The 57,540-nt window shown below is 63.4% G+C and carries 48 protein-coding genes, 1 tRNA gene and 2 pseudogenes (1 of these 51 only partly in view); 20 read left to right on the forward strand and 31 right to left on the reverse strand.

From position 1 onward, the window contains the following. Positions 1-240: 240 nt before the first annotated feature. The 6 genes from DZK26_RS04290 to DZK26_RS04315 form a co-directional block, all read right to left on the reverse strand. On the reverse strand, positions 241-2,259 hold the full coding sequence (locus DZK26_RS04290) for a S9 family peptidase (RefSeq protein ID WP_116898953.1): 2,019 nt from the start codon (positions 2,257-2,259) through the stop codon (positions 241-243). Between the two features lie 259 nt (positions 2,260-2,518). Next, positions 2,519-3,346, reverse strand: a complete 828-nt coding sequence (locus DZK26_RS04295; protein ID WP_220337232.1) for a zinc-dependent peptidase — start codon at positions 3,344-3,346, stop codon at positions 2,519-2,521. A 37-nt stretch (positions 3,347-3,383) separates the two neighbouring features. Beyond that, a complete protein-coding gene (locus DZK26_RS04300) occupies positions 3,384-4,439 on the reverse strand; it encodes a polysaccharide deacetylase family protein (RefSeq protein WP_181935611.1) in 1,056 nt (351 codons plus the stop codon). A 5-nt stretch (positions 4,440-4,444) separates the two neighbouring features. Beyond that, positions 4,445-5,299: a glucosaminidase domain-containing protein gene (locus tag DZK26_RS04305; RefSeq protein ID WP_181918462.1), complete on the reverse strand. Its 855-nt coding sequence runs from the start codon at positions 5,297-5,299 to the stop codon at positions 4,445-4,447. A 74-nt stretch (positions 5,300-5,373) separates the two neighbouring features. Continuing rightward, the gene (locus DZK26_RS04310; RefSeq protein WP_116898950.1) at positions 5,374-6,411 is read right to left on the reverse strand and encodes a DUF2235 domain-containing protein; all 1,038 of its coding nucleotides are present in this window, start codon (positions 6,409-6,411) and stop codon (positions 5,374-5,376) included. Between the two features lie 191 nt (positions 6,412-6,602). Then, entirely contained in the window at positions 6,603-6,908 is a 306-nt protein-coding gene (locus tag DZK26_RS04315) for an EF-hand domain-containing protein (protein WP_258870892.1), read from the reverse strand. Between the two features lie 118 nt (positions 6,909-7,026). On the opposite strand from DZK26_RS04315, the gene DZK26_RS04320 reads away from it, so the two are divergent. The 3 genes and pseudogenes from DZK26_RS04320 to DZK26_RS14500 all read left to right on the forward strand — a co-directional run bounded on the left by DZK26_RS04320 (position 7,027) and on the right by DZK26_RS14500 (position 10,727). Beyond that, positions 7,027-7,103, forward strand: a tRNA-Arg gene (locus DZK26_RS04320). 228 nt (positions 7,104-7,331) lie between these two features. Beyond that, a pseudogene (locus tag DZK26_RS14495) lies at positions 7,332-9,254 on the forward strand (S8 family serine peptidase); the annotation flags it as partial. Beyond that, complete coding sequence (locus tag DZK26_RS14500) at positions 9,255-10,727, forward strand: DUF11 domain-containing protein (protein ID WP_258870893.1); 1,473 nt, start codon at positions 9,255-9,257, stop codon at positions 10,725-10,727. A gap of 62 nt (positions 10,728-10,789) precedes the next feature. Here DZK26_RS14500 and DZK26_RS04335 read toward each other — a convergent pair whose 3' ends face one another. The 5 genes from DZK26_RS04335 to DZK26_RS04355 form a co-directional block, all read right to left on the reverse strand. Then, positions 10,790-11,902 (reverse strand): right-handed parallel beta-helix repeat-containing protein, encoded by a 1,113-nt coding sequence (locus tag DZK26_RS04335; protein ID WP_181918461.1) that lies wholly within the window; start codon positions 11,900-11,902, stop codon positions 10,790-10,792. Between the two features lie 3 nt (positions 11,903-11,905). After that, positions 11,906-13,849, reverse strand: coding sequence for a hypothetical protein (locus DZK26_RS04340; protein WP_116898945.1), 1,944 nt, complete (start codon positions 13,847-13,849; stop codon positions 11,906-11,908). Between the two features lie 42 nt (positions 13,850-13,891). Continuing rightward, positions 13,892-14,908 carry a hypothetical protein gene (locus tag DZK26_RS04345; RefSeq protein WP_116898944.1) on the reverse strand — a complete coding sequence of 339 codons (1,017 nt, stop codon included), beginning with the start codon at positions 14,906-14,908 and terminating at the stop codon, positions 13,892-13,894. 11 nt (positions 14,909-14,919) lie between these two features. Then, positions 14,920-15,723, reverse strand: coding sequence for a hypothetical protein (locus DZK26_RS04350; RefSeq protein WP_116898943.1), 804 nt, complete (start codon positions 15,721-15,723; stop codon positions 14,920-14,922). A 99-nt stretch (positions 15,724-15,822) separates the two neighbouring features. Continuing rightward, positions 15,823-17,925 carry an AAA family ATPase gene (locus tag DZK26_RS04355; RefSeq protein WP_116898942.1) on the reverse strand — a complete coding sequence of 701 codons (2,103 nt, stop codon included), beginning with the start codon at positions 17,923-17,925 and terminating at the stop codon, positions 15,823-15,825. A 251-nt stretch (positions 17,926-18,176) separates the two neighbouring features. Here DZK26_RS04355 and DZK26_RS04360 point away from each other — a divergent pair, with 251 nt between their 5' ends. Both DZK26_RS04360 and DZK26_RS04365 read left to right on the forward strand, forming a co-directional pair. Further along, a complete protein-coding gene (locus DZK26_RS04360) occupies positions 18,177-20,744 on the forward strand; it encodes a prolyl oligopeptidase family serine peptidase (protein WP_116898941.1) in 2,568 nt (855 codons plus the stop codon). Between the two features lie 199 nt (positions 20,745-20,943). Further along, a complete protein-coding gene (locus DZK26_RS04365; protein ID WP_116898940.1) occupies positions 20,944-21,405 on the forward strand; it encodes an aminoacyl-tRNA deacylase in 462 nt (153 codons plus the stop codon). Positions 21,406-21,421: 16 nt separating this feature from the next. Here DZK26_RS04365 and DZK26_RS04370 read toward each other — a convergent pair whose 3' ends face one another. From DZK26_RS04370 to DZK26_RS04380, 3 genes are all read right to left on the reverse strand, one after another. Continuing rightward, the gene (locus DZK26_RS04370) at positions 21,422-22,990 is read right to left on the reverse strand and encodes a hydroxymethylglutaryl-CoA reductase (RefSeq protein ID WP_116898957.1); all 1,569 of its coding nucleotides are present in this window, start codon (positions 22,988-22,990) and stop codon (positions 21,422-21,424) included. Between the two features lie 133 nt (positions 22,991-23,123). After that, a complete protein-coding gene (locus tag DZK26_RS04375; RefSeq protein ID WP_116898939.1) occupies positions 23,124-24,080 on the reverse strand; it encodes an MBL fold metallo-hydrolase in 957 nt (318 codons plus the stop codon). A 22-nt stretch (positions 24,081-24,102) separates the two neighbouring features. Next, positions 24,103-24,357: a Txe/YoeB family addiction module toxin gene (locus DZK26_RS04380; RefSeq protein ID WP_116898938.1), complete on the reverse strand. Its 255-nt coding sequence runs from the start codon at positions 24,355-24,357 to the stop codon at positions 24,103-24,105. A gap of 107 nt (positions 24,358-24,464) precedes the next feature. Between DZK26_RS04380 and DZK26_RS04385 the strand changes: the two genes are divergently transcribed. From DZK26_RS04385 to DZK26_RS14505, 3 genes are read left to right on the forward strand one after another with little or no spacing between them, the layout of a single operon-like run. Further along, positions 24,465-24,752, forward strand: a complete 288-nt coding sequence (locus DZK26_RS04385) for a FitA-like ribbon-helix-helix domain-containing protein (RefSeq protein WP_116898937.1) — start codon at positions 24,465-24,467, stop codon at positions 24,750-24,752. Further along, entirely contained in the window at positions 24,742-25,173 is a 432-nt protein-coding gene (locus DZK26_RS04390) for a type II toxin-antitoxin system VapC family toxin (RefSeq protein WP_116898936.1), read from the forward strand. Before DZK26_RS04385 ends, DZK26_RS04390 begins: the two co-directional genes overlap by 11 nt. Before the next feature lie 55 nt (positions 25,174-25,228). Then, positions 25,229-26,374 carry a UPF0149 family protein gene (locus tag DZK26_RS14505; protein WP_116898956.1) on the forward strand — a complete coding sequence of 382 codons (1,146 nt, stop codon included), beginning with the start codon at positions 25,229-25,231 and terminating at the stop codon, positions 26,372-26,374. 85 nt (positions 26,375-26,459) lie between these two features. Here DZK26_RS14505 and DZK26_RS04400 read toward each other — a convergent pair whose 3' ends face one another. Together DZK26_RS04400 and DZK26_RS04405 are read right to left on the reverse strand one after the other, a co-directional pair. Continuing rightward, the gene (locus tag DZK26_RS04400) at positions 26,460-26,714 is read right to left on the reverse strand and encodes a Smr/MutS family protein (protein ID WP_116898935.1); all 255 of its coding nucleotides are present in this window, start codon (positions 26,712-26,714) and stop codon (positions 26,460-26,462) included. Between the two features lie 19 nt (positions 26,715-26,733). Then, the gene (locus DZK26_RS04405; RefSeq protein WP_116898955.1) at positions 26,734-27,315 is read right to left on the reverse strand and encodes a class I SAM-dependent methyltransferase; all 582 of its coding nucleotides are present in this window, start codon (positions 27,313-27,315) and stop codon (positions 26,734-26,736) included. A gap of 427 nt (positions 27,316-27,742) precedes the next feature. On the opposite strand from DZK26_RS04405, the gene DZK26_RS04410 reads away from it, so the two are divergent. Genes DZK26_RS04410 through DZK26_RS14120 form a run of 4 tightly spaced genes read left to right on the forward strand, consistent with a single transcriptional unit; the run spans position 27,743 to position 32,234 of the window. Beyond that, complete coding sequence (locus DZK26_RS04410; RefSeq protein WP_116898934.1) at positions 27,743-28,762, forward strand: DNA cytosine methyltransferase; 1,020 nt, start codon at positions 27,743-27,745, stop codon at positions 28,760-28,762. Continuing rightward, positions 28,755-30,644, forward strand: a complete 1,890-nt coding sequence (locus DZK26_RS14115; RefSeq protein ID WP_147306705.1) for a hypothetical protein — start codon at positions 28,755-28,757, stop codon at positions 30,642-30,644. The genes DZK26_RS04410 and DZK26_RS14115 overlap by 8 nt, the downstream gene beginning before the upstream one ends. Beyond that, positions 30,634-31,479, forward strand: a complete 846-nt coding sequence (locus tag DZK26_RS04415) for a hypothetical protein (protein WP_147306704.1) — start codon at positions 30,634-30,636, stop codon at positions 31,477-31,479. The genes DZK26_RS14115 and DZK26_RS04415 overlap by 11 nt, the downstream gene beginning before the upstream one ends. Positions 31,480-31,481: 2 nt before the next feature. Continuing rightward, entirely contained in the window at positions 31,482-32,234 is a 753-nt protein-coding gene (locus DZK26_RS14120; protein ID WP_147306703.1) for a DUF6339 family protein, read from the forward strand. A 387-nt stretch (positions 32,235-32,621) separates the two neighbouring features. Here DZK26_RS14120 and DZK26_RS04420 read toward each other — a convergent pair whose 3' ends face one another. The 7 genes and pseudogenes from DZK26_RS04420 to DZK26_RS04450 form a co-directional block, all read right to left on the reverse strand. Next, positions 32,622-33,701, reverse strand: coding sequence for an HNH endonuclease (locus DZK26_RS04420; protein ID WP_116898932.1), 1,080 nt, complete (start codon positions 33,699-33,701; stop codon positions 32,622-32,624). After that, positions 33,698-34,087: an HIT family protein gene (locus DZK26_RS04425; RefSeq protein WP_116898931.1), complete on the reverse strand. Its 390-nt coding sequence runs from the start codon at positions 34,085-34,087 to the stop codon at positions 33,698-33,700. Before DZK26_RS04425 ends, DZK26_RS04420 begins: the two co-directional genes overlap by 4 nt. Next, a complete protein-coding gene (locus DZK26_RS04430; protein WP_116898930.1) occupies positions 34,087-35,211 on the reverse strand; it encodes a Fic family protein in 1,125 nt (374 codons plus the stop codon). Before DZK26_RS04430 ends, DZK26_RS04425 begins: the two co-directional genes overlap by 1 nt. Before the next feature lie 116 nt (positions 35,212-35,327). After that, positions 35,328-35,714, reverse strand: coding sequence for a nucleotide pyrophosphohydrolase (locus DZK26_RS04435; RefSeq protein WP_116898929.1), 387 nt, complete (start codon positions 35,712-35,714; stop codon positions 35,328-35,330). Between the two features lie 40 nt (positions 35,715-35,754). Continuing rightward, on the reverse strand, positions 35,755-36,042 hold the full coding sequence (locus DZK26_RS04440; protein ID WP_220337234.1) for a HigA family addiction module antitoxin: 288 nt from the start codon (positions 36,040-36,042) through the stop codon (positions 35,755-35,757). A 30-nt stretch (positions 36,043-36,072) separates the two neighbouring features. Further along, positions 36,073-36,225: pseudogene (locus tag DZK26_RS14510) on the reverse strand (type II toxin-antitoxin system RelE/ParE family toxin); the annotation flags it as partial. Between the two features lie 73 nt (positions 36,226-36,298). Further along, positions 36,299-38,461, reverse strand: a complete 2,163-nt coding sequence (locus DZK26_RS04450) for a S46 family peptidase (protein ID WP_116898927.1) — start codon at positions 38,459-38,461, stop codon at positions 36,299-36,301. Between the two features lie 164 nt (positions 38,462-38,625). On the opposite strand from DZK26_RS04450, the gene DZK26_RS04455 reads away from it, so the two are divergent. Together DZK26_RS04455 and DZK26_RS04460 are read left to right on the forward strand one after the other, a co-directional pair. Then, entirely contained in the window at positions 38,626-39,330 is a 705-nt protein-coding gene (locus DZK26_RS04455) for an SDR family oxidoreductase (RefSeq protein ID WP_116898926.1), read from the forward strand. 201 nt (positions 39,331-39,531) lie between these two features. Then, a complete protein-coding gene (locus DZK26_RS04460) occupies positions 39,532-41,625 on the forward strand; it encodes a S9 family peptidase (protein ID WP_116898925.1) in 2,094 nt (697 codons plus the stop codon). Positions 41,626-41,750: 125 nt separating this feature from the next. Here the strand turns inward: DZK26_RS04460 and DZK26_RS04465 are convergent, their stop codons facing one another. The 4 genes from DZK26_RS04465 to DZK26_RS04480 all read right to left on the reverse strand — a co-directional run bounded on the left by DZK26_RS04465 (position 41,751) and on the right by DZK26_RS04480 (position 44,510). Then, entirely contained in the window at positions 41,751-42,173 is a 423-nt protein-coding gene (locus DZK26_RS04465; RefSeq protein ID WP_116898924.1) for a type II toxin-antitoxin system death-on-curing family toxin, read from the reverse strand. Between the two features lie 3 nt (positions 42,174-42,176). After that, on the reverse strand, positions 42,177-42,404 hold the full coding sequence (locus DZK26_RS04470; protein WP_116898923.1) for an AbrB/MazE/SpoVT family DNA-binding domain-containing protein: 228 nt from the start codon (positions 42,402-42,404) through the stop codon (positions 42,177-42,179). Between the two features lie 206 nt (positions 42,405-42,610). Continuing rightward, positions 42,611-43,171 (reverse strand): phosphoribosyltransferase family protein, encoded by a 561-nt coding sequence (locus DZK26_RS04475; RefSeq protein WP_181918460.1) that lies wholly within the window; start codon positions 43,169-43,171, stop codon positions 42,611-42,613. A 22-nt stretch (positions 43,172-43,193) separates the two neighbouring features. Further along, a complete protein-coding gene (locus DZK26_RS04480; RefSeq protein ID WP_404976178.1) occupies positions 43,194-44,510 on the reverse strand; it encodes a nicotinate phosphoribosyltransferase in 1,317 nt (438 codons plus the stop codon). A gap of 227 nt (positions 44,511-44,737) precedes the next feature. Between DZK26_RS04480 and DZK26_RS04485 the strand changes: the two genes are divergently transcribed. The 5 genes from DZK26_RS04485 to DZK26_RS04505 all read left to right on the forward strand — a co-directional run bounded on the left by DZK26_RS04485 (position 44,738) and on the right by DZK26_RS04505 (position 51,433). Then, on the forward strand, positions 44,738-47,191 hold the full coding sequence (locus DZK26_RS04485; RefSeq protein WP_116898920.1) for a DUF305 domain-containing protein: 2,454 nt from the start codon (positions 44,738-44,740) through the stop codon (positions 47,189-47,191). A gap of 217 nt (positions 47,192-47,408) precedes the next feature. Beyond that, on the forward strand, positions 47,409-48,044 hold the full coding sequence (locus DZK26_RS04490) for a hypothetical protein (RefSeq protein ID WP_147306702.1): 636 nt from the start codon (positions 47,409-47,411) through the stop codon (positions 48,042-48,044). A gap of 65 nt (positions 48,045-48,109) precedes the next feature. Further along, positions 48,110-48,865: a protein-L-isoaspartate(D-aspartate) O-methyltransferase gene (locus DZK26_RS04495; RefSeq protein ID WP_116898918.1), complete on the forward strand. Its 756-nt coding sequence runs from the start codon at positions 48,110-48,112 to the stop codon at positions 48,863-48,865. 10 nt (positions 48,866-48,875) lie between these two features. Continuing rightward, on the forward strand, positions 48,876-51,224 hold the full coding sequence (locus DZK26_RS04500; RefSeq protein WP_116898917.1) for a hypothetical protein: 2,349 nt from the start codon (positions 48,876-48,878) through the stop codon (positions 51,222-51,224). Then, positions 51,221-51,433: a DUF2905 domain-containing protein gene (locus tag DZK26_RS04505; protein WP_116898916.1), complete on the forward strand. Its 213-nt coding sequence runs from the start codon at positions 51,221-51,223 to the stop codon at positions 51,431-51,433. The genes DZK26_RS04500 and DZK26_RS04505 overlap by 4 nt, the downstream gene beginning before the upstream one ends. 88 nt (positions 51,434-51,521) lie before the next feature. Here DZK26_RS04505 and DZK26_RS04510 read toward each other — a convergent pair whose 3' ends face one another. Beyond that, entirely contained in the window at positions 51,522-51,968 is a 447-nt protein-coding gene (locus DZK26_RS04510) for a DUF2784 domain-containing protein (RefSeq protein WP_116898915.1), read from the reverse strand. 81 nt (positions 51,969-52,049) lie between these two features. On the opposite strand from DZK26_RS04510, the gene thiI reads away from it, so the two are divergent. Then, positions 52,050-53,525, forward strand: a complete 1,476-nt coding sequence (thiI, locus tag DZK26_RS04515; RefSeq protein WP_116898914.1) for a tRNA uracil 4-sulfurtransferase ThiI — start codon at positions 52,050-52,052, stop codon at positions 53,523-53,525. Positions 53,526-53,856: 331 nt separating this feature from the next. Here the strand turns inward: thiI and DZK26_RS04520 are convergent, their stop codons facing one another. The 3 genes in view from DZK26_RS04520 to DZK26_RS04530 are tightly spaced (each overlapping or abutting the next) and all read right to left on the reverse strand, a layout consistent with a single transcriptional unit that may run on beyond the window. Continuing rightward, positions 53,857-55,422 carry an FGGY-family carbohydrate kinase gene (locus tag DZK26_RS04520; protein WP_116898913.1) on the reverse strand — a complete coding sequence of 522 codons (1,566 nt, stop codon included), beginning with the start codon at positions 55,420-55,422 and terminating at the stop codon, positions 53,857-53,859. After that, positions 55,419-57,056 carry a glycerol-3-phosphate dehydrogenase/oxidase gene (locus DZK26_RS04525; RefSeq protein WP_220337229.1) on the reverse strand — a complete coding sequence of 546 codons (1,638 nt, stop codon included), beginning with the start codon at positions 57,054-57,056 and terminating at the stop codon, positions 55,419-55,421. Before DZK26_RS04525 ends, DZK26_RS04520 begins: the two co-directional genes overlap by 4 nt. Continuing rightward, positions 57,053-57,540, reverse strand: the end of a protein-coding gene (locus DZK26_RS04530; RefSeq protein WP_116898912.1) for an FAD-binding oxidoreductase. The gene runs 1,126 nt beyond the window's last position; only the last 488 of its 1,614 coding nucleotides appear in the window; the start codon falls outside the window, past its right edge; it ends in the stop codon at positions 57,053-57,055. Before DZK26_RS04530 ends, DZK26_RS04525 begins: the two co-directional genes overlap by 4 nt.

Genomic DNA, 57,540 nt, shown 5'->3' on the forward strand with positions numbered 1-57,540 from the left:
GCAGGCGGGCGGAATATATTTTGACTTGTCGAAGCCCGCACAGCGACCTCGGGGCAACGAGCTATTTGCCGACAAGGCATTGAAGAAGCCACCGCAAGAGCGCGCGAAGCGCGCCGGGCGAAACAGAAGTTGACTTGTCGAAGCCCGCACCGCGGGCGGTGACGCCAATAACCAACCGATGGCACCCAAAGCAAGTGCGCCCCACAAAGAAGCGGAGCGCACCGAGTGACCGCTCCGGCGTCACTCCCCGCTATAGCGTTCGAACCACGCCAGGATATGCGCCACCTTGCTCATCAACTGTGTCGGCCGGTTGCTCAGGCTGTGCGAACTGTCGGGAATGCGCACGAGCGCCGCCGGCACATCGCGCAGCTTGAGTGCCTGGTAGTACTGCTCGGATTCCGGCATGGGGGTGCGGTAGTCGGCCTCGCCGGTGAGCAGCATGGTGGGCGTGTTGACCTCACCCACGCGCGAGATCGGCGAGTAGTCCATGTAGTGCTCCGGGTCTTCCCAGGGCATGGCCGGAAACCAGTACTTCGAGAAAAACGCCGAGGCATCGGCGTACAGCGCGAAGCTGAACCAGTTGATCACCGGCTTGGCCACCACGGCAGCCCGGAAGCGGTCGGTCTTGCTGATCGCCCAGGCGGAAAGCACCCCGCCGCCGCTACCGCCGGTGATGTAGAGCCGGTCGGAATCGACGTAATCGCGACCTTCGACGGCATCGACCGCGCTCATCAGGTCGTCGTGGTCCTGCGAAGGATAGGCGTGGTGGATCAGCTGCGCGAATTCCTCGCCGTAGCTGGTCGAACCACGCGGGTTGACGTAGAGCACCAGGTAGCCGGCCGAAGCGAACAGCTGCATCTCCGAGGCGAAGCGCGGGCCATAGTCGGCGTGCGGGCCGCCGTGAATTTCCAGGATGAGCGGGTACTGCTTGTCCGGATCGAAATCGGCGGGCTTGACCAGCCAGGCCTGGATACGCCGGCCGTCGTGGCTCGATTCCACCCAGATTTCCTCGGCGTCGGCGATATCGCGCCCGGCGAATAGCACGCCGTTGATATCGGTCAGGCGCTGGTTATCGCCGTCGCGTCCAACCGCCACGTCGGCCGGATGTGTCACGTCGGTGATCGGGAACGTGTAGGTACCGTTCTCGCTGACCGAGAAGCTGCCCGAGCCGTAGGGCCGGCTGTTGGAGACCCCGCCCATGTCGGCCGCCAGTTCGCGCATGTCGCCGCCGAGATCGGTATAACCCAGTCGGGTCACGCCCTCGCTGGTATATCGGAAATAAAGCCCGCGCGAGCGCCGATCCCAGACAGGCTGGACGACGGGCCGGTCGAGATCGGCCAGCAGTTGCTCGTAGTCGCCGGTATCGCGGTCCATTACATAGAGCCGCGACATGTGGTAACTCATGCGCTCGTCGTCGAAACCGGTGAACGCGATGTAGCGCCCGTCGGGTGAAACCACCGGCGAGCCGTGGCTGACTTCGCCCTCGGTGACCTGCTCGATCTCGCCCGAGTCGATATCGAGACGATGCAGATGGGAGCGGACCGGTTCGCGTTCGGCATCCTCGGCAAGGTTGGCGGCGAAGATCAGCGACTCGCCGTCAGGCGTCCATGCCGGGTTACTGCCGTGGTCGAGTTCGCCTTCGGTGAGCTGGCGCGGCGCACCACCGTCGGCGGCGATCACGAACAGGTGTCGATCGCCGGGCTTGAGATAGCCGGCTCCGTCCTGTCGGTAGTGCAGCCGGTCGATCACTTTCGCTGGCTCGGCCCAGTCGGCGCCCTCGGGCTTGCGCGGCAATTTCACCATCGGTTCTTTCGGGGTCTCGACCAGCATGCTGAAGGCCAGGTAACGTCCGTCGGGCGACCAGGCGATGCCCGAGGGTGCCGCCGGCAACTGCGACAGCTGCGTGGACTGGCCCGTCTCCAGCCACAGGATGTGGAGTTGCGCCCCGCCTTCACCGGCACGCACGAAGGCCACGCGCTCGCCGTCGGGCGAGAACCGCGGCGACAGGTCGCGCTGCATGCCGCTCGTCAGGGGCCGGTGGTCATCGCCGTCGGCGTCCATGTGCCAGAGATTGGATCGCCAGCGATCGGACTGGCGATCGGCAAAGTTGCGCACGTAGACCACTTCCTCACCATCGGGCGCAATCTGCGGATCGGAGGCCCATTCCATCGCGAACAAATCTTCGAGCGCGAAGGGCGCGGCCAGGGCCGGCAACGGCAGCAGGCAAACGAGCAGCACAACGGAGACAAGGCGTTTCATCGGCAAATTTCCTGTGGATCGGTTTCAAAAGCAGGCGAACATCATACGACGGACACGCTTCGGTGAGCACACCCCTCTGTCGCCCCGGCAAGCCGCTTTCCTGACGTCCCGGAAACGGCGAAAGCCGTTATCCGGGACCTCCCACCCATCGATAGTCACTGACCAAGGCCGTGCCGAAATACAGTTTGCGAGGTCCCGGATAATCGCTCGCGCGATTTCCGGGACGACAGGGAAAGCGATTTCCGAAACGACAGAAAATTCAGCGGTCGCGAACGGCCTCGTGCCATTCAACCGGATCGACCTTGAAGCACTTCTGCATTTCCTCGTACAAGTCCGGGTGCTCGCGCTGGAGCTGGCGGGGCTTTTCGTAAAACGTCTCGACCAGCACGGCGAAGAATTCCTCCGGCGCGGTGGCGCCGTAATGGTCCAGCAACTCACGCGTGCCTTCACCGGCCTCGTGCCTGAGTTGCTCGAATTCGCGCTTCATCACCCGCGCCCAGCTCACGTATTGCGAGCGCTGGTGCAGGATCGGCGCGCCGTCGATCGAACCGTCGGCGCCGTCGAGCTTGTGGGCGAACTCGTGCAGGATTACGTTGTGACCGTCCTTGATGTCGCGGCTGCCGGCGAGGGCGGAGTCCCAGGACAGCACCACCGGCCCCCGGTGCCAGGATTCCCCCAGACGGGCGGAGGGCCCCACCGACTGCACCAGGCCGTCGTAGCTGGTGTGCTCCGACACGAAGGTGCTGGGGTAGAGATAGATCGTCGAGAAGTTGGCGTACTCATCGTGCGGCCGGTTGAGCAGAAGAATGCAGGCATTGCCGGCAATAGTCACGCGCATCTCGTCGGTCACCTCGAGACCGCGGAAGCCCTCGAAGGTCTTGTCGTGCAGGAACAGCTGGATGTGACCATGCAGTTCTTCCTTCAGATCCTCGGGCAAGCCACGGTAGAGCGGCACGTTGCGTTCGAGGATTTCGCGCCACTCGGCCGGCAGTGGACGCTCGGCAATCCGGCCGCGTCGGTGACGCTTCCAGCGACCCCACAGCCACCAGGCGACACCGACCAGCGCGACAACGAGCAGAATCTCCATCGACTCACGCCTTCAATCCAGACATCCGGAATCGCAATCAATCACGCACGGCATCCTGTACCCACTGGAAGGAATACCAGAAATAGTCGCCGCTGCCGTCGGCGGCCGGCGCGGTGCAGTTGATCTTTTTGCGGCCGGTCGAGCCGCGTCCACCGATCGTGATATCGAGCCGATGCGGCGGTCCTTCTTCCAAGGCCACGTTGAGTCGCTCACCGCCGCCGGAGAAGCATGCGATCTGCCCATGGCGGTAGCCGCCGTCGGCCAGTTTCAGCCGCAGCGACTCGACCGGTTCGCGCACGCCGTCGCCCGGTGGCGACGGCTCGGAATCGATCACCGGCAGTGGGCGTGCGTTGACCGCCAGGGCGAAGCGATCCATGCCGTCGAAGCCACTGGCCATCGGAAAGCGCGGCACCGACAACGGATCGGTGTATTCGCCGACCGCGCCCGAGCGCTGCGCCAGGGCGAATTCATGCTGATCGCCAACCACTTCCGCCAGCGCGGCCGAATCCTCACCATAGGGATAAGCGAAGACAACCGGCTCAACACCGATTTCCTCCGAAATACCGCGGTCCGCGCGTTCAATATCGGCTTCCACCCGTTTCTCCCAGTCCGATTCGCGCTCGCCGTCGCGCCGCGCGATCAGGTGGCCATGGCTGGCGCTGTGGTTACCGATGGTCACGCCGTCCTCGTGCAGCGTCCGCAACTGCTCCCAGTCCATGTAGGGCGAATGGCCGGCATCGACGGCATCGGTGTTGACGAACACGGCAAACGGCCAGCCGCGCTCTCGCAGTTCCGGCCAGGCCTCCGTATAGACCGACTCGTAGGCGTCGTCGAAGGTGATCGCGACCACCTTGTCCGGCACCGCCTCCTCGCCGTCGATGGTCGCGGTCAACAGCCGCTCCAAGGGCCAGATTTCGAAATCATGTTGGTCCAGGTAGTCGAGATGCGCCTCGAAGCGTTCGGGCGTAACGCTGGTCGACGGCGGCGTTTCGTCGCTGACGTGGTGGTAGAGCAGGATCACGCCGTGCCGGTCCTGGGCCGAATCGGCCGGCACGCAGCCTGCCAGCAAGGCGATCACGGCAAGCCATCGCATTATGCTCATGCTCCTCCGGCGGAGGCCGCCGCGGCCGTCGCGCCCGAAGTCTCGTCGGTAACCTGCCCGATCAAATCGCGGTTGGCGCGAATGATCAGCTTGATCTCCTCGACGTAGGCCTCGCGGCGCTCGGAGTAGCGAATCAGGCCGTCGGCCAGCGCCAGCGCGCGCGGCCGTATCTCCGCTTCCCGCTCCGCCTCCCGAATGCGTCGCAGCGGCAGGTAGGAGCGATGGGTATTGAGATTGTTGATATATCGCCGGACCGAATGGCGCACGGAATCGAACGCGGCCACTTCGTGCGCGGCGTCGGTATTGCGCCGGGAGGGAACGATGCCGCAACCGCGAACGTAGCACCAGTGGCCGAACAGGTTGTTGCCCAACCGGGCAAACCGTGACCGGCCCCAGCCCGACTCCTTGGCGGCCTGCACCAGCGCCAACGGCGTCGGCACCATGTCGACGCGTCGCAGCAACAGCGACAGGGTCTCCTCGCGCGAGTCGCCCGGCCAGGCCAGTTCGTACTCGGCGGCCAGCTTGCGCATCCAGTGCCGATCGAACAGGGGCAGCGATTGACCGTCCTCGACCTCCGGGGCGATCTCGAGCAGCTTGCGACGCTGCTCGAGCACACGCTGGTTCTCGCTTTCGACGATCGGCGTCAGGAATTCGAAAAAGGCCTCCTTGCGTGCATCGGCCCGCTCGATGCCGGTGAAATCGGGCAGGGTTTCCGGTTCCGGACCGAACAGGGCGTAGAGCGCAACCAGCGCCATGGCGACAAGCGCCGCACCTTCGCCGCCCCACTGCGGCGGCAGTCGGTCGATCAGCCTTCTGGATGATTCTTCGTTCCGTGTTGTCTCGTCAGTCATGCCCATAGTTTGCCACCAAGCGGTGAAACTCATCGTTAAGGACGGGTGATTGCCGGGAAGGCAGGCGTTGTTCTTTACGACGACTCGCTATGCCGCCGGAAGAAATCGGCCAGGTTGGGGGGATGATACTCGGAGTCGTCCTGCCACCGCCGCTCCGCGCTGGCGTCCACGATTTCGCCGGAGTGCCTGGGCGGCTCGTCGGCGATCGGTCGATGCCAGCGCGGAATCAGCCGGAACAGGCCGCGGCGGCTGCGCGCCGGGCCCTGGAAGACATCGGGTTCTGTCGAAACCGTGTCGAACGCCAGCCCGCACTGACGTGCCTGCCGCATCATCCAGTCGAAGGTGATGTCGGATAGCCCATCGTTGGGGCTACCACCTCCGACATCGCCGTGCACGCCCACGAACCATCGCTGCTCCATGATCTGCTCACCGGCGTCGGGATGACGCCGCCAGCGCGTGGCCTGGAAGTGCCGGCGCTTCTCGTCGATGGCCAGGGCGTGGTACGCACAGCGCACATTCGGCCCGAGCCGGGTGTCGTGGAACTGCACGCGGCGGCTGAGCGGACTCTTGTGCAACAACAGCGGGTTACCCAGTGCGCCAACGGTATCCCACACGCCGATGAATTGAATCGGCGTCCGGTGTCCCCAGGTGAAACGTTCGCGAAACCGGACGGCCTTTGCTGCATCCGGATGCTTGAGCGGCGAGCGCGACTTGTACAGATCGAAAGCCGCGTCGACGCGATCGGCGAATTCGTGCCTGAGAATGCCGGCGTTGTGGATCATGCCGGCGAGGCTTCGTACGGTGAAGGCGCCGCGGCTATAGCCGAACAGGAACAATTCATCACCGGGCTGGTAGTGCTTGACCGCGAAGCGATAGGCATCCTTGAGGTTGTCCGACAGGCCCCAGCCGGTGGCGCCGGCAAACCAGCGGTACAGCCAACTGCCGTCGCTGCCCACGCCCGGCCCGTAGTACACACGCTGCTCGACACCCAGCGAATCGGTCCCGGCAACCACTTCGGCCAGCCGCACCACGTTCGTAGGCGCCGACTCACCGTTGCGCTTTCGATCGGCCGAACTCCAGGTGCCGTCACAGCAGATGACGATGCGCTTCATGACCCAATCCCCGATTCCCCGGAGCGATGCTACTGGTGCGCAACCGAACCTTCAATTCACGCCAAGTTGTCGTCCCGGCCTTGAGCCGGGACCTCGCACGCTGGGTATCAGCAAGGTCCGACTGACTGCCGACGGCAAACTGCGGGGTCCCGGATAACCGCTATGCGGTTTCCGGGACGACAGGGATATAGCTAAAGGGCGTATTCGATGATCATTTCCAACGCTTCATCGCGCGAAATCACGCCGTCGTGGTTGGCATCGAACTCGTCGAAGATTTTCGAGCTCACGCCTACGCCGTGCTCGCCGGTCAGGCAGCGCACCAGCTCAACGAATTCGCCGCGCGAGAGCACGCCGTCGCCGTTGGTGTCGACTTCCTTGAACATCGCGTCGACCAGTTCTTCGCGTTTCATGCCTGTTTTGCTCCGTAATTCAGTGCGGGACGATCTCGGGGAAAAGATAACACCGAATGATTGAACCGTTTCCCCCGATGGAGGCACTTTTGGTGCAAGAACGAGGTAAATGGCCGGGAGTCGCCGTTGTGAACTGGCTTTGTTCGCCGGAGCTGTCTATTCAGTCTGGATAACGCCGCTTAAGTTGAGTAGCATAAGCATGGACGCGCCCGTAGCTCAACTGGATAGAGCATCAGGCTTCGAACCTGAGGGTTGGGGGTTCGAGTCCTCCCGGGCGCGCCAGTTCTTCCAGCCTCTCGGCGACTTATGAGTGAACCGCAGGTCTCGTTAGCCACAGGCGATCAAACCGCAGAATCACCTCAGGATTCGAACCTTCCAAGTTGACCCGCCGCAGGCCGCTGCATAGACTTGACAATCCTGGGGGAAGAATGGTCCGGATGGCCGCCTCTCCCCGTATAGGCGAATGGCAGTCCCTCCGCGCCCAAGCTCATTCCATCGGGAAGTCGAGACATGCCTACTTCATCGCCCGCCACTCGCGGCTTTTCAGCCCCGCTTATCAACCTGATCGCCATCGCATGCCTGCTCGCTGCGCAGCAGAGCCTGGCCCAGGACCGGCCGCAACTGGCGCCGGAACAGCCGTCCGCCACACCACTTGCCGCGGCCGCGCCGATCCAGGACCGACCGATTACCGATGCGCCGAAGGCGCGCGCCACTCGCGGAGGGATCGTTCCCGAACCCCTCGATGAGCGCGGGCAAGCCAGCTATCTCGTTCGCTTCACCGAACAGCCCCTTGCGATGAGATCCACGGCGACACGCGGGCAAACGGGTCGTCTGCAGGTCGATGCACCGGCGTCGCAAGCCGTCCTCGAGGAACTCGAACAGACCCAGGACCGGCACCTCCAGGCCATCGGAGAGCGGGTCAGCCGGAATGTGGCGCTCAAGCGACGCTTCCGAATCACCGTCAACGCCGTCGCCGTGCGCCTGAGTCCCGACGAGGCGCGCGAGGTGTCCAGACTGGATTCGGTCGCGCACGTCGAACGCAACTACGCAGCCGCACCGAATACCGATGCCGGCCCCGAGTGGATCAATGCACCTGACATCTGGGACGGCAGTGCGGTCCCGGGCATGACCGGCAGCAGGGGCGAGGGCGTGATCATCGGGATTGTCGATACCGGCATCAACATGCAGCATCCCTCCTTCGCCGAAACCGACGCCGATGGCTATACTCATACCAACCCGTTCGGCACCGATCAGTTTGTCGGCTGGTGCGATCCGGCCCATCCCGATTTCGATCCGGCGTTCGAGTGCAACAACAAGCTCATCGGCGCCTGGGACTTTACCGGGGAGGGCGACGGACCCGAGGACAGCAACGGACACGGCTCACATGTCGCGGCCACCGCGGCCGGCAATGTCGTGGATGCCGCGTTCTTCGACTACCAGCCCCGCATCTCGGGCGTGGCGCACCGGGCCAACCTGATCAGTTACGACGTCTGCATTGATAGCTGCAGGACGGTGGATGTGGTGGCAGCGGTCGAGTAGGCCATTGCCGACGGCGTCCATGTCATCAACGAGTCCATCGGCATCGGCGGCGACGTGTTCGAAGGGACCAAACAGCAGGCCTACCTCGGGGCTGTCGAAGCCGGCGTCGTCTACGTGCGTTCGGCCGGCAACTCCGGGCCAAGACCGGGCACCGTGGGGCCGGAACCGCCCTGGGTGATCTCGGTCGGCAGCAGCACCCACAACCGCTCCGTCGATATAAGCACTGTGGTCGATGCCGCCGGCATCCAGGATATTGCCGCCGTACCCGGGACCGGTCCGGAAATCACCGCCGACATTTCCGCCGATTTGATCGACGCCGCCGAGGCTGACACCGGAAACGGCAATGGCTGCACTTCCTTCCCGCCCGGCACGTTCACCGGCGCCATTGCCCTGGTCGACCGCGGCACCTGCGCCTTTGCCGACAAGGTCAATAATGCCGATGATGCCGGAGCCGTCGGCGTAATCGTCGTCAACAACCAGGCGGGCTCACCCATCACAATGGGCGGACTGGGAGACACCACCATTCCGGCAGTCATGATTTCCCTGTCCGACGGCCAGGATGTCCGCACCGCCATGAGTGGCATTGCCGATCCCCAGGCCACCCTGCATCCGACGACCGTGGCCGTGACCACCGACAATGCCCTGGGCGACATCATGAGCACTTTCAGCTCACGCGGACCGGGCGAGGTCGATGTACTCAAACCCGATGTATCCGCGCCGGGCCAGAGCATTCTTTCGGCGTGGCGTGTGGATGGCGACCCGGGCACCGGCGATCCGGTAACCTACAACATCATCAGCGGCACCTCCATGGCCAGCCCCCATACCGCCGGCGCGGCGGCATTGTTGCGCGCCAGCAATCCCGGCTGGACCGTGGCCGAGCTCCACTCGGCCCTGATGGGCACCGGGCAATGGGAAACCCTGCGCAAGGAAACCGGGGCCGACGCCGATCCCTTCGACATCGGCGGTGGCCGAATCGAGCTCTCCAGGGCATCGATCAGCCGACTGGTTCTCAATGAAACCGTTTCCGGCTTCGAGGCCGCCAACCCGGCAAGCGGCGGCGACCCGCGCACCCTGAACCTGGCCAGTCTCACCGACAGCGAGTGCAACCGGACGTGCTCGTGGACCCGCACGCTGCGCAGTTCAGCACTCGACACCCGGACCTGGGAAGCGACCTACATCGGCGTCGGCGATGCGACCATTTCACCCCAGAGTTTCAGTCTGGATGCCGGCGAGACCGTGGATCTCACCATTGAACTCGATCTCAGCCTTGGCGACCGGGAAACCTGGAATCACGGCCGGGTGGTGCTGACCAACACCGACGGCGACGCCCCGGACTTCAACCTGCCGGTGGCCGCCTTCCTGCAGATCGGCAGCTCGCCGTCAGAGCTGTCCAAGACCGTCGATCGTTCGAGCGCCGAACGCGGTGCGACACTGACATACGATCTCACCGCCGCCCCGGTGAGCGCCGGCAACTACACGCTGACCGACCCCCTGCCCGCCGGAATCAGCTTCGTGCCCGGTTCGGCCACCGGCGATCTGACATTCGAGGCCGGCACCAACACACTGGCCTGGAGCGGCGAGTTCGCGGGGGCAGCCCTCGAGATCAGTTCCGGCACCAGCCCCTTCGGCTACCTCCCTCTGGGCGACCTTGACGTCACGCCTCTGGGCTGCCCGAACAATTGCGACGAGGGCGGTTTCATCTTTTCGGGGCTCGACTTCTTCTACATGGGCGAGCACTACACCCAGGCGATCATGTCGATCAACGGCACCATCGAGGTCGGCGACGATAGCGGTATCGCCAGTAGCTGGTCGAATCTCGACATGCCCGATCCCGAGCCACCCAACAACCTGCTGGCGCCACTCTGGACGGACCTCGATCTCACGGACTCTGGTCAGTGGTACATGGCGACGCTGGAAGGCGAATCAGACGATTTTCATGTCTTCGAATGGGAGAATGCGCCCATACATTCCGACTGGGGACTGCCTGATGTCCGATTCACCTTCCAGATCTGGATCCAGGCGGGCACCGACAACATCTGGTTCGTCTACGGACCCATGGTGTGGAACAGCGGTGGCACGGAATGGTCGTCTGCCACCGTCGGCGTTGAAGACTCAACCGGCGAAATCGGCGAAAGCTGGTTCTTTAACGGCAGCGGCAACCGGCCGGCCGAAGGTGATGAACTGGTCGTAACCGGCAACGCCCAAAGGCGACAATTCAGCTTCCAGGCCACCGTGGACGATGAGCCACTCGGGCCCATCATCAACGAAGCCACCCTGGAGAGCGATACCGAAAGCATCGAGGCCTGGGCCACCTTCGAGGCGCTATCGGGTATCTTCTGGGACCGCTTCGAGGCAGACGGCGAATAGGCATCGATCCGTAACGCCCGGTCCCGGTGCGATCCGGGGCCGGGCCATGCGGGAACGCTCATTCAGCAGGAAGTACCGCCGCCGCAAAGATTGGTGCCTATCTCGGTACAGCCCTTGAGTGCAAGGGAGGCGTTGCCGATCAGGACGTTTCCTTTCACGCCGGACGCCACTGCATCGGCATTATCAGGATCGCAGTCGATGCCGTCATCACCGTTATTATTCACCGTACTGTCGATCACGCTGCTGTTCCCACCCCGGAGGAAGATGCCGTTGCCGGTATTGTCCGTGACGCTGGATCCGCGCACTAAGCCGCCGGAATCGATATCAATACCTCCCTCGCCGTTGCCGTCAGCCACACTGTCGACCACTACACTTTGCGAGCCGAAGACTCGGAAGCCGTCCTTGCCGTTTCCGAGCGCTCTCGTGTTCTTGATTGAGCTGTTGCCGCCCAGGATAAAGACACCATCGTTGCCATTACCTTTCGCCACTGAGTTCCGGACGGAGGAACCATCGGAGGCACTGATGCCGTCCCTGCTGTTGTTGCGCGCAATGGATTGACTCAGGATCAGTCCCTGGTCGCCATTGACTCCATCGAGTCCGTTACCGCTGGCCCGGATATCACGCGCTGTGGACCCCGGACCCAGGAAGATCCCGGTGTTGCCGTTACGGCGCGCAGACACACCGCGTGCCGTGGAATCGGCTCCCAGATTGATGCCGGCACTCCCGTTCTCGTAAACGCGCACATTGAGAACTTCCGCACGATCATCGAGATAGATCCCCATGCCGGGCACTCCGGACACCTTGCCATTACGGACCGTCACATCGGTGGCAATGGGTCCGCGAATGCCGGCTTCCGACGAATCTCCGCTGCAATCGGTCACCGGTGTGCCGTTGCAGGTCTCAGGCCCGATGATGGCGAAGCCATTGAGGTCTATGGTCACATTGCCGGTCGAAAGGTCCAGACCATTAGTTGCAGCGGGCACGTTCAGCCCGCTGGTCAGCACATAACTGCCCGACTCCGGAATTTGGACCGGAAACCCGGGTGAGTCGCCACTGAAGCAGCCGTCGCCCTCGGCGCAGGCCTGGTTGATCTCGAATACGCCTTCATCGCCTACCGCGTTCACCGAAACCAGTATCACCATCAAAAACACAGGAAACGCCAGTAGTCTGAACATCATTCACTCCACGCGCACGAACTGCACACCGTAGGGCTTGCCCTTCCAGACGGTATTGCCCGAGATGTAATGGTCGTCCCAGGTGTGCAGGTAGAGATGGCCGATCTGCTTACTGCTGCCGTCGGGCGAGGTCAGTTCCACGCTTTCGATTACGTGGTCCGGTGCATTGCCCTCATCGAGCATCACGATCTCGCCCGTGAATTCAACGTCGCGGTCCAGCCCGCGCCAGGTGATCGCGAGGGAGTCGCCCACCACGTCCAGGATCAGTTCGACGCGGCGGCCGTCGCCGAAACCGCGGTAGCGGCCGGACCAGTCCTCGACCGACGAAACACGCTCTCCGGAGCCTGCGGCGGCCTCGAACCCGTCGCGGCTGAAGGCCACGCCGAAGCGATTGTCCTTCCACAGGCTGTAGCCGGCGATGTGCTCGCCGCCGTTGTGCAGGATGAGTTGCCCGAATCGCTTCTTGTTGTCATCGCCGGTAAACACCAGGTTGTCGAGCACATGATCGGGGCCCGAGGTCCAATGGCTGCCCGGAATGCGTGTCGTCAGTTCGGTGCCGCGGTCGAGATCCTCGAACTTCATCTCCAGCGCGGTCTCGTTGCGGTTGCTCTCGACAACCAGACGCGCACGGCGTCCGTCAGCGCGTCCGCGGTAGGTTCCGACCCACTGCTGTGCCGCCTCCGGCAAGGACTTTTCCGCGCTACTCGACTCGTGCAACGCACCGTCGACATAGACCGCGGCCGCTGATGGTTCGGTGAGCTCGATCGAGTCAATGTCGCCGTAGACCCTGAAACCGTCGGCGCCGCCGGCCACCCGGCCTTCTGCCGTATCACCTCGCACTCGGTCGTGATCCTGAACGGACACGGTGTGGCCGGCAAGCTGACCGTCTACCTGCTCGATCCGGTCGCCCGCGACGATGCGATATTCGGTTGCGCCGTCACCACCGCCGCCGTCGATGACCACCGAATGATCGGCTCCGCTCTCGTTCCAGGGTTCACCGTCGACGAACACCTCGGCGGCAGATTCGTCTTCGAGCTCGAGTCTTTCGATATCACCGGCGACGGCATAGGCATCGTTTCCGCCGCCGACGCGGCCCCAGGCCTTGTGGGAACGCACCCGGTCACCGTCATCGATGGTGGCCTTGTAGCCGTTCAGGAAGTTGCCCTGCACCTGGACGAGCCCGCCGGAGGCTTCCAGCTCATAGTTGGTGGCGCCGGGCTTTGCCTCGCCGGCAATGACCACGTCATGGTCGACGTGGCCGACCCGCTCCAGATCCAGCCCATATTTGAAGTTCTTGGCTGCACTCTTGCCCTTGAAAGCAACAGTCAGAAGCGTGCCGGGCACCGCGAATACACGTTCAATCTCCTTGCCCTGATTGTCCTTGCCGCTATCAAATTCATACGACCAGATCTTTTCGCCCGACTCGTCCACCCCGGGCCCTTCGGGCGGAAAGGCGCAGACGGTTACCCGCGTGGACGCAGCGTTGTTCCAGCCTCCGTCACGTTTCTTTACTCGAAGCCGCACGAACGGATCGGTCACCGGAGCGCTCATGATCCACATGCGGGTAGCGACCGACGGGACGGCGCCCTCGTAGCTGCCGCCCATGCGCAGGTCGCGGTTGCCGATCGTTCCCCACCCGTTCTTGTTGAGATCATTCCAGGCCTTGATCATGCCTTTCGTGGCCTTGTCAGCCGTGTTGGCCCTACGCATGCACGTGGCAAAGGTCGCTGCGGAAGCCGGCAGGGCGACTCCGCCCGAAAGGACACTGGCGCCGGCCGCGCCGGCCGCGCACCCGAGCGGCTTGATGACCTCGCCATACTCGTTCCAGATCTGGGCGGCGGCCTTGGCGCCGGTGGTGCAATTGTTGGCCGCAACCGCCACTGAAGACACGGTTGCGCCGAACAGGATTGCCAGCGCGGTACAGATTTTGTGAGTCTTGTTGCTCATGGCATCCTCCCGTCATGGGCGCGAGATGTCGTCCTAACATCTCTATGGACAGGTCTGGTCACCTGAACAGAGCGTTGCTCCTACCGAAAGGCATGTCCCGCCAAATTGGTCACCGCCACTGTTGTTCAGGTCGAGGATCACATCGCGAATCGCCGAGCTGTCACCGAACTCACACTCGATTCCGAACCCGGTGTTGTCGATGAAGCTGGAGTTGGCAACATTGCTACGGGAGTTGAAAAGATAGGCGCCTCTCTGACCGTTTTCGGAGGCCGTTACACCTCGCAACAATCCTCCCGACTGGACTTGTACACCATTCGCACTATTGAGGTTGGCGGTGCTGTCGAGGACCTTCGAGTTACTGCCTGCGCCAATGCCATTGCCGCCGTTCTCATTTCCCACACTGCCGGAAATGATTCCGTTAACTCCAGTCGATAGTCCGTTCACAGTATTTCCGTACCCAATGGAATCAATTATTCTTGACCCGGACATTGCATCGATACCAGTTTCACCGTTTCTTCTGGCAATCACGTTCCTGACCAAAGACTCTTCATCAACAGCCACACCATCGGCAGCATTTCCGCTCGCTCTGACCCCGGCAACAAAGGCACGTGTCCCAAGCGTGATCCCAAAGCCGGGATGTCCCGATACCACCCCGTCGCTTACCGACACGCCGCTTGCAGTGACGCCGTTTATGCCAACGCTGAAATCAGTATCATTGCAACCGGTGACCGGAGTGCCGTTGCACTCGACCTCGCCTTGTACGGAAAACCCGCCCAGATCGATGGACACATTATCTACGGTAATCTGGATACCATCCATGTCTGCCGGCGGAGCCAGATTGCCAGTCAGGACGTAGCTGCCGGATTTGGTGATCTCGACCGGGAAGCCCGGGTCATCACCGACAAAGCAGCCGCCGTTCACAGCACAGGTCTGGTTGATCTCGAACACGCCCCCATCGGCCTGGGCCATTGGCACAACCAGGAGAGCCGTCAGAATGGCGATCAGCTTGGCGGGATGGGGATCAGCAATGCCTGTTCGTCTATTTCTGCAGTGGTTCATGGCCACTCCGTTCAGCTTTCTTCGAATCGATCAGAAAAGATGGTGTCGCCGACCGGCTCGGCGCTCAGGGAGACGATGTCGGCGGTCGTGCCGGTTTCGGCAACGGCGTCGAATTCGATGTTGCTGAAGGTGTCGTCGCTGTCGACCAGCAGCAGGGTGCCGTGGTGGTAGGCCGTGCGCTGTATCTCCCCGCCGGTGCCCGTAGAGACCGCCATTCGGCCGTCCGAGAACCCGGTGGCCGCGTCAATGTCGGCGCTGTCGGCAAAGCCGGCGGCGCTACCATCGAAGAACCGGTCGAATGCGCTCCCGTCGTAGCGAATCAGATCGGCATCCTCGAATACGCCGCCGCCCAACTCGACATGCGTATCGACCGAGAAAACCAGCGCCTCGTTTTCGTCGACGGCGACGGCATCCACGTTGATCCCGGCCGGCAGACCCTCGGCGCTGGCGTCGAAGGCCAGGGACAGGTTTCCGCTGTCGCTGAAAGCGATGTCGCCGGGGGCGATCACCATGCCGTCGAGTTCGACGTGCATGTCGGTGGAAAAGTAGTACCGGTCCGCATCGAGCCGCTCGAAACCGTCGATCTCCACCGGCGCGTCGGTCAGCGTCCGGACCGGCGCGGTCGAATCGGTACCGGGGTCGTAAGAGATGATGGCCTGCGGGCCCGCCTGGGTGCCGACCACGGCATCGATCGGATCGAAGGTCAAATACCAGATACTGGCCACGGCGCCATGAACCACCGGCGCCCCGAGCAGGCCCGCCAGGGCGAGCCCGAGGACCGGAGTCTTGCAGGTGCGTCCCTTCATATCGCTCATGGGGTCCGAAGCTTGCAGGCCGCACCTTCCCCCGGGCAAGACCAAGTCGTGTCCAATTCGTGTCCACTCGGCGCCGGGCAAGCCGTTGAACCGCCCCGATCAGCCGCTGTCGGGGCGTGAGGCTGCCCGCTCCCACTGCCAGAGCCGATCGGTCAGGGCCGCGGTCGCCTCGCGCAGGCGGCGACGATAGGTACCGTAGGCCAGGCCCGCCTCATGCGCGGCGGCGCGCTGCTTGGGCTGCGGATCGATATAGGTGTGGTGGAGAACGGCCACCAGATGCGCGCCGCGCTTGTGTTCTTGCAGTTCGCCGATCGCGCGCCAGACAAGCTCGAACAGGATTTCTCCCGCCCCCTGCTTCGGACCCATGCTTCGGGCGCGCTGAACCATCAGGCTGCGCGCCAGTTCGATGCGGTCGAGTGGCTCGCCCTTGCTCATCGCCTCCAGCATGTACCGCACGGCGGCATCGAATTCCTCGCGCCGCATGATTTCGGCCTGCCGCTCGCGGCTGGCCGGCTCGCCGCGCATGACCAGCCGCTCGATCACGCCGTCGATCCAGTCGGCAAACGGCTCGACGCGCCAATCGTGGCCCATGATGAAAAACGGCTGCCCGTCCTGGGAAAACTCGGTATCGGCCAGCGGGCGGATGCCGGAATAGTGCGCCTGGGTGCGATTGACCTCGTTGTCGGGGCGCACACTGCCCGAGATCGCCAGGCCTTTCACGCTGACGGGCATGAACGCGTTGTGGCACTGCAGTTGCGCGATGCCGGCCGGAAGCGATTCGCCGTCGGCTCGCGCGAGAAGGAATCGCGCCAGCATCGCTCGTTCGCCGCGCCGAATGGGCGCGTGCTGGCGCACGTGATCCCGGAAGGCGCGCACGGCCGGATCGGCGGCGGCCAGTTCCCGGTCGATGGCTTCGGCGTCGAGGAAAAAGGACATGCCCAGCGGCCGGCCCATCCGGTCGCGAAGCACCGCCAGCCACTCGGGCGCCTCGACTACCCAGGTCTCGAACCATTGCCGGGCGTGCGGGCCCCATTCCCCTTCCACCAGCCCGGCCAGAATGTCGGCATCGCCTTCGCGCAGGCGGTCGGTGTGCCAACCGGTGTCACGGCCGACCACGAAGGTCCGGCGGATTGCGGGCAGGCCGCGCATCAGATAGAGCACTTCGGTGATCGCAGCCTCGCCATGCTCATCGACGCCAGCGAGCAGGTAGCGCATGCCGCGGCGAATCAGCCGACGGTGACTTTCAGGATCCCGGTGTTCTAGCCGTGCACAGAGCGCGTCGGCAACCAGGTCGTGGGCAACGAGCCCCGGCACGGTTTCTCGAACGAAAGATTGCCGCCGCAGCCAGTCGAACAGTTCATCGACGTCTTCGCGCGCCAGCATGGCCGCCAGCAGCGGCCGGGTCAGCCGCCGCGACAGCGCGCAGGCATACAACGCGCGGCGCGCATCCGACGAAGGGGCGTCCGCCAGGTGGCGCTCGGCGAGTTCCGACACCAGTTGCGGGCTGTCGATCAGCGAAAGATCTCCTTGCGGGTCATCGCGCTGCAGTTGCCCGGCCAGGGTGAGCGCCAGCGGATGCCCGCCGACCAGCTCGCGAATGCCGGGCCGCGCATCCACCGGCACGCCCAGGCGATCCAGCAGGAAGTCGGCGGTATCAGGCGCCAGGTCTTCGAGCCGATGCACGCGCGCCAGCCTCGACCAGCCGGCATCGAGTTGCCATTGCGTTTCGGGCTGTTGACGCATGGCCAGGACCACGCGGAACCGTCCCGGCAGGTCCGCCAGGAGCGTTTCCCGAAACCATCGTTCCACCGTCGCCAAAGACTCGAAATTGTCGACCAGCAAGGCAGCCGGATCCCCGGGCGTGATCGAAGCGGACTCGATGGCGCCGCGGAACGCCCGCTCCAGCGAATGCCGGTCACCCGGCAGGTCGCGACCGTCGAGTTGAACCACCGCCAGCCCCCGGGAACGGGCTTGCCGCCGCATTGCATCGAGCAGCGTGCTCTTGCCGATACCGCCGGGGCCGTGAAGCAGGAGAACGCGAAACGGTGGGGAAGCGGCCAGCATCCGGTCGAACAGACCCAACTCCGGCTCGCGGCCGACGAACTGCTGCGCGCGTTCTCGCTCGAGCGCCTCGCCCAGGCGCTCGAACGGAAGCTCGGAAACCTTGCACGATGCTGCGGCTTTGTCCCCTCTGTCGGTCATGGCGCTGACAATTCTCCCCTGAAATCAGCACCTTCACTCTAACAGGGGGCAACCTTTGCGCGCTTGCCTTACCAGGGAAGGGGCTCGCCCCAATAGTCGAAGACGCCGCCGGGATCGTCGGGCGAGCGCCTGTCGCAACGGGGGTCACGTTTTGAAACTCCGGCAACCGGGCCTTTACAATCCCTGTCCGCAATGGGCGTTCGCCGCCACTTCGATACGATGCATTCTCTTGACGTCCCGACAACGTAGACATGCCACACGGAACCACCTGTACTGCACTGTCGAGCCTGATCCTTGCCGCTACAGCCGGCATCCTCGCTTCACCCGCCGACGTACTTGCCGCCCGGGGCGGGTCCTCGATTGGAACGACGGAAACGGAGCCGGCCTCCAGCGACACCCTCCGAACCTTCCAGCCCGAAGACCTCTTGCGGCTGCACCGCGTGGGAGAGGTGCGCTTCTCTCCGGACGGCCGCATGCTGGCTTTCGAGCGAGCCCGGTCCGCCCAGGAAGGCCCCATCGATCGCCTCCCGGAACGGCCGGAGCCCCGCTCGGACATCTGGATCGCGTCCGAGGGCGACGACGAAGCCCGGCGGCTGACTGACGGTCATACCGATGGCGCCGGCTGGTTTCATCCGCAATGGTCCCCGGACGGAGAGCGACTGGCCTTCCTCTCTATCGACGGAAACCGCATCCGGACCTGGGTATGGGAGCGATCCACCGACGAGATCCGGCGCGTCACCGACCAACCGGTTCACCTGAACTCGGTAGGACCCCTCGTGTTTCGCTGGCTTTCGGCGGAAGAACTCGCCCTGGCCGTCCGGCCCGAGGGGGCACCGGAGCGCAGCCGCATGCTGGCCGACTTCACCCGTCCCGGGCTCTACGCAACCCGCAAATGGGAGGCCTCGTGGAGCGGGAAAGAGGTCACCGCCGATGTCCTGGATGCTGATCCGGGAAATGCCCCCGCCGCGGCACTCCCCCTCTCAGAGATAAGGATCTACCACGTTGACGGTGGTTCGGAGCAGTCGTCGGAAGGACGGTTCGGGCTGGCCTGGCCCTCGCCCGAAGGCCGCTGGCTCGCCACATTCTCGGAGCCGCCCGTGGGCACCGTCGCTTCCGGGCAGCCCATTCACCAGTGGTCGGCCTTCGGCACGCGACCCGGAGCCGCGCCTCTCGCCGGAGGAAACGGCGCCGGGCCTACACAGGCCCCCGCTGACGAGAACCTCCACCAACCTTTCTACAACACGCTCCAGTGGGCGCCGGACGGCAGCGCCTATGCCTTTCTTTTCCAACCCGCCCAGAAGGAAGGCGCATCTCCGGGCCGACGCCTGGCTGTCTATCGCCCGGTCTCAGGCGAACTCCGGACCTTCGGCAATCCGGACACCCGCATCGGCGCCCTGGCCTGGACCGGAGACTCAAGGCTACTGGTGCGGGCGGTTCGCCCCACGGAAAGTGACCGGGAAGCCCGCCCGGACTGGTGGCACGTTCCAGACCAGGGTGAATGGCAGAACCTCACCGCCGGGATCACCGACGTTCCAGGCGAACTGGTACCCGTACCCGGAGGTGCTGTAGGCATCGCCGATGGCGAGCTATGGAGAATCGGAGAGGACCAGGAGCCGGAGCGTCTCATGGATGAACCGGACCAGAAGCTGGGCGCGATCGTCTGGCCCTCGGCCAGCGGATTCCTCTCGGGCGGGGCCACGAGCCTGCGCTCGCCGGCGGAGCCATTCGGTGTCCTGGCGACTTCGGAATCGGGACGGGAGATCATCGTCGTCGAGCCGCAGGGCCCGGATACCCGGGAGATTGTCAGAATCCCCGTGCCCGAAGGAGAAGGAAGCCCGGCCGACGTAGCCCCCGCCAGGGCCGCCGCCGCGTTTTCTCGCAGCGATGACACGGGAACCTGGCTGTTCCGGCAGCAGGGCGCCTCGTCTGCCGGGCCGGCCGACCCGGACACCCTGCTGGCCGAAGACCGCTGGCTTGCCCGGATCGAACCGGGCCAATCCCGCAAACTCACCTATCCGGGCCCGGAGGGTGATGAACTCACCGCCTGGATCCTGCTGCCGCCCGACCACCAGGACGGCCAGCGGCATCCGACCGTGGTCTGGTTCTACCCGGGCCAAAGCCAGCGGGACCGGGCACCCGGGGCCACGCGTCTGAACCGGCCGTTCGCCATCGCGGCGCTTCAGCTCCTGGCCTCCCGGGGGTATGCGGTGCTGTTTCCGAGCGTGCCGCTGGGCTCCGACGCGCCGGGCCGTCCCAATCTTGCCGAGTTCATCCTTCCCGCCGTGGACGAAGCGGTGGAGAACGGACTAACGGACGGCGAGCGTCTCGGCGCCATGGGCCACAGCTACGGCGGATACGGGGTGAATCATCTCATCAGTCAGACCGACCGGTTCCAGGCTGCCGTGAGCTCGGCCGGGGCCAGCCACTTGCGGTCACATTTCGGGACGCTCGACGCTCGCGGGCGATATGGGCACATGGATCACCCCGAAGCCCTTCAGTTGAACGTGATGGGGTATTTCGAGTCGGGTCAGGGGCGCATGGGCGCGCCACCGTACCGGGTACCAGAACGCTACCGCAAGGCCAGCCCCCTCACCTGGGTCGAGGAGATCGACACGCCGCTTTTGATGATCCACGGCGACCAGGACTTCGTTCCCATCCAGCAGGCCGAAATGATGTTTACCGAACTGCTCCGACAAGGAAAGCGAGCGCGCCTGGTGCGCTACGCCGGTGAGGATCACACCGTGAAGGGCGGCGCCAACGTGCTGGATATGTGGGAGCAGATCTTCGCCTGGTGGGAAGCGTTTCTGGTGGAACAATAGCCGAACGTGTCGAGCTGCCCGACCCTGCAAGACAAAACCAGCAGCGGGGCTCCGGGCCGGTTGTGCCGTCAGTTCGCTGCAGCGAAGTCCTTCTGGTCTGGCTCGTCGTCTTTTCGGACCCTCTCCGCTACGGTGCTAGAATCCCGAAGACGATCAAACAGTTGACGACGATCGATCGTTCAACGGGAGCAGATCACCCATGCCCGCCCAACAACTCCGCAAGTATCTCGAAGACAACGGCATCGACTACAAGCTGCTGGAACACGACGAAGCCATCACCGCCCAGGAAGTGGCCGCCGCCGCTCACATCCCCGGCCGGGAACTGGCCAAGACCCTGATCGTCAAGCTCGACGGCGACCTGGCCATGGTCGTGCTGCGAGCAACCGACCGACTGGACCTGGACCTACTCAAGTCCGTGGCCGGCGCGCACACTGTCGAACTGGCCAGTGAAGACGAGTTCAAGAGCCACTTCCCCGAATGCGAGACCGGGGCCATGCCGCCTTTCGGCAATCTCTACGACATGCCGGTCTTGGCCGACGAGGGCCTGGCCGACGACGAAACCATTACCTTCAACGCCGGCTCCCACACCGAGGCCTACAGCATCGCCTGGAAGGACTTCGAGCGGTTCGTCGAGCCCAGGGTCGCCCGGCTCAGGGACTGACCCGCTCTGCACATCCTCAACCCTGCGTGCGGGTGGGATCGTTGCGCCCGTACTGGTCGTGGCTGGATACCCAATCCAGAGAGGAGATGGCCGCGCCCAGGGAAATCTCGCCGGCGAGTACGGTGCCCGCGACGATTTCGGCGAACTTCATCACCTTGCCGGGGCCCTCGCAGTCCATCATGCGCAGGCTTTCGGACTGTGTGGACAGGCCGGTTCCGCCCCCGATGGTGCCCACGATCAGCGACGGCAGCGTAATCGAAATGTAGAGGTCCTTTTCTTCGGTCAGCTCGGTATGAAGGATACCGGCGGAGGACTCCGCCACGTTGGCCACGTCCTGGCCCGTCGCGATGAAGATGGCCGTAATCGCGTTGGCCGCATGGCAACCGTTGTTGTTGGCACCCGAGAGCATGGAACCGATATTGGCGATCCTGGAGTGGGTATAGAGCTGTTCGGTGTCGGCGTCCATGACGTCGCGCAGCACCGCTCGCTTGACCGTACACTCGGCGGTGACGCGCTTGCCGCGCGTACGCATCGAGTTGATCATCGAAGCCTTCTTGTCGGTGGCGAAGTTGGACTCGAGGTAGAAGTCCTTCACTTCCGCGCCGTCGAAGTTCTGCAGGATCCAGTTGCACGCGGCAAACGTTGCCTTGCCGACCATGTTCATACCGGCGGCATCGCCGGTGGTGAAGTTGAAGCGCGTGTAGCAGAAGCGGCTGGCCAGGTAGTAGTCGACGTACTTCAGCGACACGAACCTGTCGGATTCGGCACAGACTTCGCGCAGCGTTTCGGTGCGTTCCTTGAGCCAGTCGGCGAAGCGCCGGGCCGCGGCCGCGTTCTCGAAGGCGAACACCGGGGCGCGCTGCATGTTGTCGCCCACGACCGTGCACTGCACCCCGCCGCATTCGCGGATGACCCGCATGCCGCGGTTGTAGGACGCCACCAGCGTGCCCTCCGTGGTGGCCAGGGGCACATAGAACTCGCCCTCGGCGTGCTCACCGTGGACATGCAGTGGCCCGGCAATACCCAGCGGAATCTGCGCCACGCCGGTGAAGTGCTCGATGTTGCCGCGCGTGGTCCCCGGGTCGAAGGAGTAGCGCGCGATGTGATCGATGTCGGCGCCGGTGCGTTCCTGGATGAAGCGCTGGCGCGCGGCGATGATGTCTTCACCGTAGTCGTTCTCGGCGTCGCGCGGAATGGTCTCGGGCGAACGTTCGCCGGACTGCAGCGTGTCGGTGACCGACAGCGAGAGCGTGCCGAAGGATGAGGCGCGAAAGGACAGTTCGATGCGGTGCTCGCCTTCGGCCAGGGGTTCCATATCCAGCGCCAGCACCAGCAGGGTGCCGAGCGGAAAATCCAGCCCCTCGTCCGATGGAATCTCGGACGGCGCGAAGGGCGAGTGGCCGTCAACCGACATGCGAATGCGCTCGAGCGCGATGTCCTCGCCGTCGACCCGGACATGCTCGAGCGCCTCCAGCCGGGCCGGGCTGAGCCGGTTCTTGATCGAAAAGACGACGCCGCCATCGCTATTGCGCAGGCTCGAGCGATTGTAGAGGCGCTTGAGCACGGTCTTGGGTACGAAACGCATGATCTCTCCAAATCGCCGCATCCACCGGTCACGCCGGCCGGTGGTTTCTTCCACGAGGTTTCAGACGATCATAGGCCGTGCAACGAACGGGCATTTTGCTTCAGGTCAATCAGATGCGCCGGACTCAGGTTCCTCAGCCACCGGCCGCCCGGGCCTTGCGCCGGCGCTTGTTGGCGGCGAAGGCGATGCCCTGGGCGTTGATGTCGAGGTCGAGCTTCAGGTGCGACCACACGCTGGCGTTGCGGCCGAGGTTGCCCCGGCCGTCGAGCAGCCCGGCGACGTAGTCGTACAGGCGCGGACGGCAATAGGCTTCCAGCTCCTCGTCGGGCAGGTCGCTGGCCTCGGCGTCGTCGCGCACTCGCTCGGCGAAATCCAGGTGGCGTGTGAGCTGCCCGGCCGCTTCGGCGATATCGGTCACGGCCCCGAAGTGCGTCACGTAGATGCAGCTCGGTTGTTCATCCACCAGCCGGCGAATGGACTCGCGCGCCAGCTCGGGCTCGAAATCCGTCGGGCTGGTCGAGGGGAAGGCGAAGGTGCCCTCGCCCTGCAGGGCCGGGTAGACCAACCCGAAGGCATCGCCGGCAAAGATCGCGCCCGAGGCGCTGTCGGCGATGCAGAAGTGATGATTGGCGTGGCCGCGGGCGTGCAGGAAGCGCAGCTCTCGATTGCCGAAGCGAAGCGTCTGTTCATCCTCCATCACCTGCACGCGATCCTCGTCCACCGGCTCGATGGTGCCGTAAAGCCGCTCGAACTCGTCTTCGCCGTAAACCGCCGAGGCGCTGGCGACCAGCTTGGAAGGGTCGATCACGTGGGGTGCGGCGCGCGGATGGGCCAGCACGGTGGCGTTCGGGCAGGCCCGGGCCAGCTTCGACGTGCCGCCGGCGTGATCCAGATGCACGTGCGTGATGATCAGGTAGTCCACCTGCTCGGGGGTGAGCCCCTGGTCCTCGAGCGCGGCCAACAGCCGCGGCACCGCCGCGTTGGTGTTGTTGTCGACAAACGCCGCGCGATCGCCTTCGACGATCAGGTAGGCGGCGGCCACTTCGGGGCGGTCGAGATAATGCGTGTCGATGGTGTGGATGTCGCTCATGCTGCAAGCCTACCATCGGCCATCAATAGTGAAACCGGCACTGGGCGATCAACAGCTTTTCATGCTCAACCGCGTAGACCAACCGGTGTTCTCGATCAATCCGGCGGGACCAGAAGCCCGACCAGTTCCCTCTCAACGGCTCCGGCTTGCCAATGCCCTGGAAGGGATCGCGCTGGATGGCGCGGATCAGTTCGTTGATGCGCTTGCCTTCTTTCGGGTCGGCCTTCTGCCAGTAGAGGTAATCGGCCCAGGCGTTGGCATGAAAACAGAGATTCACTCGCGTTGAGCGTTCCGCTGCGGACCGCCCGGATTCTTGGGTAACGGCGCTTGACTCGAAAACCCCGCGAACTCAGAATGGTTCCATTCCGGAACCATTGCGCCGCCATGCCCAATCTTTCGATCAAGAACGTGCCCGAAGACGTGGTGGCGCGCCTGCGAGAGCGCGCCCGGGCCAACCATCGTTCGCTGCAGGGCGAACTGCTGGACCTGGCATGCCGGGCCGTGCAGGCATCCGACACCGCACTTGCGGGGAACAAGCAATCGCGGCGCGAATCCGCAGGCCACAGGACAATCGAGCAGATCGTCGCCGAACACCGCGAGCGGCAACCACTGCCCGTAGCCGAGGCGCCGAGTGCGGCCGAACTGATTCGCCGCGAACGCGATGCCCGATAACGAACTGATCGTGGCCGAGCCGGCCGGTCGATACGCGCACAAACCGCCGCTGGTGGTCGACTGCTGCGGGCTGGCGGCCGTACTTTTCGACGAACCCGGGCGGGATTCCGCCGCGCTGGCCATGGCCGGCAAGGAACTGTTCGCACCCGAACTGCTGGACCATGAGATGGCCAGTGTTGCGCTGAAGAAATCGGCTGCCGGATACCCTGAAGCCGCCCGGCAGGCACTGGCCGACCTGGCAGCGCTGCAGCTCACCCGCTGCCGGGTCGATACCGCCGCGCAGTTCGAGCTGGCCGAATGCACCGGCCTGACGGCATTCGACGCCGCCTACCTGCAACTGGCGCTGGAGTTGCACGCGCCGTTGACCACATTCGATCAGAAGCTGGGCAAAGTCGCATCCAGGATCCTTTCCGACGCGTGACGAGTTGCTCGTATGCCCTGAGCCTTACAATAAGGAAAACATCCCGAAGATCTGCATGCACTACAACCCGGCCGAACAGATTGATGCGGAACGGTGGCTGTCGATCCCCGAGGAAGAACGCCTCTACGCCATCCAGTGCTGGCTCGCCGAGCTGACCGGTTTGGAACTTGAAGACTGCCTGCTCGAGGCGGTGCCCATTCTCGCGGTGGAAAACCAGGTGGCCATGCACGACCCTCCGGTCACCCGCTCCACGCTGGAACGTCTGATGTACGGCGGCATCGACCGGATGACCGCAATCCAGGTGATGGGCGAGGTCATGGCCGAATCATTGGGTGCAGTTGTTTCGGAGAACCAGGACTACGATTCGGACGCGTTCGCCCGGGCGTTGGAGCAGATCGATCCGGCGGAGATTGCGCTCGACGACCCGAACGACGAGGCGGCCCGAAAAGGCGCAGGCGGCGTGCCCGAATTCAGCGCCGATGACCGGCAAGTGCTGATCGACTTCGGCGATCGCCATGCCGACGACGAGGCCATGTCCTGGCCCGAAACCGCCGGCTTCCTGTTCGCCGTCCAGGCGTGCCCGGACCTGGTCATGCCGTCGGAGTGGCTCGAGATCGTTCAGGGTCAGGCGGTGTTCGCCGATCTCGACGAGGCGCAAGCGGTCAGCGAAGCACGCATGGCACTGATGAACTGGATTTCCGATTGCATCCGGCAGAATCGGCCGGCCATTCCGGTCGACTGCACACCCGATGCGGAACCATTGCGCATCCTGGAAGCGGACAACAACTTCTCGCGCTGGTGCCGCGGCGTCACCAAAGGCCACGACTGGCTGGTTCAGAACTGGGATCAAGTGCTGAAGACAGACAGCGACGACGATCACGCGCAGGGCACGGCGCTGATCGTGTTTGCGTTCTTCACCGGTCGAACCATGGCCGAGCGGGTGGTCGAGGAGTTCTCCCGGGACCCGGCGAGCAGCACTCCCACCCTGGAAGAACTGGCCAACAAGTTCCACGCGCTCATCGAACAGGCCGCGCTGGAATATGCCGCGATCGGCCTGGAATATCGCCAGATGCCGTCAGCGCCGCCGCCCCGGCAGCCGGTTCGCTCTGAAAAGATCGGCCGAAACCAGCCATGCCCCTGCGGCAGCGGCAAGAAATACAAGAAATGCTGCGGCCGACCCGGCGCGGGGCATCTTCATTGACCACACCATGAGGCATGCGGGTGGATTGTCATCGTGCCGTAAGACGGCGGTAGCGTCCGGCAAAATGCTCAAGCCGCGCCACGCATCAGAACCGAAAGTAAACGAACAAGCGCCCCGGATTCTTCGAGTCCTTGTCGATGCGGTGATAGAGCTGCTTGATGTCCGGGCGCTCCAGGAACTTCAACACCCGCTTCTTGAGTTGCCCCGAGCCACGGCCGGGGATGATCTCGACCTCCTTGATGCGCTTGTCCACCGCCTCGCGGATCACCCGCTCGAGTTCATGATCGATGGCGTTGCCGCGGTTGTAGATGTCATGCAGGTCGAGTTTCAGCTTGGCCATGGTTTCAGCCCCAGTCCACTCAATCGCCCAGCCGGGCCGTGAAGCGACGCATCAGGCCGCGCGCACGGAACGAATCGGCATCGATCACGAACCCGGCGCGTTCGACCGCGGCCACGGTGTCGCGGTTCGGATGGCAACCGCCGCTGATCCACGTCCAGGCCGGCTGGATCCCGTCGAGAAGCCGCGCACCGAAGGTTGAACGGGCCTGCACGTGCTCGAGCATCAGCAGCCGCCCACCCGGGCGAAGCACGCGCTTCAACTCGCGCAGCCCGCGATCGGCGTCAGGCACGCTGCAGAACACCAGCGAGGACACCATGCAATCGAAGCTGTTATCGGCAAATGGAATCGACTCGGCCGATGCGCAGACCAGCCGGGCGTCATGCCGGCGGCGATGCGCGCGATACAGGGCATCGAAATTGGGATCGAGCGCAAACAGCTCGACACCCTCACCGTAGTCCGGCAGCCCGCGCCCCGTGCCACAACCGACCTCCAGCACCCACCCGCGGGCGCCGGCCACAAGCTTGCTGCGCCAGCGCTCGATCCCAGGCGCCAGGCGCATGAACAGGTCGTACAGCCACGGAATTTGCTCGATGCCCCTCATGGTCATTCGCTTTCAGAACTTGGGCCTGGATAATACACCGCCGGTTTCGAGACCAAGACCGACCCCGACGCCAACGCCTTCGTCCAAGGGCTCAATACGATCCACCAGGACAATCAGGTCGAGACGGCAAAGCTGGCGGAGAAGGGGCAGTGGAGTCGCAGACCGGGGGGGGCGTGGCGTAAGCGTTGGCCCATACGGGAAGCCAGACAGCGGAGGAAACGGTGATCAGAGTAGCCATCTTTCGCTGAAGGACACCTGCCTGTAGAATCACAGACTTGACTGACAAAAATGGGGTGTAGTAGCGACCGCCCTCTTAATGCCATCAAAGTAAACCGACCAGGCCCATCCGCCTGCTGGACAGAGCGAGTAGGATAGGTTTGTGCATCTTGGAAACACCAGATTACTCTGCTGAAATCGCTAGGAACCTATGAGCAAGAAGTATAGAGCCGCAGCACTTTTTAGTGGCATCGGAGGTTTTTGTCTCGGCTTCGGTCGTGCAAATATTTCAACAGCCTGGGCCATAGAAAACGACGATTACGCAGCGACGACTTACAGAAGAAATCTACAAGAAGCAAAGCTCATAGAGAGGAATGGAAAACCCAGCGACATTAGGGAAATTTCGACTTCATCGCACCAGTTAGCCGCAATGGACGTTTTTCACGCAGGATTTCCATGCCAAAGCTTTTCCCAAGCGGGCAATAGAAAGGGATTTGATGACGACCGAGGCCAACTTTTCTTTGAAGTGGTTCGCATTCTACGAGAATTAGGCGAAGACCGTCCCAAAATTGTTGTGCTGGAAAATTCACCAAATTTAAAATATGGAAAGTCTGGCCAATGGTTTCATACGGTAGCTTCAAGCCTTCGTCGCGCTGGTTACTGGTTTAGAGAGAGCAATTGCGCAGAGTTAGATCTATACGATCACTCTGCATCTCCGCAACAAAGAAATCGCCTGTTTATGGTTGCTCTTGCAACGAATAGATTCAAAAACGGTCGCTTCTTGTTTCCGCGCGCTAGTCAGCACGTGGCCCCCAAGAATCTGGAGCACTTCATCGATTTCCAAGGCGAGAAAGACGACTCATACTACTTGCCTGAACAGAACCGATACTATCGGATGATCGCTAGCAAGGCAAAAGACAAGCAGAGAATCTATCAGTTACGTAAATACACCGTTCGCGTGAAAGATAGGGGAGTCTGCCCTACATTGACCGCCAACATGGGTCGTGGCGGCCATAACGTGCCGTTCGTTTTCGATGCCAAAGGACTTCGAAAACTTACGGAGAGAGAATGCCTTGCACTTCAAGGGTTCCCTAAGGATTTTGAATTTCCTGATGACGTTCCAAATCACGCTCGATACACCCAAATTGGCAACTCTGTATCGCCTTTAGTAGCGCACTGCATCGCACAAAATGTTTCTGAGAAGCTAGAGGACGCTATCCAATATGTCTGAACCGCAACTATGGTTACACCCTGAGGACAATGCTGATCAATGGGATGGGTTTAATGATTCTGGCATTGAAACATTTTCAGGATCTCCAATCACTCATCTCGCGAGAGAGATTATTCAGAACTCAATCGACGCAAAGACTAAGGATCCGGTTGAAGTTCATTTCAAACTAGAAAAGCGCTCGATATCAATCATCCCTGATTTGGATCAGTTCAAAAAAACTTTTGCGGCATGCAGTGAAAATGCTAGCGATGAAGGAAAGAAAGCTCAGGTTTTTTTTGATAATGCAATAAAGCTTCTTAATGAAGACAAAATATCGGTTCTAGAAATTTCCGATTTCAACACGAATGGGGTAGAGGGCCCCTGCGAAAACGGTAAACCATTTTATGCACTTCTAAAGGCTCGGGGGCAAAGTAAAAAGGGATCCGTTACAGCTGCCGGTTCGTTCGGGATAGGGAAATTTGCACCATATGCCGTCTCCAACCTACGCACAGTGTTTGTATCTACAGTCTATCAAAACGAAGCAGGTGAGCTTGAACAATTAAGCCAAGGAAAATCAATTCTTATGTCGCATGACCTCGACGGTCAACGGCGTCAAGGAACCGGGTTTTTTGGCAAGCCCAAGCTTTGTCAGCCTTTGTCAGGCAATCCCAATATCCCAAGCCAGCTACTTCGCAGCAATGGGGAGCAACTAGAGCCTCATATGCTAGGAACAAAACTCGCGATACTGGGCTTCAGGGAATCTAAAAACTGGGAACATCTATTGGCCCTATCAGTGGCAATAAACTTTTTTGCGGCGCTTATTCGTGGGGAGCTTGTTGTCAAGATTGGAGACGAAATTTGTCTAGATGCATCCACGGTCTCAGATTTTCTGGATCCCGATGCGTTTGCACATATTATTCGAGGGACAGATATCACTAAAAGCAATATAGCTTATTCTGCGAGCTATCTTCACGCATTGCGTTCGGATCAAGCCTTTGCCAGCCAATCGGAGATGCGAGCACTTGGCCACGTGGAGCTACGTCTTAGCGTAGAGGAAGACTTGCCACGACGAATCGCGGTTTTAAGAAATGGCATGTTTATTACCGATCGGCTGGAGGGCCTCAGACGCTTCGGCGGATTTAAGGAATTTGCTGGCGTAATTGAATGCCAGAGTGATGAAGGGAATTCTTTGTTACGTGGCATGGAGCCACCTAGACACGATAAGTTCGAGCCTGAGAGATTGCCCACAGAGAAGGAGCAGACGCAGGCCCGCAAGGCTTTGGAGGATCTGGCCGGTTGGGTTCGTGAAATGTTACAGCGTCATGCTAAGGACGAAGTTGCCGACATCACTGAGGTTGAGGAGCTTGCCGAGTACTTCGCGGACGATTCAGATACAACACCGGGAGAGGAGGGTGATGAAGTAGACCCTCTTGGCAATGTCGTTTTCTCACCAAGACCAATAAGAAGATCCCGCCCAAGAACCCATCCCGGCGATAGCGACGAAGGCAACTCGTCAGAAGAGGGACCTAATCCTGGCGGGGGCGGCTCCGAGGGGCAAGGCGGGGGCGATGGACAAGGCGGGGCTGGCGATGGCGAAGGTGGGAACTCTTCCCCCCGGAGAGTAGGCGCTCAGGTTGAGGTCTCGCATGTGCGCATGATAGGAAGATCGTCCCAATCCATAAACCTGGCATTTACACCCTGGCGAAGCTGCAAAGCAAAGCTAGTAGTCTCTGCTGCAGGAGCAGACTCAGATGTCCCAATCGAAATAGAAAGCACCTCAAGGGGCAATGTCAAGAAAGGACATATTGAGTTTGATGCCATAGCCGGCGATAGGAGTAGATTTGAAATCGAGCTTGGTAAACCAGCCGGAGGCGCGATTAAGGTGGAAGTTTATGAAATTTGATATCAACAAAACATTTCCATATCCTGTATTGCGTCCGGGCAATGATGATTTTCTAGAGTCAGAATTTCAATGTGATGTTGACATAAGCGTTCATCAAGGTGAGGGAAATAACCATAGCAAAGCTGAATTCATTGTCTACTGTCTTACCTCGTCTGAGGATCTTTCCTCTCTCATTGAATCGGGTAAAGCATGTTATGTGGCAGTAGTTTCATGTCGATCTACCTACCTACGGATATCGCGCTCTTCGATAAAAAGTGAGTTTTCTCTGGTGGTTCCAGCTAGCGATATTAGGGATGAAGTCAAGGTTGATTTCTTTATCGTTGCAACTGACACGGTTGACCAGTTTTCCCCAAGCGACGTGAACCCTGAGTATGGCAGCTCGACTTTTTCTCTTGAGCCTGGCAATGTTTTAGCGCAGGATGAGCCTTACGTCTTCTATTTTGATAGGGAATTAATTAAGCCTGTAAGCTCTGTTTTCGACATAGTTGTAAATGAGCAATTAGAGGATGGGGCATGGCAGCTTGATTTGAATTCTGATCGAGTAAAGATCTCGGTTTCCAGAGCCACTAAAGAGTCTTTAGATTTTGCTCGCGCATCAAAGGAGCATAGGGCGACTTTGATCAATTCACTTTACTTCGCCGCTGTCTTGTATTGTGTCGATAGCATCCAGAACTCCCCAGAAGACTATGTGTCTTACCGGTGGTGTGAAGTCTTTAGGAAGCAGGCCCACAATCAAGGGCTAGATCTTGAAAAGCAGGAATCATACATTTTAGCTCAGGCTTTACTGAAGAACCCTCTCAACCTACTTACCAATTACGTTTTTGTCGATAGGTAATCATGAAACTTAGAATTTGCAAAACCTCAGTGGTCGAAGAGCTAAGATCTCGCGTTCCAGATAATTTAGACAAGTATCGTTCGGGGGATTTTTCGTTCCTAGAAACAGATACCTCTTCATTTATTCAGCTCGATATCGATGTAGATGAGGAAGCAATTTCAAATCTTCTAACAACACTTGATGCGCCTGTTGACGATTATCAGAGTGAAGTGCGCTCGGCGATCTCGGTCTTTAATGCAATGTCTAGCGTAAGCCCATACTTGGCGCGCGATGAGAGAATGTGGGTCTACCTAGCACACACATCAGGACTTGAATACTCTAGGCAACGTTGGCCAATCCCGGAAGACGAGGAAAAGGCTGTTAAGTACATTCGCACTCACTTTTTTGCAGCCACCGCGAGACAAATCGAACGAGATAACGCTATTTCCAGACTCTGGTGGGTGGCATATCTTTGCTCTAGAGTTGAGAGCGTAAGCCTTCAAAAGGCTCTCGAAGCATTTCTATATAGAGCCGACGTAAGGGCCAATATCGTAGAACGACCAACCACATCGCAGAGCTTGAGAACATTTGATGCGGTTGTGACTCGCCTGAGTGAGTCCTTGCAAACAGGAAAAGAGCTATTCGATCGGGAGCAGTTCCGTCAATCAATGGTCGAACTGAATCTGCTAGGCGGCATTAAACTCTTGGAAGCACTTCCTAGTTCCCAGTTAAACGATATGTTGAGCACTATCTTACCGAAAAAGAATTTGCAGTAGCTCTTTCGAGGAACAACATTTTTAGTAGTGTTGGTATTTTTGAATTATCCGTGTAGGACTACTGGAGCAATCGCTTGTAGTTTGTGGTTGTCTCCGCTCGTGTAGGTCGGTTTCCCTACCCGGAGACCCCGAATCAATGGTTGCAGGTATTCCACGACCTGCATCTCCTCGATCCGCACAACGACGCAACGTCGGCCATGAGAAAAGTGGCTCAGATCGAGAAAATCAACTGCCTGTTGCAAACACCTTAGCATCACGTCGACTGGTTTCGACTGCTGTCAGGCCCATTGGGCGTTGGCTGACATTGTGGCCACCGCCAGACCGATATTCTTAGGGCCGACCGTGGCGCCGACACCTAGAACCTGGAATTGATACCAATCGTTCGATTCACTTATAGGGCGGCAGTCGTTCCTTGGCGGCTACGCTCAACCCGCCCGGCACTTGTAATGCCGCTTGCCAGCGATAACCACAATCTTCGAACTGTCCGTTTCTCAGCCATAGCCTGGCTCCGCTGGCCTGCCCCTGCCGGTAGGCCCACTTGGCGATAACAAGCGATCGCTCCAGGTCATGGTCAAGCTCGGCTTCGTTGAGCCGGTGAGCCAGCTTGTGACCTTCGTCAAAGTTTTGAACACGCCAACGTTCGAGGTGGGAGACGGCGGCAAGGTAGTCGCGCTTGGCGTTGTTGCAGCCCTTGTGCGCGTGGACGAAGTTGTGGCCCAGGTCCAGTGGGTAGCGGGACCATGGGATGAAGTGATCGAGGTCGCCGGCGCCGCTGACTCGCTTTCCGCAGTAGAAGCATTTGCCCGCCTGGTGGTCCCGCAGCACGGCAGTGAATCGTTCCAGCGAACGGCGATCGGTTCCGAACAGAAATCCTTCCAGTTCCGCTTCGGCTCCCAGGACTTCCTGATTGGCGCTGATTCGATGGATCTGGCTGATCCAGCCACCGCGGATCATACTCGTGAGCATGGGGTGGAATGCCCGAAAGGCATCAGGTACACCTGGGAGCAGGCGAATCGAGCGGTCCCGGTACTCGGCTTCTCGGTAGAGAAACTCATTCTTTCGGTTTCCGACGGTCTGCAGCTTCCACAGCGGCATTTTGATGATGATGGTCGCGATGCGGCGCACCAGCGTTGACCAGGCGGTCTGGTCGGCGCGCAGCTGTCCGAGGCGACCATCAACGCGGGGGCGATACTCCTCGATCCTGCGCAGAACTTCCGCCTGGCCGCTGGTGTTTTGCCTGAGAACCTGCTCGTGGAAGGGCCTGGCCTGGTTCCAATAGTACTCGACAAACTTCTCTGCAAGCTGCTCGACGTGGAGACGAAGCGAGCCGTCCCGAGCTGCTTCGTGCTCAACCGACAGATCCGCCAAAGCCTGCATCAAAGCGAACTTGTACGTGGCCACGAATCCGCCCTCAGTCAGTAATTCCTGAAACTGACGGAGGAACCTGATGCCCTGCTCGGGTCTCATTCCAGCTCGTCCCAGTAGTTGGCTTTGTCCGACATCACGTGGCGCACCCCGCCCCTGGGATCGTGCTGATCTCCCTCGTAACGCGGGATCAGGTGCACGTGCAGGTGGAACACGGTTTGACCTGCTGCGCGACCGACGTTGATACCGATATTCCAGCCATTGGGCTGGTGCACGCATTCGATCTGCTCTCGCACCACAGGAAGCGCCGCGACCAGCGCCAGTTGCTCAGCCGGCGATGCCTCGAACCAGCCGGCGACGTGCCGGCGCGGGACGAGCAGGGCGTGGCCCGGGCTGACCGGGTAGCGATCCCACACAGCGAGCACGTGTTCGTTCTCGTGGAACACCTGGTCAGGATCCGGCTCGCAGAATGGGCAATCTGGTTTCATCACTGGAATAGGCGCAGGTAGCGCTCGAAAAGGTACTTTCGGTTGCGGCGATTTCCGGTGATCTCTGAAAGGGTCCCTAGCCCTTCGAGATCGGCAAGCAACTTGTAGGCGGTCGGCATGGAAATATTGCAAGCCCGGCTCACGCCGTCAGCATCAATAAATGGATTCTGATAGAGCGTATCGAGCAGTCGGGTGGCATGGGCTGCACGGCTGCCGAGGGATTGGGCCTGTTCGTCCACTTCGCGCTTGAGTTGCAGGATGGCATCAAAGGTGTCAACGCCGCTCTTGGCGGTTTCGATGATGCCGACCAGGAAAAACTTGAACCACTGCGCGATGTCGTCCTTCTCTCGAACCCGCATCAGGTTGTCGTAGTAATGTGTACGGTGGCTCTCCAAAAAGTCGGAGAGGTACAGCACCGGGCGCTTCAGGATGGACTTGCTGACGAGGTAGAGCGGAATCAGCATGCGACCGACCCGGCCATTGCCGTCGAGAAACGGGTGAATGGTTTCGAATTGGTAGTGCACCAACGCAATTCTTAGCAGTTCCGGGAGATGGATGTCCTCATTGTGGATGAACTGCTCCAGGTCGCTCATCAACTCCGGAATGCTGGTGTGAACGGGCGGCACGAAGATGGCGTCGCGAATCGTGGCGCCACCGATCCAGTTCTGACTGGTTCGAAACTCGCCGGGTTGCTTGTGATGACCGCGAACACCCTTCATGAGCACCCGGTGTGACAGACAGATCAGCCGAGACGAGATGGGCAGGCTTTCCATCGCCGCAATGGCTTCGTCCATTGCCGTGACATAATTCCGAACCTCTTCCCAGTCGTTCCGGCGCTCGGCCGAAACCTCTTCTCTTTCCAGCAGCGCCTCGTCCATCCGGGTCTGCGTGCCTTCGATGCGACTGCTCTGGGTGGCTTCCTTGAATACATGCATGCGGATGAACAGCTCGATGTTCGGCACGCACTCGGAGAACATATCCAGCCGGCCCAATTGTCGGTCAGCCTGGCTCAGCAGGGCCTGGATTTCCATGTCGTCCAGGCTCCACTGTCGATTGATCAGCGTTGGCTGGAAGCTTCTGTAACTGCCCTGGCGAACCCAGGACCCGGCCTTGAACGACTTCATTGCTTGAATTGATCAGTGCTTTATTTAAGAATATACAGAATACCTTAAACAATGGCAAGGCGAATTCAAGGGGTACGGCAGGCCCGCACCGCACGCAGGACAGCCTTTCGCTGCCTCTATTTCAACTTGCTGTACTTCAGTGCGTTGCCTCGCGCCAGGTCGGCCGGGTACTTCTCGGCATTGAGCTTCATCTTCTCGGCCACCGCCGGGCCGATATCTACGCCTAAGCGGTCGGAGATGGCGGCCAGGTAGATCTGGATGTCGGCGATCTCGTGGGCGACGGCCTGTTTGGCGTCCTCGGGCAGGTTGCGGCTCTCGTCCTGGGTCAGCCACTGGAACAGCTCGAGGAGTTCGCCGGCTTCTCCGGCGAGCGCCATGGCCAGGTTCTTGGGGGAGTGGAACTGGGCCCAGTCGCGCTCGGCGACGAACTGGCGGAATTGCTGTTTGAATTCGGCCAGTTCGGGCCATTCGGGGGTTGGGGTTGGTTCGTCATCTCGGCTCATGCGGGTCGGGTCCTCCGGGGCGACGAGCTGCTGGATCTCGTCAGGCCTGCGCGGCAGGCTGGATTTCGTTCTCGATGCGTTCGGCGTTCTCGATTTCGGCCTTGCGCAGTTCGTAGCTGGTTTGCAGGTTGAGCCAGGAGCGGGCATCGCCGCCGAAGTAGCGTGCCAGGCGCATGGCGGTGTCGGCGGTAATACCGCGGCGTTCACGAACGATATCGTTGATGCGCGGGGCGGGAACACGCAGCGCCTTCGACAACGCATTAGCACTCATCTCCAGAGGGACGAGATAATCTTCACGCAGGATCTCGCCGGGATGGACCGCACGCATTCCATTCTTTATGCCCATGTCGAACCTCTAGTTGCCCGGTGGGGACCGCAGAAACTCCAGGGTCTCGGCCGCATGCAGTTGGCTAAGCTTGCGTTCAGCCACCGCCAGAATGGCGGAAAAGCGACGGCTGCGGCCAGTTTCGAACAGGGCTTGCGTGTCCTTGCACCGAAAACTCCGGATCATGTTTAATGTATATCGTTAAGCGTTATATTTCAAGGGTAAAGCTGTGCAGTGATAAGGCGGACCTTTCCGCTCCTTACTCCACCAAGTCCATTTCCTCGATCAAGGCCCCGGCGCCGTCGACCTTGTCCATCACCCACAGCATGTAGCGGGTGTCGACGTGGATGGTGCGGGTGGTGCGGGGGTCGAAGTCCCAGTCGGAGTTGACTGACTCGATGGTGCCGTCGAACAGCAGGCCGACCAGTTCGCCGCGGGCGTTGAGGGTGGCCGAGCCGGAGTTGCCGCCGGTCGAATCCAGGTCGGAGAGAAAGTTGACCGGCACCGAATCGATGCTTTCGAGTTCGTAGGGGCCGTAGTCGCCCTGGCGGATCAGCTCGAGCTGGCGCTCAGGGGCGTTGAAAGGCGCCTTGCCGGTGTTCTTCTCCAGGATGCCTTCCAGGGTGGTGAAGGGCTCGTAGACCAGGCCGTCCCTGGGCGAGCCGCCCATGACCGTGCCGTAGGTGATGCGCAGGGTGGAGTTGGCATCCGGGTAGGCGGCATAGCCCTGGTCTTCCTGCCAATTGATAATGGCTTCCATGTAATCCGGCCGCAGGATCTGCATGCGCCCGACGCGGTCTTCGGACTCGGCCTCCTGCGCCATCCGGTGGTCGTAGAGCGCGGCGGCGAGCTGGATGAAGGGGTCCGTGCTGTCGTCGAGATCTGCCAGGTCGGCTTCCATCAGCGCCAGGCGACGCTCGACGTCATCCAGTTCGGTTTCTTCGTAGAAGCGATCGAGGGTCCGGGCGACTTCATCCTCGTCCCAGGTTTCGGGCAGGTCGAGGGCTTCGTCGAGTTCGGCCACGCGCGCGGTCTCGGGTGCGTTCATGTACTGCTTGAGGAAATGCAGCCACACGGCCTTGTCGACGGCCGGGTCGAAGCGGCGTTCGATCGCCTGCATGCCCTGCTTGAAGAAAGACATGTCGCGTTCCTGGTAGCCGGACTCGCGCTCGGCGTCGGGTTTCCGGCGTTCGTTGGCCAGGCGGTAGAGCCGCTGCGCGGCCGAGAGCAGGCTCGAGCGCGTGGCGTTGTCATAGTACCAGTCCTCGCGCGCGGACTGGGCCGATTCCTCGCTCAGGGCGTCGAGCTTCTCGAGCGTTTCCGCGTAGCCCTGGTCGGGGGCTTGCGATTCGATCCAGGCATCGAGGGCCTCCTCGCGCTCGCGGCGGCGCTCGACCAGGTCGACCCGGCGCGCGCCCTCGATCTGGCCGCCGAGGTTCTTGTGGTAGTTGTTCAGGCCGGCGAGCATGCTCTCGTACTTGATGCGGGCATCCGAGCCTTCCGGCGCGGCTTGCTCGATGGTCGCAATCCAGTTCTCGAGCATGTCGATGGTCTTGGGGTAGCGCCACTGAAAGGTGTTGATCACCTCGTGCATGCGCGCGTAGCGCCGGGTGGAGCCGGGGTAGCCGGCGGCCATCACGAAGTCGCCGTCGTCGAGGCCGGCGGCGGAGACTTTCAGGTGGTGCTCGGGTTCGAACGGCACGTTGTCGGCGGAATGCTCGGCGGGCTGGCCGTCCGGGCCGACGTAGGCGCGGTAGAAGGCGAAATCGCCTGTGTGGCGCGGCCACATCCAGTTGTCCTCGTCGCCGCCGTAGCGGCCGATGTTGTCGGCCGGGGCGTAGGCCAGGCGCACGTCGCGGATTTCCAGGCGGTCGATCAGCTTGTACTCGAGCCCGCCGTGGAAGCTGGCCACCTGGCAGCGATGGCCCGGCTGCTGTTCGCACTCGGCGATGATTTCCTTGCGGCGCGCGTCGATGCTGTCGTGGACGGCCTGGCCTTCCATGTCGGCACTGATGCCTTCGCGCATGCGATCGGTCACGTTCTCGACGGCGACGGTGACGTACACGCGCGTGCCCGGTGCGGCGGGCAGTTCGTCGGCCGGGTCTTCGGCCAGGAAGCCCGCTTCCAGGTAGTTCTTTTCCTCGGTGGAATTGAACTGGATCGACCCGCGCGCGCAGTGGTGGTTGGTGATCACCAGGCCCTCAGGCGAGACGAAACTGGCCGTGCAGCCGCCCAGGGAGGCGACCGCACCCATGGGGAAGGCGGTCAGCTCGTCGAGGCTGTCGGGGTCGAGTTCCAGGCCGGTCTCGCGCAGGTCCTCGGCGATCAGCGGGAGCTGGTCGGGGGTCCACATGCCTTCCTTGGCGGTGGCGGTGCCCGCCAGCGCATACGCGGCGGCCAGGGCGATCGTTGTGTATTTCATCGAGCTTGCTCCGTTTCGAGGGGCGGCCAGAGTGGCGCCGTCCAGTCGTTCGAAACGGGCAATGCTACCCGAAATCGGGAGGCGTCGGCTTATTGACAAGCCTTGCCCCCACGTTGGAGCGTCAGGTGCTAATGTTTCCGGCATTCGACAATCGGAGATTCCCCATGACGGACAACACCAACAAGGTTCTGCTGATCACCGGCGCTTCCAGCGGCATCGGCGCCGCAACCGCACGGCACGCGGCCGAGGCCGGCTACCGCCTGGCGCTGTGCGCGCGCTCGAAGGACAAGCTCGACGCCCTGGTCGAAGAGCTGGGCGCCGACCGCGCTTTCGCCACGACCTGTGATGTGACCGACTACGAGGATCAGGAGCGGATGGTGCAGGCCGCGATGGATCACTACGGCCGCATCGACGTGGTGTTCGCCAACGCCGGTGTCGGCGGTCGGCCCGCCGGCTTCGCCGGCGGCTCGGTCGACGACTGGAAGGAGATGGTCGACGTCAACATCCTGGGCGCGGCCTACACGCTGCGCGCCACCCTCGACGAGGTGAAGAAGAACAGGGGCCACGTGCTTTTGACCGGTTCGGTGGCCGGGCGGCGTACGCTGGCCGGTTCGATGTATTCGGCCACCAAGTGGGCGGTGTCGGCCATCGGCTACGGGCTGCGCGAGGAACTCAAGGGCACGGGCGTGCGCACCACGATCATCGAGCCGGGGATGGTCGATACGCCGTTTTTCGACAAGCCGGTGCCCGACGCGCTGAAGGCCGAGGACGTGGCCCGCTCGGTGATGTATGCGCTCAGCCAGCCCAAGCACGTGGACGTGCACGAAGTGCTGGTCCTGCCCACACCGCCGGAAGACGCCGTGAATTAGGACTCGGGGCCGGGCGGTCGTGCCGTGCCGCATCCCGGTGTGCGCGGTCCCGGCTCTCCGCTGCGCTCCGGCCGGGACGACAGGGTTGGGAATTCCTCCACACGTCGTCCCGGAAAGCGCGTAGCGCTTATCCGGGACCTCGCACCCTTCGGCCCGCTCATTGGTTAGGATTGACGGTTGTTGCCAAAAGGAATCGCCGAGATGCGCCGACTGTTCGTTTGCTTTGTTCTTTGCTTCATTTTCGCCGCCGCGTCGGTCCTGGCCCAGGACTCGGAACTGCGGCCGGTCACCCACGAGGACGTCTGGCTGATGAAGCGGCTGGGTTCGCCGGTGGTCAGCCCGGACGGCGAGCATGCCGTGGTATCGGTGACCGAACCGTCCTACGAGGAAGACGAGGACGTCTCCGACCTGTGGTTGATCACCGTCGACGGCTCCGAGCCGCCGCGCCGGCTGACGGCCACCCCCGGCGGCGAGTCCGGCGTGGACTGGCACCCGGACGGAAAGATGATCGCGTTTTCGGCCAAGCGCAGCGATGAAGAAGACGCCCAGGCCCAGATCCACGTGATGGACATGACCGGCCCGGGCGAAGCCCGGCGGATCACGGACTTCTCGATGGGTGCGTCCAATCCGCAGTGGAGCCCGGACGGCGAGCACATCGCCTTCGAAAGCAGCGTGTGGCCGGACGCCGATGGCAGCGAGGCCAACGCCGAGCGCAAGAAGGAAGAAGACGAAGACGGCATGAACGTCTCGCGTTACGAGCATTTCCCGGTGCGCGACTGGGACACCTGGCGCAATGAGAAGCACAAGCGCCTGTTCGTGGTCGACGCCGACCCCGAATCGGATGACGAGCCCACCGACCTGATGTTCGGCACCGAGCTGGTCTCCGGCCCCGGCTACGAGGGCGGACTACAGGCGGCCTGGACACCAGACGGCGAAGCACTGCTGATCACTGCCACGGAAAACCTGCACGAGGCCGCGCACTCGGTGGTGCGCCGGCATCTTTATCGCGTGCCGGTCGAAGGCGGCGAACCGCAACGCATCACCGACGGCGGCGACTTCAGCTGCACCGGCGCGCAGTTCTCGGCCGACGGCGAGTTCGTCTACTGCAACTACGAGCCGATCAACGAGTGGGTCTACAACCACAACGAGATCGCCCGTGCCGCCTGGAACGGCGAGGGTATCGACGGCGAACTCGAGGTGCTCACCAAGGGCTTCGACCGCTCGGTGGCCGAGTTCGATCTTGCCGCCGACGGCGAGACGATCTATTTCAGCGCCGCCGACCAGGGACGCGTTCGCCTGTTCGCCATGACGGCCGACGGCAGCGAAATCACCGTGGTCGATTCCGAGAGCCGCGGCGTCTACGGCGGCATCCAGGCCGCCGGTGACGATGGGGTCGTCGCCAACTGGGAAAGCTCCGCCGTGCCGGTCGAAGTGGTTCACGTGGACGCCACCAGCGGCCAGCACGAAGCGCTGAGCGAATTCAACGCCGAGCGCGCCGAAGGCCTGGACCGCCCCGCCTTCCGCGAGTTTTCGTTCACCTCGGAGAAGGGCCGCGAGATCCACAACTGGCTGGCGCTGCCGCCGGACTTCGATGAGTCCAAGCAGTATCCGCTCGTGCTGTTCATCCACGGCGGGCCGTTCAGCTCATCGCTGGATGCCGACCACGTGCGCTGGAGCCCGCACCTGCTGGCCTCGAAAGGCTACGTGGTGCTGCTGACCGACTACACCGGCTCGGTCGGCTACGGCGCGGAGTTCTCGCGCAACATCGAAGGTGATCCGCTGAAAACCCCGGGCGAGGAACTGGTGGAAGCCGCCGATCTAGCCACCGAACGCTTCGACTTCATCGACCCCGAGCGCCAGGCGGCCACCGGCGCGAGCTACGGCGGCCACCTGGTCAACTGGCTGCTGGCCACCACCGATCGCTTCGACGCCCTGGTCGGCCACGCCGGCCTGGTGGACCTGGAAGGCCAGTACACCACCAGCGACGTCATCTACCACCGCGAGCGCATGAACGACGGCCCGCCCTGGGGCGACAGCGAGGTGTGGGAAGAGCAGAGCCCGTCGAGCTACGTCGAGAATTTCTCCACGCCCACCATGCTGACCATCGGCGAGTCCGACTACCGCGTGCCGCTCAACCAGACCCTGGCCGCCTGGAGCTACCTGCAACGCATGCAGGTGCCCTCGCGCCTGCTGGTCTTCCACGATGCCAACCACTGGATCATGAAGGGCAAGGAAGCGCGCTACTTCTGGGAAGAGGTGCATGCCTGGCTGGCGGAGTATCTGAAAGAAGAATAGCGGTGTCGTCCCGGAAGCCGCAAAGCGGCTATCCGGGATCTCGCACCTGTCGGCCGGCACTCAGTCCGGCCGTGCGGAAACTTCAGCGTGCGAGGTCCCGGCTCAAGGCCGGGACGACAGGGAATTCAGGTGTATTCGCCGGCAGGTTCGCTGACTTGTTGGGGACGAGCGTGACTTTGCATCCAGCCGCGAAACGCTTTTTCGTCCATTTCACCGGAAGACATCGAGATAAACGCCGCATATCGATCGTCCAATGAGTTCACCAGGTCCCAGCCGTTAATCATCAGGAAGGTTCGGCACACCACGTACGCGGTCCGCTTGTTTCCATCGACGAACGGATGATTCCGTGCGAGGCCGAACGCGTAGGCCGCGACCAATGCTGGAATGTCCGCACTGTCGCCCCCGTATGCATACAACTGGCGCGGACGCGCCATGGCCGATTCGAACATACCGCGATCACGAATGCCGGTTCCGCCCCCGTGCTCGGCCAGCTGCCGTTCGTGAATCGCTAGGGCGAATTCCTCAGTTATCCAGGTCGGTTCAGGCATGGCTCATTGCGCGAGCTTGCGCAGAAGTTCGCGATCCTCTCGCATGATCTTCTCGGCCACATCCATCTGCCGCGCCATCTCCGGGTCGTACGGGCTGAGCACGATGCCGTCGGGCGTTTCGCGCACCATCAGCTCGTCGCCGCGGCCCACGCGCAGGCGTTCGAGCACGTCCTTGGGCAGGATCACGCCGGTGGAATTGCCGATGGCGGAAACTTTCAGCTTGCGGGTCATGGTTGGTGCTCCGGAGTACTTGATTTGGTCAGTATAACAAACGTATTACGCGCTCTTTTCCCATAAGGCATTCCCCTGTCATCCCGGACAGCGCTTGAGCGCTGATCCGGGATCTCGCACGGGCAATTTGCCCCTCAGCCAAGACCGTGCCGGATTCCGGCGTGCGGGGTCCCGGCTCGGGGGCCGGGACGACAGGGGTTGGGGTTTCAGCGCAGCACGTCCTGGTGGGCCAGTTCGATCCCGAGGTGGCTCTCGTAGGGCGGCACGGTGCAGTGGATGACCCAGTCCGGGCGGATATCGAAGCGCGCGCCGACGAAGTCGGCGTGCACCGGCATCTTCAGGCCCGGCCGTGCGCACAGGAAGGCGGTCTGGATGTGAGTGGCGCCCTCGGCGCGCAGGTAGCAGGCCGCATGAAACATGGTCTCGCCCGTGTAGAGCACGTCGTCGACCAGGATCATGTGACGGTCCTCGATATCGACGTCGAGTTCATCGTCGTCGAGGTGCGGGCGATGGTGCAGCAGTTCCAGCGAGTCGCTATAGCGCTTGAGTTCGAGCACGCCGATTTCGGGATGGCGGCCGTGATCTCGCGCCAGTCGATCGGCCAGCATCTCGGCAAGGGGCTTGCCGCGCCGGACGATGCCGACCAGCACCGTCGAGGCACCGATGTGGGGCGCGATGCGCCCGGCCAGCTCGTCGAGCAAGCCCTCCACGCCGTCGGCGTCGATGACCTGCAGTTCGCTTTTCTCGTCGCCTTCGCTTCGGGTCACGTGTCCGATCCTGCTGAATTCGTCAGTTAGCCTCGGCCGCACGCCTGGCGGCGGCCTCCACACGGTCGCGGTGGTCGGCGAGTGCATCGCTGAGCCCGACCGGATACGGATTGTCCGCGCGCTCAACGGCCAGAATCTCTTCCGCCAGCGCACCCAGCCGGCGGCCGGCCCGCTCGCGCGCCCGGTCGGGATCGTCAGCCTCGCGCCGGCGACGCCCGTCGATAACGAAGGGCTCGAGCAGGGGGCTTCCTTCCAGCGCTTCGTCGCGACGCCCGAGCGTGTCGCCGATCGCCTTGTCGCCATCGTAGCGGCGAAAGATCTGCTTGGCGCCGGGCAGCGTCGGCTTGCCGCTGGAGAGCTTCATGCGGCCTTCGCCGGCATATTCGACCAGCTTGTAGGCGATATCCAGGTCGGGGGCGTCGGGCGACATGCCCATGGCGGTGCCGACGCCGAAACCGTCGATGGGCGCGCCTTCTTCGAGCATGTCGCGGATCTCGAATTCGTCCAGGCCGCCGCTGACGAAGATCGAAACCTTGTCCAGCCCGGCCTCGTCGAGGATTTCGCGTGACTCGCGGGCCAGCTCGACGAGATCACCCGAGTCAATGCGGATGCCGCTGACCCGGAATTCGTCGCCCAGCTCCCGGGCCAGTTGAACCACCTTCTTCACACCCGCGATCGTATCGAAGGTGTCGACCAGCAGGACCGTCTCAGGAAACTCGGCGGCGAACTTGCGAAAGGCGTCCATTTCACTGTCGTGGGCCTGCACGTAGCTGTGCGCCATGGTGCCGGAGATGGGGATGCCGTAGGTCTTGCCGGCGAGGACGTTGGAGGTTGCCGTCACGCCCGCCACGTGAAAGGCCTTGGCCGCCTTCAGCCCGTTGTCGGCGCCGTGAATCCGGCGCAGCCCGAAATCGAGCACCGGCCGACCACGGGCGGATTGGACGATGCGCGCGGCCTTGGTCACCAGCACCGACTGCACGTGCATCTGGTTCATCGCCCAGGTCTCGACGATCTGGGCCTGCGCCACCGGCGCGGTGACTTCCAGCAGCGGCTCCTGCGGAAACACCGGCGTGCCGTCGGGCAGCGCGTGCACCTCGCCGGTGAACTCGAAGTCCGACAACCATTCCACAAACGCATCGGAGAACTTGCCGGTATCGCGCAGGTACTCGAGATCGTCGTCGCCGAATCGCAGGTCGCACAGGAAATCGACGACGTCCTCGATGCCGCACGAGAGGATGTAGTTCCGGTTGTCGGGCAGGTTGCGATAGAACAGGCTGAAGGTCGCCGGCTGAGACATGCCCTCGGCGACGTAGGCCTGGGCCATGGTTAGCTGGTACATGTCGGTGAACAGCGCGGCGCTCGAGCCGCTGATATACGGCTCGCTGGTGTGGTCCGAGTGCACAAGTCCTACCCGTTTCGGATTCGCCATCCATATTAACGCAGCCCGCCCGGCGTCGCCGTCCGGTGCTGATGCATGGGTGATTGCCGGGAATGTGACGACCATCCCCACCCGCAAAACCGGAATCTGCTAGATTCTGCGGTCCCCCAGTATTCAGGAAGCAATTGATGTCTGCAGTTTCGAAGGTGTTCCAGCCTCTGCTCGCGCTGGCGGTGATCGCCGGCCTTTTCGGTGCCGCCGTGGCCCAGCCCCCCATCGTGCAGCCCGGCAAGCCGGGCGAGCCCAGCCGCACGATCAATGCCGAGGAGGCGATCGACCTGGCCAGCATCGGCTACTCGGAGGCCGACGTGACCTTCATGACCGACATGATTCCGCACCATCACCAGGCCCTGGTGATGTCGGACCTGGTGGCCGAGCGCACCGGGCGCAACGAGATGACCGAGCTGGCCGAGCGCATCACCGCCTCGCAGAAAGACGAGATCGCCTTCATGCAGGACTGGCTGCGCGATCACGGCGAGGAAGTGCCCGACCCGACCGAACACGACGCCATGCACACCCATCACGACATGGCCGGCATGGCCAGCCCCGAGGAAATCGAAGAACTGAAGGCCGCCAGCGGCCCGGACTTCGACCGCCTGTTCCTCGAGCTGATGATCGACCACCACCAGGGCGCGATCACCATGGTCGACGAGCTGATCGAGACCACTGGTTCGGCCCAGGACCCGGTGCTGTACGAGTTCACCACCGACGTCGTCAACGACCAGGAATCCGAGATCGAGCGCATGACCGCCATGCTGGCCGGTTTCTCGCCCGACCCGCGCGTCGGCCTGGCCGCCGGATTCCGCGACGCCGGCGAGGCGATTTCCAACCTGGAGCTGGTCGCTGCCCTGCCCAAGCCCGACGGCTTCTTCGACCCCGAACATCCCGCCGGAAGGCCGATTCCGCGTGACGATGAAGACGAGGACGACGAGGACGAGGCGGACGAAGAGGAAGCCGACGATCAGGAAGGCGAAGCGGCCGAAGATGAAGAGGGTGGCCGCAAGAACGACGGCAAGCCACGCCCGTCGTTGCTGAGTTTCTCCAACACGGACATGGCCTTCACCGATGATGTGCTGGTGGCCGGCAACTACCACGGCTTCAACGTCTACGACATCAGCAGCGAGAAACCCGAACTGATGAGTTCCATCGTCTGTCCCGGCGGGCAGGGTGACGTCTCGATCGCCGGCGACCTGCTGATCATGTCGGTGCAGGACATGCGTGCCCGGGTCGACTGCGGCCTGATGGGCGTGGCCGGCAAGGTCAGCGAGGACCGCTTCCGGGGCCTGCGTATCTTCGATATCTCCGACCTGACCCGACCGGTGCAGGTCGGCAGCGTGCAGACCTGCCGCGGTTCGCACACCCACACCATCGTCTCCGGCGACGGCGAGTCGGGCTCGCTGATCGTCTACAACTCCGGCACATCCCCGGTGCGCGAGGAAGAGGAAATGGAAGGCTGCGTCGATACCACCCGCTACGGCGACGAGCGCACGGCGCTGTTCCGCATCGACATCATCGAAATTCCGGTCGAGCGACCGCAGGACGCCCATATCGTCGACAGCCCGGCGGTGTTCGCCGACCCCGAATCCGGCAACCTGGCCGGCCTGTGGGCCGGCGGCGACCACGGCGAGGAGACCCAGGAAACCAACGAGACCGACCACTGCCACGACATCACGGTCTTTCCCGAGAAGAACCTGGCCGCCGGTGCGTGCTCGGGCAACGGCATCCTGTTCGATATTTCCGATCCGCTGAACCCGCAGCGCATCGACGAGGTTGTCGACCCCGGCTTCGCGTACTGGCACTCGGCCACCTTCAACAACGACGGCACCAAGGTGCTGTTCACCGACGAATGGGGCGGCGGCAGCCGGCCGCGCTGCCGCGCTTCCGACCCGCTCGACTGGGGCGCGGACGCCTTCTACGACATCGTCGACGGCGAGCTGGTCGAAGGCGGCTACTTCAAGATGCCCGCACCGCAGACCCCGGAAGAAAACTGCGTCGCCCATAACGGCTCGATCATCCCCGTCCCCGGCCGCGACATCTTCGTTCAGGCCTGGTACCAGGGCGGCGTCTCGGTGGTCGACTTCACCGACTCGTCCAATCCCTACGAGATTGCCTTCTTCGACCGCGGCCCGGTCAATGGCGAGGAACTGACCATGGGCGGCTACTGGTCGACCTACTGGTACGACGGCCGCATCTACGGCACCGAGATCGCCCGAGGCGTGGACGTATTCGAACTGGTGCCGAGCGAGCATCTGAGCGAGGACGAGATCGCCGCGGCCAAGGCCGCGCTCGGCGGCGAGCGGTTCAACCCGCAGACCCAGACCCGCCTGAGCTGGCCCGACACGCCGGTGGTCGCGCGCGCCTATGCCGACCAGCTCGAGCGCAGCGAGATCCTGCGCGAAGACCATCGTGCGCAGCTCGACGCCGCACTGGCGTCGTTCGAGGCCGACAAGGGCGACGCGCGGGCGCTGGCATCCCTGGCCAGCCTGTTCGGCGAACAGTCGCACCAGCACGAAGGCACCACCCGCAAGCGCCTGGGTGCCCTGGCCGCCACCCTGCAGGGCATCGCCGAGGCAACGGAGTAATCCGCCTGTCGTCCCGGAAGCCGCAAAGCGGCTATCCGGGATTTCGCAGCCATCGGCCGGCTATCAGTCGGGCCGTGCAGATACACAGCGTGCGGAGTCCCGGCTCTTCGCTGCGCTCCGGCCGGGACGACAAACTCGGTGAAACCCATAACCCTGTCGTCCCGGAAACGGCGGTCAGCCGTTATCCGGGACCTCGCCACTGTTGTACATTGAGCGGATGGCTCCGTCTCGGCCAATCTTCCGCCAGGCCCCCAGCGTGCCGCTGCCGGCACGCCTGTTCTTTACCCTGTGGATGGCCGCCTGGGTGCCGGTGGTCATCGCAACCCAGGGACCGCAGAACTTCTGGTGGCTGTGCAACCTGGCCCAGTTCATCGTGTTGTGGTGTGTCTGGCAGCCCCAGCCCCTGCTGCTGTCGAGCCAGGCCGGCACGGTGGTTCTGGTGGGGCTGGTCTGGACGCTCGACCTGGTCGCCGCGCTGGTGCTGGGAGACAGCCCGACCGGCATCACCACCTACATGTTCAATAATGAACTCCCGCTGGCCCTGCGGGCGACCTCCACCTATCACGTCTGGCTGCCGCTGTTCATGCTCTGGCTGTGCCGCCGCGAGCAGGTCGGCTACGACCGTCGCGGCCCCTGGCTGCAGTGCCTGATCGGTTCGGTGGCGATCGTCGGCGGCTGGTGGCTCGGCGAGCCGGAGCGCAACCTCAACTACACGCACGCGCCCTTCGGCATCGAACAGGTGTGGCTGCCCGCGCCGCTGTACGTTGCGGCCTTGTGCCTCGCGACCGCGCTGCTGGTCTACCTGCCCGGGCACTGGCTGGTGCGAGTCGCCGTCGGCCAGCAGCGGCCCTGACGCAGGCATGCCCGCGCGGCAGCCTTTATGATGAGGTTGTGCCGCAAACGACGGAGGGCCACGACATGCGACCGTCTTCCCTGATCACCCTGGCTGCCATCCTGCTGTCTGTGGCTGCAGTCGCGGAGCCACCGCAACCCGAGTTGCTACTCGAAGGCGGTGGCTCACCGCCCGCCCAGTACCCGGACGAACGCGCCAGTGAGCGCGCGCACATGGTCGACGGCCAGGTCGCCGCCCGCGGCGTCGACAGCGAACGCGTACTCGAGGCGATGCGCGACGTACCCCGCCACAGGTTCGTACCCGAGGCGCAGAGACGGCAGGCCTACGACGACCGGCCGCTGCCGATCGGCCACGGCCAGACCATTTCGCAGCCCTACATGGTCGCGTTCATGAGCGAAGAGCTCGACGTCGAGCCGGGCGATCGGGTGCTCGAGGTGGGTACCGGTTCGGGCTACCAGGCCGCGGTGCTCGCGGCCATGGGCGTGGAAGTGGTCTCCATCGAGATCATCCCCGAGCTGGCCGAATCGGCCGCCGAAAAGCTGGCGTCGCTGGATTTCGGCAACGTCACCGTGCTGGCCGGCGACGGCTACTACGGCCACGCCGAAGGCGGGCCGTATGACGGCATCATCGTCACCGCCGCGGCCGACCACGTCCCGCCGCCGCTGGTCGAACAACTCGAACCCGGTGAGCGCATGATCATCCCGGTGGGGCGATCGGGCTGGCAGCAGAACCTGCTGCGGGTGGAGAAACGGCCCGACGGCTCGACTCGCTCGCGCAACCTGATGGCCGTTCGCTTCGTGCCCCTGACCGGCGATCACTGACACCCGGCCGGTGACCTCGACCGCCACACCCCGGCCGCTGGACCTGATCGCGCTGGGCGCGGTTTCCGGCGGCCTGCTGGGTTTCGAGGTGATCCTGCTGCGGCTGTTCGAGTTCAGCCACTGGCATCACTTCGCCGGCCTGTCGATCTCGCTGGCGCTGCTGGGACTGGGCTGCGCCGGGACCGTGCTGGCCCTGCTGGGCAAGCGCGCGCTCGGTGACGGCTGGTTCATCGCCGGCGTGCTGATCGCGGCGGCCGGCTTCCTGTTCGTGCTCTGGCTCAACTCCCGCATCGCGCTCAGGCCTGTGTTCGCCGCTTCGGATCCGGGCGAGATGCTGCGCGTACTGGCGGTCGATTTCGCCGCCTTCCTGCCCTTCTTCGGGGCGGGTCTGGCCATCGGCCAGGTCTTCCCCCGCTGGCCGGCACACCCGACCCGGCTCTACAGCGCCAACCTGCTCGGTTCCGGCCTGGGCTCGGCCGCCGCCAGCGTGCTGCTGGTGTTCTTCGCCCCCGAATCAGCGCTGGCCATGATGGCCGCCGTGCTCGCCGCCTGCGCCGTGATACTGGGCCTCAACCGCCGGCTGCGTGCGCCGGCGCTGCTCGCCGGAGTGGTGCTGCTCGCAGCCCTGTTCTTCGTCCATACACCGCCCCAGCCCCGGGTTTCCGACTTCAAGGCGCTGTCGCGGCTGACCGAACTGCCGGGGGCCGAGGTGCGCGCGGTCAAGCCCGGCCTGGCCGGCCGGCTGAGCGTGATCGCCGCGCCCAGCCTGCGCAATGCGCCCGGGCTGAGCCTGGGCTGGACGCAGCCGGTGGAATCGGGTTCGGCCGCGGTGATCGGCAGCGACCGCGTCGTGACGCTGCGCGACGACTACACCCGACTGCCCGCGCATGCCGAAGCTTCGCTGGTGAACCTGCCGCTGAACCTGCGACCCGACGGACGGGTGCTGGCCGTGGGCAGCTCGACCTGGTCGACGCCGGCCTTCGCCGTCGATCGCGACCTGGTGTGGCTCGAACCCGACCGGCGCCTGACGGCCCTGGCCCGCGAGCGCGGCGCGCGCTTCGAGGCCGTCGGGGACAGTCCCTGGCGCTATCTCGGAAGAAGCGAAGGGCAGTTCTCGCTGATCGCCCTCGACGGCGCGTTTGCCGGTGGCGACGCCGCCAGCGAGGACTACCTGCTGACCGACGCCGGCCTGGCGCGCGCGCTGGAGCGCCTTTCTTCCGGCGGCCTGCTCTCGGTGGCCGTCGGCATCGATTACCCGCCGCGCAACGGTCCGCGACTGCTGGCAACCATCGCCGCCGCGCTGGAAAGTCGCGGCGCATCCGATCCCGGAGAACACGTCGCCGCCCTGCGCGGCATGCAGTCGATGCTGGTGCTCATCGGCCGCGACCCGATTTCGAACGCCAACATCGAACAAATCGCCGCCTTTTCCGAGCGCTGGCAGTTCGACCGCGTCTGGTTGCCGGGCATGGATCCGGCCGAGGCCAACCAGTATCACGTCCTGGACGAGGCGGTGTTCCACGAGGCGGCGCGCGCGGCGTTCACGGCAACGGCCATGCCGCAGGCGGCGCAGTGGTTTACCACGGAACCGGCCACGCTCGAGCGGCCCTACTTCTGGCGCGCCATGCAGTGGCAGCAACTGCCGGTCCTGTTCGAGCGTCTCGGCCGCCGCGCGGCCAGCCTGCTCGACTGGACCCTGGTGATGTCGGTGCTGTCGATGGGCCTGGTGACCGTGCTCGCCGGCGCGCTCATCCTGGTGCCGCTGGGCCGGATGCCGCGCCTGGAAAAGCCGTTCCGCCGGCTGTCGGTCGGCGGCTGGTTCCTGGCACTGGGGCTGGGCTTCATGCTGGTGGAGATGGCGATCTTCCAGCGCGCCATCCTGTTCCTGGACCGACCGGTGCTGGCCGCCTCGGTCGTGTTCGCGCTGTTCCTCGTCGGCGCGGGGATCGGCAGCGCGATGCCGCCCAGGCACGACGATCCCAGGCGCGTGTTCGCCGCGCTTGGCATCGGCGCGGCCATCACCCTGGGCATTCTCTGGCTCGGCGCCGAGTGGCTGCTGGCCCTGCCGCAGGGTGTGCGCATCGTGGCGCTGGGCCTGGTGCTGCTGCCGCTGACCTGGGCCATGGGCCGGCCGCTGCCGTGGTCGCTGGGCCGGCTGTCGGACCAGCCACGCTGGATGCCCTGGGGCTGGGGCATCAATGCCTTCGCCTCGGTGGCGGCCGCCGCGCTGGCCCCGCTGCTTTCGGTACACTTCGGCCAGCCGGTGACGGTGACCACGGCGGCGGCCTGCTACGCCGTGGCCGCGCTGATCGCGTTTTCCTGGCAACGCGCCGGCACTGCAACGGAGCTGAAGGAAAAATGACGGGCAAGCTGTTGATCTATGCGGGGCTCGCCCTGGCCGTGATCGGACTGGTGCTTCACCGGTTTCCGAATGCACTGTCCTGGTTCGGGCGCCTGCCGGGCGACATCCGCATCGAGACCGAATCCGGCGGGGTGTACATTCCGATCACATCGATGATCATCGTCAGCCTGATACTGACCGTGCTCGTCAACCTGCTGTTTCGCAAATGAAGCGGTTCAAGCGCCGAACCCTGGTCATCATCGCCGTGGTGGTCGCCGTGCTTTTCGTGGTCGGCCGGGCGATACGACCGCTGGTGGGTTAATCATCGCGACCTGGAGATCGCTCCTGCCGCCTTCTCCTCCGCGGTGGAAAATGCACCCAGCTGACGGCCACCAGCGTTCCGAACGCGGTATAGATCACCAGGAACGTCGACCACGACAAGTCGAGAAACAGCAGTTCACCCAGCCAGTAACCGATGAAACTCTCGCCGTAATGTTCCTGCCCGGCCGCCCGACGCAGCTCGCCCTCCCAGACGGTCAGCGGGCAGAGCCGGCCGAGCCAGGTCTGGCCGACGATGTAGGCGATCACCACCAGGTGGATCCCCCGGAACCAGGGATTGCGCACCCACACCCAGCCGCGCACCCAGCCGACCATTACCGCCACCTGCCCGCCGATGACGAACGCCACGAACAGCGCGTGGATCACGAGTATTGCATCGGCCAGCAGGCCGGGATACGGAAGGCTGTGGAGAAACTCTCGACTCATGGCTTCATCCTAGCCTCCTCTCCTTGACGTTTCATTCACGCTCCCCCACTTGTAGAAGCAGACCCGGAATCTCCCCGCACCATGTCCACCCGGCCCACTCTCAAGCCACTGCTGTCGCTGAGCATCTCCGGCGAGGTGTCGACCAAGTCGTCGCACACGCGTCGGCGCTTTCACCGCAAGCTGCGCAGCAATCTCAAGGCCGCGCTCGAGGGTAAGGGTCACACCCCGCGCCTCATTGACAGCCGCGACCGCATCGACCTCCATGACCTGCCCGCCTCGGCGGCACCCCTGCTGGCACGGGTGTTCGGGGTGCAGTCCGTGCGCACGGCGCATTCGCTCGACTGGGATTCGCTCGACGACATCATCGAAGCCGGCACCGGTCTGTTCGCCGGCGAGGTCGACGGTCGGCGCTTCGCCGTGCGGCCGCGACGCGTGGGCAACAGCCGCCATCCGCGTCGCATCAGCGACGATATCGCCCGGCAACTGGGCACGAAGCTGGTCGAAGCCGGCGGGCGGGTCAACCTGGACAACCCGGAAGTGGCCGTGCACGTGGAAATTCGAAACGACGACGCACTGCTGTTCGGTAACCCGTTGCCCGGCCCCGGCGGATTGCCGCTGGGCACCGAGGGCCGTGCGCTGACACTGATTTCCGGCGGCTTCGATTCAGCCGTGGCCGCCTGGCAGATGCTGCAGCGCGGCCTGGACATGGATTTCGTGCTGTTCGACCTGGCCGGCCCGGAGCAGGTCGCCGGCGTCCAGCGCGTACTGACCGAACTGGACAAGCGCTGGATGGCCGGTTCGAGGGCCCGGTTTTTCGTGGTCGACTTCCGCCCGGTGGTCGCCGAACTGCGCAGCCAGACCCGGGGCGACTACTGGCAGGTGATGATCAAGCGACTGATGATGCGCGCGGCTGGCCGGCTGGCCGAACATACGAAGGCCGGCGCGTTGGTGACCGGCGAGGCGCTGGGGCAGGTGTCGTCACAGACCCTGGCCAACCTGGGCGCGATCGGCGCGCGCACCGAGCTGCCGATCATCCGTCCGCTGGTGGGACTGAACAAGGAAGACATCCTCAAGCGCGCACACGAGATCGGCACCTTCGAGGCGAGTTCCGGCAATGCCGAGTTCTGCGCGCTCGACGGCGGCCGGCCGGTAACCAGTGCCCGCGCCAGTGCGCTGGATCGGTTCGAGGAACACATCGATACCGACCTGATCGAGCGCCTCGTCGACGAGGCCGAGGTGATCGAGCGCGCGCACTTCGCCACGCCCCGCCGTGACGAGGCGTCACTGGATCACGTGCCGGACGATACGGCGGTGATCGACCTGCGCGGCGAGCAGGCACATGCCGACTGGCACTGGCCCGACTCCATCCAGCTCGATTTCGACCGGGCCTGCCGTTTCGCCGGCGCCCTGCCGAAAGACCGCGATTACCTGCTGGTCTGCGAGTTCGGCCTCAAGAGCGCCTGGCTGGCCGAGGCCATGCGGCGCGAGGGCTATCGGGCCTGGAGTTTCCGGGGCGGGATTCGCAGGCTTCAGAAGCTGGCGGCGGTGGCCCAATAAGCCTGTCGTCCCGAAAGCCGTGTTGATTTCCGGCGTGCGGGGTCCCGGCTCGGAGGCCGGGACGACAACCTCCCTGTCGTCCCGGACAGCGCACAAGCGCTGATCCGGGGACCTCGCAGCCATCGGCTGGCATTGAGCCCGGCCGTGCCGAATTCCGGCGTGCGGGGTCCCGGCTCAAGGCCGGGACGACAATCTCCCTGTCGTCCCGGAAGCCGCAAAGCGGCTATCCGGGACCTCGCACCGATCAGCCGGCACTCAGCAAGAACGTGCTGAAACGCCAGCGTGCGGGGTCCCGGCTCAGGGCCGGGACGACAGAACGTACGTGGCGCGTCTAGTCCGGGTAACCGGTGATTTCGCGGATGTCGCGGTACAGCGGGACGAGGCGCTTGTACAGGCGCCGGTAGACGCGACGGTAGAGCTTTTCGTAGACGGCGTGGTTTTCGGGATCCGGTTCGATGCGGTGGCCCACGCGCGTCATCTCGTTGGTGGCCACGCGCACGCTCGGGTACCAGCCCAGGGCATAGGCGGCGAGGATGGCCGCGCCCAGGCCGGAGGTCTCGACCGTGTGGGGGCGCTCGACCGGGCAGTTGAAGATATCGGCGGTGATCTGCATGACCGGCTCCGAACGCGCACCGCCGCCGCAGGCGCGCAGGGCCTGCAGGCGCCGGCTGCTGCGCCGTTCGATACGCTCCGCGCCCGAGCGCAATTCAAAGGCCACGCCCTCGAGCAGCGCACGGTAGAGATGGGCGCGGGTGTGCACGTCGCCGAAGCCGATGATCGCACCCTTGGCTTCCGGCCCGGGATCGATGTCGTGGCCCCAGTAGGGCTGGAGCATCAGGCCCAGCGAACCCGCCGGCACCTCGTCGACCAGCTCGTCGAGCAGGGATTCGGCGCTGACCCCGGTGGCCTCGGCGCGCTGGCGCTCTTCGAGCCCGAACTGTTCCTTGAACCAGCTCACCATCCAGAAGCCCCTGGGCACGGCCGCCTCGACCATGAAGTAGCCGTGGCGGGCGGCGGGAAATGCCGGCATGGGCGGTTTCGCCTCGAAATAGCGCGCGCTGTGGACGCTGATGGTCGAGCGCGTCCCGAAACTGATGCAGGCTGTGTGGCGATCGCTGATACCGGCCCCGACCAGGTCGCAGGCCTTGTCGGCACCGGCGGCGATCACCGGCAGCCCGGCCGAAAGGCCCAGGTGCTCGGCGGCGGAGTCGGTCAGTTCGCCCAGTTGGTCGCCGGGATTGACCAGCTCGGGCAGCTGATCGGGCCGGATCGACAGCGCCGGCCACCGCCAGCTCTTCGGACCGGCCCAGCGGCGGGCACGGTAGTCGAAGGGCAGGTAGCCGACCTGGCTGCCGACGGAGTCGGCCAGCCGGCCGGTCAGGCGATGGTTGAGAAACCCGGATACGCCGACGAAGGCGGCGGTCTTCTCCCAGGTTTCGGGTTCGTGCACGGCCAGCCAGTTGCATTCGGCGTTTTCGCGCAGGTGCTTCAGGGCCGTGCCGCGACCGCTCAGCCCGATCAACACCCGCCAATGCAGGGGCATTTTCGGCAGCCGATCGACATTCACGCGGCGACGATCGGTCCAGAGGATGGCCGGCCGAAGGGGGCGACCTTCGGCATCCAGGCAGATCTGGGTGCTGCGCTGCGTGGTGACCGACACGGCGGCCACGCGCTTGGGATCGTAACCGTCGTCCCAGAGTGCGCGGCAGGCCCGGCCGATTTCCTTCCAGTACAGCTCCGGGTCCTGCTCGGCCCGCCCCGGCGCCTCGGAAAACCAGGGCTCGATCTCGATCTTCTGCCGGCCCACGAGTTCGCCGCGGGCGTCGAACAGCAGGGCACGAACGCTCTGCGTACCGTTGTCGATGGCCAGGATCAGCGGTTCGTCTTGGTCGCTCATGGTTTCTCCACGTCCGGTCGCTCCGGTTTCGGTCGCGCATAGTGGCTTGAATGGATGGCTCGATAGCGCTGCCATTCCTGCTGCCAGCGTAACGCGTCCCAGCCAAGATCCCGTCGACAGAGTTGTTCGAGCCGCCCGGCAAGATGCGCACCGCCATCGGCCAGCAACAGCCCCACGCGGCTGCGGCGCAGCAGCAGATCGTCGAGATGCACCACCGCCTCGCGTCGGGCCGACCAGCCCAGTTCCGCCCAAAGCGTGTCGGTGCCCGGTACGGGTTCGCGCTCATCCGGCCCGGCTTCAGCCAGCAGGCGCACCGCGGCGCTGCCGAAATACCCGCCGAGGCGGCGCGGCAGGTCGTGGTCGAAGCGCAGGCCGGGCAGGCGTGACGGGGCGGGTGCGAACACGGGCGCATCGGAATCCGGCAAATAGTCGGTACCGATGACCCGGGCGGCGCGGCGCAGCACATCGTTGGCCATCAGCCGGAAGGTGGTCAGCTTGCCGCCGGTGACGGTGACCAGCCCGCCTTCTTCGAACACGACGTGGTCGCGGCTGGCCTTAGAGGGCGCGATGCGGGCCGGGTCGTCACCGGCTTTGGCCACGATCGGGCGGATGCCCGACCAGGTCGAGACGATATCGTTCTCGTCGATGCCGGCACCGGGAAACTGTGCGTCCACCGCTTCGAGCAGGTAGGCCATTTCGTCGCGGGTAATACCGGCCTCCTTGTCGAGGTCGCCGTCGTAGTCGAGATCGGTGGTGCCGATGACCGTGCGGCCGGCCCAGGGGTAGAGATAGACGAAACGCCCGTCGCGCGGATGCGGGCAGGCCAGGGCCTGGTAGACCGGCAGGCGCCAGGCCGCCACCACCAGGTGCGAACCCTTGAGCGGGCGCAGGCGCGACGCCCCGCCGACGGACTGCCGCAGCCGGTCGGCCCAGGCGCCGGTGGCATTGATCACGCAACGGGCTTTCACCGACAGGTGCTTGCCGTCGGTCTCGTCGACGAGCTCGATCCCGTCCACGGTTTCGCCCGATTGCTGCAGGGCATCGGCGCGCAGGTAGTTGATCGCCTTGCCGCCGTCGCGGCGGGCCTCGTTGAGCAGGCGCATCACCAGGCGAGCGTCATCGGTGACCGCGTCGACATAGCCCAGCGCACCCTGCAGACCGGTTTCATCCATGCCCGGCAGCAGCCAGGCAGTTTCTTCCGGTGAATGAAAACGATGCCGGCTGCGTCCGGCGAAGCGGTCGTAGAACCACAGCAGCGAACCGAAAACGCGCCGGCCGGGAAACTGCCCCTTGCGTACCGGGTAGAGAAAGGGCAGTTCCTCGACCAGGCCGGGTACCTCGCGCAGCAGGCGCTCGCGTTCGGCCACCGCCTCGCGGGTCAGGCGCAGGTCGCCCTGGGTGAGATAACGCAGGCCGCCGTGGATCATGCGTGCCGAACGGCTGGACGTGCCCCAGGCGAAATCGCGCTGCTCGACCAGCAGCACACGCCAGCCGCGGCGGGCGGCTTCGCGCAGCACCCCGGCCCCGGTAATGCCGCCGCCAACGATCACCAGGTCCCAGGGCTCGCCGTCGTTAGCCAGGCTGTCGAGCAGGGCCGTGCGCGAGCCGGGCTGCCAGCCGTCGGGATGCTTCACGGCTTGTCCTCCGGCAGCAGAACACCGGGATTCATGCGACCGTCCGGGTCGAAACGCCGGAACAGCGTGCCGAGGGCGGCCAACCCCAGCTCGCCCTTTTCGGCTTGAAGATACGGCGCATGATCGCGGCCCACTCCATGCTGGTGGCTGATGGTGCCGCCCCAGTCGACGATGGCCTGGCTGGCAGCGGCCTTGATGATCCGCCAGCGCTCGAGCGCGGTGTCGTAATCGTTGCCGACGCGGTAGAGATAGCTGGTGTAGGCGCTCGAACCCTGGCGGTAGATATGCGAGAGATGGGTGAAGACATGCACCGGCTCGTCTTGATCTGACAGGGCTGTTCCCACGCGTTTTTCCGCGTCGCGGATATAGCCGTCGACGCGCGACCAGTCCAGCGCCGTTTCGAAGGTATCGACCGCGTAGCCGAGTCGCCACAGGGCTTCGCGCAGGTAGGGATAGCGAAAGCGCCCGTGCGCCCATTTGCGGC

Origin of the sequence: Wenzhouxiangella sp. 15190, assembly GCF_003417465.1 — a bacterium.
GTDB lineage: Bacteria > Pseudomonadota > Gammaproteobacteria > Xanthomonadales > Wenzhouxiangellaceae > Wenzhouxiangella.

Bases quoted from the DNA above. Each gene is read 5' to 3' on its own strand.
- DZK26_RS04470 (WP_116898923.1), bottom strand. From the start codon at position 42,404: ATGACCCGCAAGCTGAAAGTTTCCGCCATCGGCAATTCCACCGGCGTG.
- DZK26_RS04430 (WP_116898930.1), bottom strand. From the start codon at position 35,211: ATGAAGTCGTTCAAGGCCGGGTCCTGGGTTCGCCAGGGCAGTTACAGA.
- DZK26_RS04520 (WP_116898913.1), bottom strand. From the start codon at position 55,422: ATGAGCGACCAAGACGAACCGCTGATCCTGGCCATCGACAACGGTACG.
- DZK26_RS04350 (WP_116898943.1), bottom strand. From the start codon at position 15,723: ATGAGCGATATGAAGGGACGCACCTGCAAGACTCCGGTCCTCGGGCTC.
- DZK26_RS04435 (WP_116898929.1), bottom strand. From the start codon at position 35,714: ATGAGCCGAGATGACGAACCAACCCCAACCCCCGAATGGCCCGAACTG.
- DZK26_RS04400 (WP_116898935.1), bottom strand. From the start codon at position 26,714: ATGGCCAAGCTGAAACTCGACCTGCATGACATCTACAACCGCGGCAAC.
- DZK26_RS14120 (WP_147306703.1), top strand. From the start codon at position 31,482: ATGAAACTTAGAATTTGCAAAACCTCAGTGGTCGAAGAGCTAAGATCT.
- DZK26_RS04335 (WP_181918461.1), bottom strand. From the start codon at position 11,902: ATGTTCAGACTACTGGCGTTTCCTGTGTTTTTGATGGTGATACTGGTT.
- DZK26_RS04490 (WP_147306702.1), top strand. From the start codon at position 47,409: ATGGCTCCGTCTCGGCCAATCTTCCGCCAGGCCCCCAGCGTGCCGCTG.
- DZK26_RS04360 (WP_116898941.1), top strand. From the start codon at position 18,177: ATGCCACACGGAACCACCTGTACTGCACTGTCGAGCCTGATCCTTGCC.
- DZK26_RS14505 (WP_116898956.1), top strand. From the start codon at position 25,229: ATGCACTACAACCCGGCCGAACAGATTGATGCGGAACGGTGGCTGTCG.
- DZK26_RS04460 (WP_116898925.1), top strand. From the start codon at position 39,532: ATGCGCCGACTGTTCGTTTGCTTTGTTCTTTGCTTCATTTTCGCCGCC.
- DZK26_RS04355 (WP_116898942.1), bottom strand. From the start codon at position 17,925: ATGACCGACAGAGGGGACAAAGCCGCAGCATCGTGCAAGGTTTCCGAG.
- DZK26_RS04295 (WP_220337232.1), bottom strand. From the start codon at position 3,346: ATGGAGATTCTGCTCGTTGTCGCGCTGGTCGGTGTCGCCTGGTGGCTG.
- DZK26_RS04370 (WP_116898957.1), bottom strand. From the start codon at position 22,990: ATGCGTTTCGTACCCAAGACCGTGCTCAAGCGCCTCTACAATCGCTCG.
- DZK26_RS04495 (WP_116898918.1), top strand. From the start codon at position 48,110: ATGCGACCGTCTTCCCTGATCACCCTGGCTGCCATCCTGCTGTCTGTG.
- DZK26_RS04375 (WP_116898939.1), bottom strand. From the start codon at position 24,080: ATGAGCGACATCCACACCATCGACACGCATTATCTCGACCGCCCCGAA.
- DZK26_RS04390 (WP_116898936.1), top strand. From the start codon at position 24,742: ATGCCCGATAACGAACTGATCGTGGCCGAGCCGGCCGGTCGATACGCG.
- DZK26_RS04385 (WP_116898937.1), top strand. From the start codon at position 24,465: ATGCCCAATCTTTCGATCAAGAACGTGCCCGAAGACGTGGTGGCGCGC.
- DZK26_RS04440 (WP_220337234.1), bottom strand. From the start codon at position 36,042: ATGCGTGCGGTCCATCCCGGCGAGATCCTGCGTGAAGATTATCTCGTC.
- DZK26_RS04425 (WP_116898931.1), bottom strand. From the start codon at position 34,087: ATGAAACCAGATTGCCCATTCTGCGAGCCGGATCCTGACCAGGTGTTC.
- DZK26_RS04450 (WP_116898927.1), bottom strand. From the start codon at position 38,461: ATGAAATACACAACGATCGCCCTGGCCGCCGCGTATGCGCTGGCGGGC.
- DZK26_RS04365 (WP_116898940.1), top strand. From the start codon at position 20,944: ATGCCCGCCCAACAACTCCGCAAGTATCTCGAAGACAACGGCATCGAC.
- DZK26_RS04290 (WP_116898953.1), bottom strand. From the start codon at position 2,259: ATGAAACGCCTTGTCTCCGTTGTGCTGCTCGTTTGCCTGCTGCCGTTG.
- DZK26_RS04505 (WP_116898916.1), top strand. From the start codon at position 51,221: ATGACGGGCAAGCTGTTGATCTATGCGGGGCTCGCCCTGGCCGTGATC.
- DZK26_RS04310 (WP_116898950.1), bottom strand. From the start codon at position 6,411: ATGAAGCGCATCGTCATCTGCTGTGACGGCACCTGGAGTTCGGCCGAT.
- DZK26_RS04480 (WP_404976178.1), bottom strand. From the start codon at position 44,510: ATGTACCAGCTAACCATGGCCCAGGCCTACGTCGCCGAGGGCATGTCT.
- DZK26_RS04455 (WP_116898926.1), top strand. From the start codon at position 38,626: ATGACGGACAACACCAACAAGGTTCTGCTGATCACCGGCGCTTCCAGC.
- DZK26_RS04415 (WP_147306704.1), top strand. From the start codon at position 30,634: ATGAAATTTGATATCAACAAAACATTTCCATATCCTGTATTGCGTCCG.
- DZK26_RS04305 (WP_181918462.1), bottom strand. From the start codon at position 5,299: ATGACTGACGAGACAACACGGAACGAAGAATCATCCAGAAGGCTGATC.
- DZK26_RS14115 (WP_147306705.1), top strand. From the start codon at position 28,755: ATGTCTGAACCGCAACTATGGTTACACCCTGAGGACAATGCTGATCAA.
- DZK26_RS04485 (WP_116898920.1), top strand. From the start codon at position 44,738: ATGTCTGCAGTTTCGAAGGTGTTCCAGCCTCTGCTCGCGCTGGCGGTG.
- DZK26_RS04340 (WP_116898945.1), bottom strand. From the start codon at position 13,849: ATGAGCAACAAGACTCACAAAATCTGTACCGCGCTGGCAATCCTGTTC.
- DZK26_RS04345 (WP_116898944.1), bottom strand. From the start codon at position 14,908: ATGAACCACTGCAGAAATAGACGAACAGGCATTGCTGATCCCCATCCC.
- DZK26_RS04465 (WP_116898924.1), bottom strand. From the start codon at position 42,173: ATGCCTGAACCGACCTGGATAACTGAGGAATTCGCCCTAGCGATTCAC.
- DZK26_RS04510 (WP_116898915.1), bottom strand. From the start codon at position 51,968: ATGAGTCGAGAGTTTCTCCACAGCCTTCCGTATCCCGGCCTGCTGGCC.
- DZK26_RS04420 (WP_116898932.1), bottom strand. From the start codon at position 33,701: ATGAGACCCGAGCAGGGCATCAGGTTCCTCCGTCAGTTTCAGGAATTA.
- DZK26_RS14500 (WP_258870893.1), top strand. From the start codon at position 9,255: ATGGGCACCGGGCAATGGGAAACCCTGCGCAAGGAAACCGGGGCCGAC.
- DZK26_RS04410 (WP_116898934.1), top strand. From the start codon at position 27,743: ATGAGCAAGAAGTATAGAGCCGCAGCACTTTTTAGTGGCATCGGAGGT.
- thiI (WP_116898914.1), top strand. From the start codon at position 52,050: ATGTCCACCCGGCCCACTCTCAAGCCACTGCTGTCGCTGAGCATCTCC.
- DZK26_RS04405 (WP_116898955.1), bottom strand. From the start codon at position 27,315: ATGAGGGGCATCGAGCAAATTCCGTGGCTGTACGACCTGTTCATGCGC.
- DZK26_RS04300 (WP_181935611.1), bottom strand. From the start codon at position 4,439: ATGCGATGGCTTGCCGTGATCGCCTTGCTGGCAGGCTGCGTGCCGGCC.